The organism is Haladaptatus pallidirubidus, from assembly GCF_020700235.1.
Lineage (GTDB): Archaea > Halobacteriota > Halobacteria > Halobacteriales > Haladaptataceae > Haladaptatus > Haladaptatus pallidirubidus.
On the sequence record NZ_CP085302.1, the window covers coordinates 516914 to 572021 of the forward strand.

Here is a 55108-nt window from a genome sequence, read left to right on the forward strand (position 1 = left end):
AGAACGGCGTCACCTACGCTGCCGACATCAACACGGGTGTCTATGCCCTGCGGTACAAGCCAGATACCTCTATGTCGGGACTCGGGTGGGCGGCCGGCGGCCTGGCGCTCGCGGGGCTTGCCAGTAGGTACGGCGACCGCGTCCGGGATGAGCTCGGAGCAGACCGCTAACCGTCACGCCGACGCGATAATTTAGGGAAATAATAGATGTTGCCGAATTACACTTGGAGGCACTGTCTAGAAAACCTCAGCTGGCGTTCGTCCGTTGAGTGTTTAGTGCAATCGATCATGGTTGTAATAACGTTTGAACTGCTGGAACCAGCGTCTCGCGGCCGGCCGACTGCCCACCCAGCTCGTATGGAAGCGGTCAGTCCGTACTTTGAAGGTCTGAAACCACCGTTCGACGTGGTTTCGGAGCGAATAGTCCAACCGACCGCTCAATCCTAATCGAGAGATGGCAGTCAGATAGCCGTAGCCATTGATGAGAAACACGGCCTCCGAGAGGTCGTGTTTCTCGGTCACCTCGTGGAGAAATGCGGTGGCAGGATCGGTGCCACGGCAGCTGAACAGCTCGATGTCTAACAGCATCTTCGTCGTGACATCGATGGCAGCGTACACCCAGTACCACTCACCATTCATTTGGACAGCAATTTCGTCGACAGCGACCCGCGTCGGCGATGCCGACGGCGGATCGCGTCCGCTGTCGACCAGCCGTTCTTTCCACTGCCAAATCGCCTGGTGCGAGCGATCCGCGTTGAGGAGGGCTGTCGGTGTGTAAGGTGTATCGTCGGTCGTAGCTTTCGCACATTCCATGAGCGTTCGCTGGGCGGTGATCTCCGAGAACGTCACTTGACGTGTCATGGATAAAAAAGGGCTGAAGCGGTGATTAGTTCGGCAGTTCCTTCCGTCCTGTTCTCACGCGTGGCCAGCACGGGAAGTCACCGAGGCTGTCACAGTCGCAGTATTCAGGTTCGATCTCGTCTTCGTCGTCCTCGGACGAGAAGACTTCGAGCGTCCCGTCGTCGGTTGCGTTTTCGACGGCGGCCATGTGTTTGCAGAAGGCGTTGCGGTGGACGTGGTGCGGGCACGTACAGGCCATCAGTTCCTCGGTCAGGTCGTCGATGGAGACTGTGTACTGGTGTTCTGCGGGGTTGCTGTGGCTCTTGTTGGTGACTTCAACCATTCCGGGGGCATTGATGTCGAAGGCAAATTGTTCGGCCTGTGCGCGGTTCTGTGCCGTCTCGTTATTCTGTGGGATTCGTGGTGGCTTGCTGCTATTATCCTTCTCAAATTGTGTCGAATGAAGTAAGAACGTCGCTCGTCGAATACACCGGTACCAGATCTTGCTCATCGAAATCAGAGTCGTCGCTCCAGACACCTGCTTCACAAGCGAGCGCACATGCAACATACAATATGTCGTCGGGGTCTGTCGCACCAATCGCGTCATTGGCTTGCTCAATGAACGGATAGAAGTCTGTAGCGGGGATGACGTCGATATATTGAAAGAGTAGTTCGATGAACTGATTGACTCGGTCCGCATCCATGCCGGATTTCTCAACGATGAGATCTTCGTAATTCCCGATTTCGTCGTGGACAACCTCAGGAGTTAGAAGATCGGGTTCAAGTGTGACAATGAGTTCGCGTGTTTTCGAATTCGCGATGAGTGCAGAAATAACGACGTTGGCGTCGACAACCAGTTTCATTCGTCAGTACTATCTCGACTCTTCTTCGAGGGATTTCTGTGCGCTCTGATTGATCTTTGCGGAGATTTCCTCGACATCCTCATTGGTGAGTTCACTGCCAGCGGTGAGTTCGTCCATTAGGTCGAGTTTCTTGACCTTGTCTTTGATCGCCTGACGAGTGACTTCACTCCAGTTGATTTCCGGATGGTTTTCCATTTGCTGCTTGAGGTCGTCATCGACGTTGACCGTGATGGTGGGCATACAGGATACTATGGGAACACAGAATACTGTGTCTTTCGGTCAGTGACGTCGAGATTATTATGATACTAAACTGTCTCCCGATCTCGAGTAGCGCCGTCGATGTTTTCGAAGGGTCGTCAGTCGTTACATTCACTCTTTTTGTGAATGTTCGCTGGTCTGTGATATCCGAGACTGTCAATTGGCGTGCCATGGATAAAAAAGACTGAACCCGTGGTTAGTTCGGCAGTTCTTTTCGTCCCGCACGAACGCACGGCCAGCAGGGAATCCGTTGAGGCCGTCGCAGTCGCAGTCTTCTGGTTTGGCATCGTCTTCACTGTCCTCCGATGAGAATGCCTTGAGAGTCCCCTCGTCGGTTTCATTTTCGACAGCGACCATGTATTTGCAGGAGGCGGTGCAGTGGACGTGGTGTAGGCGGAAGATGCGTAACCGATAATCCAGCGGCAAGCATATGGTAAGCGACCAGGCCACCAAGAATCCCGAAAAGGTCTACATCGAAAATACGTTGAGGTCGACTCACTGCCGCAGATGGACTTACGGCTAGTGCGGACTCCAATGATCTAAGAGGGTGACTCCCGACAAAGATTCTATGGTATGGAACGGCTAAACAACTAAAGGCTTGGAAAAGAGATAGCGGTTGAAGTTATACCTCATGTCGAAGGGAACAGTGATAGGTTTGGTCTCCAGCTTCAACCATTTATAGAAAGAATTCCTAGCCAGTAAAGTAAACGACTGCATTGGCAAATGGAATAAACGTGTAGGGATAGCCATGACGCGGTTACACGTTTATTGCTGGTTGTGGATGACGGACTGATAGCAACCTAGTCTCTTCTTCCTACAAATTTTCGTTGTTACTGTCTATTCGTAATTGTTGTGGCCCTATAGCGCAAATATTGGAATATATACATAATAATCAGTCATATTGGTGAGAAAGTGAATGTGGTTGGAGAGGATGGACGCTCCAGAGAGGAATTAAGCCTAGAGACGCAGTGAGCGGGCAGAGACACCAATAGTGCTGCGAAAACTGAGACGAATGATGCCCAGTGCTATCAGAATTATTACGATCTCAATATTACTGATCTATCAATTTGTGATCTCGCGGTGAATAGGGGAACGTTATCCGTGGACGGGAATGTCTCAGACAGTCAAAACAGTGGTTAACGATGTCTAGTGAAGAAATTGCTCAGACGGTGGAAGCAAGATGAGACAGTTACTTACTAAGTAGCCAAGTCACTCTGTCTACGTTGGTGATATAAATACACAACCGTATAAGAGAGTCCGATGAAGGCACCCGTAAGTACTGCAATCATGAGAGTACCAGGTAAGAGAACGACTTGAATGAAAACCGAGAATAACACTGAAATCAGGATCACCACTGTCGTAAAAATCACTGGATTTTCAATTTCAGACCTGGACATATACGATGATCTCCGTATGTTCACTAATCAATACTGGCACCGCTGAAGTTCGAATAAGTCGATGTTAAGAGGATATACTAACGAAATCGCCTTGTGAGTGTTTGCTGGTTCATGACAGCAGAGAGCGTCAATTACCATGCCATTGACACAGAGAACGGAAACGTGGCTTAGTTCGAGAGTTCTTCCGTCCTGTTCGCACGCATGGCCAGCACGGGAAGTCACCGAGGCCGTCACAGACCAGTCTTCGGGTTCGGCATCGTCGTCGTTGTCCTCCGATGAGAACACCTCAAGCGCCCCCTCGTCAGTTGCGTTTTCAACGGCGGTCATGTGCTTGCAGAAGGCATTACGGTGGACGTGGTGCGGGCACGTACAGGCCATCAGTTCGTGGGTCACGTCGTCCAGCGTGACGACGTATTAGTACTCAGCGGGCTCTCGTAGCTCTCACTAATGACTTTGCTGAGTCCTAGGCAGCAATCTCCATCGGTAATAAACAACCATCAATCGAAAAAAGTTTGTCGCGCTGAACTCTCTGGAAAGTGTTCTCTAATTCACTTCGTTGTGCATGGCTTCGATAACCTCATCGAGGTCAGGTTCGCCACCACCGGGTTGGCGGCCATAGGAGAACTCGCCCTTCCCATCGATCGACTCGCCCTGTGTCCAGCGTTCTTCCGGATCTGGCTGTTCGTCCTTAAATGTGGACATAAATTTGTAATTGACGTCCTGATTTTCTTTTTCTTGTGGGAAACTGTTCGGAACTGGAAGATGGTCGTCCATCGTTTCGAGGGCAGCGTGCCACTGGTTCTGGTGCATCGTATCTCGGGCGATGAGATATGAGAGCATGTCTTTCATCCCTGGGTCGTCGGTGATCTCCCAAAGGCGGGCAGCGAGAGTCCGACCAGTTGATTCAGCCATGATGTTCGCGTACATATCCGCAGCAAGGTTGCCGCTAGCGACAACGCAGCCCCCATTGAATGGGACTCCGTTGGAATCGACGGGCATCGCGTGGAGACCGGCCGAAAGGGCCTGACGGGGCTGCCCACTGTCCATCATCTCGGCGATAACGGCGTCCTCGCGTGCCTCTTCACGTTGTTCTTCGGAGGCACCTTCCAGATTTTTCGCGACAGCGGTAGCAAGCATCTCGATGTGACCGAGTTCTTCAGTTGCTGTCTCCATCAGCAGTTGTCGATACTCACTTTTGTCGGCTGGCACTGCAAACGCCTGAAACATATATTGAAGCGCGACACGCATTTCCCCTTCCGCCCCACCGATGGCTTGCTGAAGCATTTTCGCAAAACGTGGGTCTGGGTCATGAACTTCAACCTCGTACTGGAGCTCGTTATCGTGGTAGAACATTGATTTCTCCATTCCATCACGCCACGAGCAGTTTATTAGGCACATTGGCTGCTAGTGCAGAGTAATTAAACAGAATATTATGAACCTCGCAAAAACTTCCACCAAATAATGAGCGTGATGCAGGCACGTTAGTCGAAAATGGCGATGAAGACCACATATCGGTGGTCTACGAGATTCTCTTGACTTTCGTTGGAGATGTTGAGGTGTCCTGGTGTCTCAATGTCGAAGGAAAACTGTTCGGCCTGTGCGCGTTTCTGTGCCGTCTCGTCAGCTTCAAGTTCACTAGGCGTTTTCGTTGACATGGTCTTCTTGGCTTCATTACGGAAGACCAGCGCCGGGTGTTGTCGCACCCGGCGCGTTTCCACACACCCGAGGGCACCGTTCTTCCCACTTATTCCTTATAGGGCATGGTAATGAAACCACCGTTTTCCCTATAAGGAATAAGTTTATGCCATGTGGAAATGAAAGAGTAGATATGACAGAGAACGATGAGAGGCCGCGGAATGAGAGCGGAGAATATGTCCAAGAACACACTGAAGAGGCCGTCTTAGAGGTCATGCAGCCGCTCGAACCCTACATGACGAGCGAAATCGCGGACGAACTTGGCTGGTCCCGACGGTCGGCGTATAACGTTCTCACTCGGCTCCATGAGAGCGACGAGATTCGCAAGAAGAAGCCCGAAGCTCGACGCGTGATATGGATTCGCCCAGAATAGCTGTCGCTCGTAGGAATTGACAGCGAAGGGGGCGTGATGCCCGTCCTCGCAAAGTAACCATGGCCGACGAAGACGTTGACCGAGTGCTCAAAAAGGTCAAAATCGCCTTCTACGCACTCGGTTCGGTCGCAACGGCGATGAAAATCCTCGGCCTAATTTAAGGCCGAGGCCCCCATTTTTTGGGGTGCTGCGTCGGTCAGCCCGCTCCCGGTGGGGCGGGACGAAATCCGCCGATCATACTATGAACGCCATCACCCACATTCGAGACAGCAACGAAATGTTGCTTGTCTTGCTCGGCGCGTTCGCCCTGTTCGGTCATGACTGGCTTGCCGCGACAGCTGGCAAGACGGTTGCCGCCGTGGTTGGGATCGCGCTCATTGTGCTCGCGGGGATCGGTATCCGCGACGACATACAGGACTTGCTCGCGACTGAAGCGCCGGCCTAGCGATCAGTCACCTCCTCAATTTTGAGATGGTCGAAGATTCGTGGCAATCGGTACAAACTACTTGTCTGTTTTCGTCTGTTTATCTCTGGTTAAGTAGTTCTGGAACTCATATTATGATATGGCCGAAGATAGTGACGCAAACAGTATGGCTGACTCGCTTCAACGGCAAGCACAGAGCCTGCAGGAAACATCACCTGCAAAGTATGGTCTCTTGAAAGCGTACCATGAGCGTGTCCGAGAAGCGCTCGAAGTCTGCTCGCGGAACTATCCCTCTACCAAACAACTGAGTGAAAATCTTCCCGATTCCAGCCTGACACCGCAAATGCTGGGGAATCTGCTAGCGTTACTCGTGCAGCTTGAGATCATCGAGGTATTCAGTGAACGCAATAATAGCAACCGCTACGACCTCACTCACTATGATCGCAAGCGAATGGACATCCTCAGTCATATTCTTCAGCGAGTGTCCGCAAGTTCGTAGTAAGCAACAAGATTCGAAAGAAGAAGCCTGAAGCTCGTCGGGTGATTTGGATTCGACCAGAGTAGCGGTCAGTCCCTAGAGAACAGAGTTCTGTGTAGTGACGAGCAAAAACAGGGTGATACTACAGTGAAGCGGTGAACCGTTACAAATCGCGCGGTTGGACGGTTTTGCGATCGTTTTCTTCAGCTCGGCGGGCGGCATTGTCGAGGACTGAAGCGACTTCTTCATCGAGTGCATCGTAGAAGTCACTCGCCACATTCTGTCCTTCGAGCTGTTCTTTCACTGCCGCTTTGACAATCAAATCGGCCATACAAGCGCCCAGACGGGATAATACTACAAAAGACCAGTGGTGAAATGGTTGAAAAAGGACCAGTAATTCGGATCACTGATAACGATATTCTTTGTGTGATTCGTGAGTCCGAGTTTCCGGCAGTGACCGCTCGGTGGGGGGCAGATACTTGTCTGCATTGGTTATTGTGTTCGTCTATTTCCTACTGTGGGAGATACGCCAAAAGATCTTGGAATCGCTAGGCAGTTTTCATCGTGTATCGAACACACGACAGGCACTCATTGTGTGGTGTTATCGCTATCTTCTGGCGTGGTAGTGGGATCCGATTCAGTCGTCGATTCTGATGGTGCATTATACAACCAGTCGGCTGTCTCGTCAACGTTCTCCTTCAGTTCGTCGTAGCTGATCTCTCCCTGGTTATACTGCTCAACCCATGCCCGTTCAATATGGTAGTAGGCCAACGGCTCACCGTATCCTTCTTGGATGGTTGCACCAAGACGGTTTGTCTGCCAGCCCTCTCCTACTCCCGCAGCAAATGCCTTGATGATAACATCCATCTCCTCGTGTTGAGCATTTGCGTCCCTCAAATACTGCGTGTCATAAGTCACAAAGGAGCTCCCAGTATGATGGGAATAGCGAACGACGGTGATACCATTCGATTCGATTTCGGCGAGGAACTCATCCCGATAGTCATCTTCGCTCTTCTCGGGAGTCGAAGTCGTTGTTTCTTCTGGTGTTGACGTCGGCGTCGGTTCAGACGTTGTTTCAGGGGTTGGCGTTGAAGTCGATTCTGACGTCGATGTGGGTTCAGTTGTCGGTTCTGGTGTTGGGGCTTTTGTGGTTGATCCGTCTGGTTCAGGGGCCTTAGTAGACGTTTCCTCACTGTCTTCAGTGGTCTTATCCTCTTCAGCCGCTGTCGTGGTGGTCGACTGTAGCCCATGAGTCGTCGTTGTTTGCTGGGATTCGTCAGCTGTGGTAGTTGATTCTTCCTCTGTTGTCTGCCATGGGCCGTCATTAGCTGTAGTAGACGTTGATTCAGTACTCGTTGTCACAGTGGAATCAGCAGTAGTTGTTGTGGTTGGCGTTGAGTCTTGTGTTGTGGTGGTTCGTGTCTCTGTAGTAGTCGTGGGTGCAGCCGTCGTAGTTTCGGTATCAATGGTTATGTTGCCAGCACAGCCAGCAAAGACGACCATCAGTGCAACGAGAATGAGAGGGATGCTTCTGGAGTAGGTGCGATAATTCATAGGATTGGTTACCATATTTAGATACGTTCTATAATTATATAATTATGTATGGGTTAAAAGAGAATATATTACAATATCAGAACAGAATTGATAAAAAAGATCGTGTTAAGGTTAGAGTTTATTTCCTCAATAGTACAGACATTATCCTTAAATTGAGTGGATATTTTATATTGTAAGTGTGCGTATGTATCTTCATGATTCAAAATCGAATTAGTATGCTTGGAAGGTGGATCGATAACCAATCAGCAGTCATCCGAATCGTTGCATTCATTGGAGGATTCGTTGCATTCCGGCTTGCGCAGATGGGTACCTACGTTGCTGAGGGAATGGGTGATGTATGATTTGTGCTCGTTGGTATTCCTGTCATTGCCGTTGCCCTCCTGTCGTTGTATGTCGTCTTCGTCACTGCTCGCTCATTCTGACGAGGTTGGCGCGGTAGCCGGCCGATCGCATGAGTAACAGGCATGCATTTACTGTTTTCTAACATGGAGCGACAATCAGAGTAGCAAAGAGCCGTTGCGCTCATTCAGGATTGGGGATTGCTAGAGTTAGCATACAATACTAATCGCAGCATCCTCGTATTTCTGACTGTCTCGTGGTGGTACGAATTTTATACCGTCCTCGTAATTTGTGACTGTCCGTTATCCTGACCAGCACAACAGAAGTTGGTAGTATTGCAGCATGTAGGACAGTCGTCCTGGTACCAGTAGAAAATAGGCGTATTCGGCTGAATTTTTAATTAACCTTCCCAAGATTTCTCGCGCCGATATAGATAGATAGCGGCCGGGATGATAGCCAATAGCGGAATAGCGGAACCAACCAGATATGCCCTCGATCTATTTTTACGAATCGAGTAAAAACCCGTTTTCTTCATGTCCATAAATAAAGCAACCGGTAGAAGTACCCAGGAAGCCAAGATCAAAAATCCACTGAGTGCACCAGAAACAGCGAATGATAATATCCACCCGATTATTCCACCAATAGTTGCATAGAACCAGTGTGAGCGGGTCAAATCCAGATTAACCGACTCATGCTGGCTTCTCTCTTTTTTCTGTGCAGATGATTCAACATCTATTCCCGACGATTCAGACTGAGACCCAAACTTCTCCTGTTTCTGTAAATCCGAGTCAAATGTTGAACCGTCATCATGAGTAGATCGAGTAGAATCAGATATTCTCTCTTTATAAAATTCAGAATTCTTGAATTTGGAATATAGATTGGACGCCTTCTGCTTAACACGGCGGGTCTGCTTCTTTTGTTCAAATAAATCCTTACCGGTATTTGATAACCAAGCACCATCCGGAATACCACGCTCGATTACACCAATAATTGGTCCTGACTCATGACCTTTGATTGCTTTCTGGTTAATGTATTTGGTCAAATCTTCAACGTAGACGTTTCCCTCCTCATCGATGTGAATATCATCCTTGAGAAAAACAAGTCGATCCTTATTTGCTGAGAATCGTCGTTCGAATCCCTCCTCGGGAAGATTGTCAAATATCCCTATCTCGCTCGCATCGAATGGATTAAGCTTAACTCGTCCCTGAGCGCTCTCCATTGCGCGAGTTGCTCGATACTGTTCTTCCTCCAAATACGTATCCAAATCTTGACCGATGAGTTCCTCTAAATCATCACGGTCATCAATATCAACAAGAAGACGTTCCTCGGATTTGCGTCCTGCTCGTGGTCGTGATCCGCCTCCACTAGGTTGTCCAAGATATTCTTCGACTATATCGTATGCTGCAAGACCGTCAATTAGAGATACGAGGCCCTTACCATCGATAATTTTTACATTGAGGTCTTTTGCACGGTCCTTGGCTGAATTTGTAAACCGGCCAGTGGTGACAATTATCGCCTCGTCTGTATCCGGTTCCTGCTGCTTTAACGCAGAGTACTGTTGAATAGCAGGTCCTCCCACTGGATTGTCATCACTATATCGTTTCGCCTGAATCAACGATTTCCGGTTATATGGAGAACTCCGCGTCACGCGGACGTCAACGCCCGCGTCTCCGGATTGCTGTTCAACCTCAGCGTTCCAACCCTGTGCCTCCCACAAATCGGCGATGAGATGCTCAAAGTCAAAGTCATCCATTGACTGGAGCCGACGTCGAAGATGATCTGGATCCCAGGTTGGTTCGTCCTTTTCGACTTCCATACAGAATAGAATTTAAACAGAGGCATAAAAAGCTACTACTACGAATACCAAAATTTGGTTCTTGTTTTATGTTTTGTATGTTACGTTCAAGACGACCAATGAATGGTCGTTGACATCCCCCAAATCGATTCTTCATCCCCTGCTGCTAAAGATTATTGATTAAATCGCTTGAATGGGCATGACGGGCGGGATTGCGGGGGTAGCTTAGGTGGCCACGTCGGACGACAGATGTGGTTGTAAACGGGCTTGTCGAGGAGAGATATTCAAAAGAAGCTCCGAAAAACACCCGTTATCTGGATGCTTCAGTTGTGTATCCTACATTCTCTGTCGTGGTGTTGATTGTCGATCTGCTCGTTTCTGTCGTTGTAGTGGTTGTAGATGTGGTTGTACCACGTGTTGTCGTCGTCCCCTTATTCTTCGTTGTAGTCGGTGGGTGCTCACGAGTCGTTTGAGACGTCGTCGTTGTTGATTCCGGCAGTGTTGTCGTTGTGGTTGTCGTGGTCGACGGAGTCCGCGTCGTCCTAGTCGTCGGAATATTGGGTGAGAATCGAATCGTCTCGACGATCCGACGGGAGAACTCATCGGTGGTCATGAACCCGTCCAACACGGCTTCCGCATCTTTGGTCATCACCGAATAGCCTCCGATATCATCACCATCCTCGTCTTGCAGAGTGGCTCGGAGTTCGGATGGTGGGCTCTCAACTTTGGTGGTGAATCGTACCCAACGGCCAGCCACAGTTCCGATTTCTCCAGCCAATCCATCGAGGAGGGTTGTCTCGTTGGTTGTATGGATGATTTTCACGATATCACGCCACGTAGTCGCATTGGAAACGTTGACCCCTTCTGATTGGAGACTGTCGATCAACCATTCCAATGCACTGTCAACGGACATCGTTTCCTTCGATGTCGTAGATGGAGTCTCAACAGGGACATCGACGGTGATTGTTGACTTTGATGATTCGGTCGATGTCTTCTGATCTGTCGCTTGTGAGTGTGATGTCGAGGATGGTTCTGCCGAGGTATCCTCTGATGACTCACTGGTGGGTGACTGTGTTGTGGCAGTCACCGTTTCAACGGTCGATGCGATCGTTTCTGTCACTGCTGTCTTCGAGTCTGGCGTTTTCGAGGACGTTTCGGGCTTATTGGTTTCGATGGACCCGAGGATGTCCGAACACCCAGCAAGCATACCGAGACTCGTTGTGGCTAATACCGATGTGAGAAACCGTCGCCGTGATCTATTGGTCATGAAAATAGGGTGGTCAACTGGCTGTCTCAGCAGTCGTCTTGTGAATCCTTTTCGGTAGACGAGTCGTCCGAATCGGAATCTTCGGAGTCATCGCTTTCCGAGCTTTCGCTCTCATCTGATTCAGTGTCGTCACCCGACCGGGTATCGTCTGAGGAATCACCGCTTGACTCGCTGTCGTCGGAGTCATCGGTCGTATCATCCGAAGTGGACTCGTCAGAGTCGTCTTCGGTGGTCGTCTCTTCCTCAGTTGTCGTGGTTTCATCAGAGGAGTCGCCGGTGGTGTCTTCCTCTTCAGGCGTCGTCTCGTCGGTCGTTGTTTCCTCGTTTGGATCAATCGATGCCCGGTATTTCTCTTGGTCACTGCGAGCAACGACGTTTTCGTCAGTATCGAGGATGGCGTACACGTCCGCTTCGGAGTTGTTCATCTCATAATCGGGCTGGTCCATGTCTATAGCGCCTTCAGGGACCTCTCCCGCACCGGTTGCAATTTTGATTGTGCCACCCGCGGAAATCGTATAGCCGGAGGGAATCGAATATCGTTGATCTTCCCCGTCGTTTACGTACTCGAAGTCGACGTAATGCCCGTCAAGGCTGAACGGCGAGTCGGTCGTATTTTTGACGAGAAGGTGCTCTTCGTCAGGATGTGGATCAAGGAGGAGTGGAACATTAGAGTCTGCACCAAGAACTTGCGTCGCACCGATACCCACTGTTGCTACCGCTCCGATTGCGCCAAGAACGCTTCGTCGTGTCTGCTTCATATACAGCTATGGAATTAGTTGGCGAGCAGATAAATCTATGTCAGACGTTCTGGAAATTTCTAAATAGTATTGAATAAATGCAGTTTCGAATACTAGAGTTGAGAATAGACTCAGGGTGGTTAAGGCAAGTTAGAACACGGGAAATTGAGTCCCCGGGTGGGTATCTGGTGGATACCCGAAGAATAGGTGCAATAGGTAGAACAGGTATGCATTATAGAAGCGACTCCTCTTTGGTGTCGTCATTTTATTCTGCACAGTGAGTAGGACACATTCAGACACGTTCGCGCCAACCTCCGACAATCGTGTCTATGGAGGTTGATAATAGAATAATATGGGAAATTACTATATTCCTCAGTCCATGTTTGGATTCATGGATGAGTCATCTAATATCTGTATTTTCAATATCAACAAGTCAAATTGGCAACAGTGCGTCACTGGGCCAGAGAATTCCGATTTCCACGATGAGAGATCTATAGGGAATCCTTGTCAAGGTGTTCGACCAAACTCCAAGGTGCCAGCGACACGACTTGAACCAGGAGATCTTGTACTAGCACGCCGAACGGGAGGATCAGAGAAAGGCGTAAAAGGAATATGGGAATATCGAGACAAAGTTGACGTCAGTGAGAAGCCTGGCGCATCTCTATGGTCCGACACAGATTATCAGTGGATTCTGTATTGTGATCCAATTCAGCGTGAGCTTGACACGCCCTTTGAGGAAGATTGGGAAGAGATCACCGAGTTACTCAATCTCGAATCCATCTATTCAGCCACTGGGAAAATCCAAGGTGCAGTTAGCGGAATAGACTCCGATTTAGAAAACTATTATCTTGAGAACCTGATCGCTCATGAAGCGATTAATGATCAAGCCCGAAATCGGCTCAAGGAAGAATTCGACAAGCAAACCTCTTCTCTACCCGTTTTAGACACGCAGTACTCAATAGATTGTGGAGATAAGCTCACAGCACCAAATAAGGAACCGTTAGAAGCAGTCAAAATTGAGCGTCAGTTACTGAAAGCTCGGCAATTGGTCTTCTACGGCCCACCAGGTACTGGGAAAACATATACTGCACGTCAGTTTGCTCGTTGGTGGCTCAATCAGCAATCGGATTTCACGCCCAGTAAAGAACAGCTCGAAACAGTCACGTTCCATCCGTCGTTCTCGTACGAGGATTTCATCGAGGGTCTGACTGCCGAGGCTGATGGCGGAGCTGTCGAGTATCGTATCGAGGATGGGGTTTTCAAACGAATCTGCAAGCGAGCGACGACAGCATACCAGCACGCAAAGCACAACGACGATATCGATGAAGCGCGGCGCTTCGTCCTGATTGTCGACGAGATCAATCGCGGGAATCTCGCACAGATCTTCGGCGAGACTATTACCCTCCTTGAAAGCGACAAACGGCTTGACCAACCGAATGAGGTCGAGATTACACTCGCCCACTCACGAGAGTCATTCACCGTTCCACCGAATCTCTACGTTATCGGGACGATGAACACAGCGGATAGATCGATTGCGCTGGTCGATGCAGCGCTTCGACGTCGGTTCCGCTTCTTGGCATTCCCACCGAATTACTCGGTTGTGATCGATCACCATGGCTTCGATGGATTGGATGAGATTCACGATACGGCTCGAATGAGTGTGGATCCGTTTCAGAGTTTAATTGCCCTATCGGTATTGGCGGTTCGTGAGCTAAACGAAACCATCGTCGATACACCTGATTTGGGGAAGGGCAAGCAGATCGGTCACTCGTATCTAATGAATTTCGACGATGCTGACGATATTGTCGATGCCTGGAAGTACGAAATTCTCCCACTACTTGAGGAGTACTACTTCGGGCAGTTTGTACGAATTCGAGAAGAACTGTTTCAAACAAGTGGAGGGCGGTTGTTCCACTGGGAAACGGAGGAGATCGCAGACTTCACGCGGGATGATCTACGACGGTCACTCGCTGACTTCGTCGGTATCGAGTTAGTAGAGCCGGAGGTCAACGGTGATGCTGTCGAAGGCGAAGAGACAGTCTACACGCTCAATCTTCTTCTAGACGAAGGAGTACTCCAAGCCGGGGATGAGTTAGTCTTCGATGAAGAAAAGGTGCCCGAGAATTCTGACCCTCCGTATGATCCTTCTGATTCGTTCTGGCGATGTGAAGTTACGGGGAGAGTGGGTCAGAGTAACGGTGTTCGGTGGTTATTCAACAATGAGGAATATTCATTCTCTGGGGTAGCTCAGGCCATTCTCGAACAGGCATCAGATCACAGAAGTCGTGTCTCCGGGACTAGTTATTTCCGCCATCCTGATTTCGATAACAAGCTCCTCGTTGAGCTTCGTGATGAAGTACAGTCGGGGGCACTCACTAACGCGAATCGGGAGAACTAACCAAACCAATGGCACAATCCGTACCGTTTCCGCTGCTTGACGGGGAAAATGAGGAGAGCGTCGATTTCACGCTGCGGGAATACGAGAAAACGGAGCCACTCGATCTGAGCGATTCAGCGCTTCGGATGCTCGAAACGGAAGTGAATAGAGATGGGGAGCGTCTGGGCGTTTCATTCGATCGGGATGGGAACGCTGTATTGCAGGCAACCCAGCACGTCGGGATTGTCTCGTTTCCAGATGGCCCGACGATACAGGTCCGACCGAAAGCGGGACGAACCAATCTTCTCCATCTGTTGCGCTACGCACACGGTGTCGATGCAGTTACGATTGAACGCGAGACGTCGATCTCTGCAGGACAGACGTTTATCGAGGCGCTTGCAGCACTCTATGAGGCTGAGCTTCAGAACGTTATTCGACAGGGGCTACTTCGAGACTATCGGCGCGTTGAGGGAGCAGAAAAGCACCTTCGTGGACAGCTCAATGTTCGACGACAGATTCAGAAGCAAGGTGTAGCACCAACTCGGTTCGAATGTTCGTACGACGAATTCACGTACGATACAGTCCCGAATCAAGCGATTCTCTATGCTACGACGATGTTGACTCGCTTCGTTCGCGATCAAACGCTGAAGCAGTCGTTGCTCAAGCACCGGCATCTGTTACGCCAGCGAGTCACACTGGTACCGATTCGAGCCTCTGAATTGGAACGTGTGGAGCTTACGCGGTTGAATGAGTACTATACTGATTTGCTTCGGTTAACGAAACTCGTTCTGCGAAGTATCTACGTTCGCGAATTCATGACCGGCAAGCAGCGGTCGTTTGCCCTGCTGATCGATATGAACAAGATCTTTGAGCAGGCTGTCGAGCGGGCTATGTCTGAGGTGGTAGCGGAGCGAGACGGATGGAACGTTGCGTCTCAGGTGACGACTCGGAACTTAGTCACCGATGGGAAGCACAGTGTATCTATTCGGCCCGATATCCTGATTCGTGATTCCGAAGGGGAGATAGCGCTCGTGGGTGATGCAAAGTGGAAGTTGGGTCGCCCATCTAACGCTGACTTTTATCAGATGGTTTCTTATCAATTTGCTCACGATGTGCCTGGGGTACTGATTTATCCCGAGCAAGGGGGTGAGGTTGAGACCGAGTATTCCGTGGTGGATCAGTATCCGCTTTCATTAGTTGAGTTGCCAATTCCGACGGTGACCGAGGAATTTAGCGGGTATATTGATCGGGTCTCCAAGAGAATGTGCGAGCAGATTTGGACTCTGGTAAACGAGTGATGGTCGCGATTAGATTTATTCAATCATAGACTTCACAGAAGGGTCTTCATTAGACTCGTGACGTATTTGCAGTTGAACCAAACAGGCAGTTCGAATAAGCCTATGCGCGGGGTGACTTATGAACGCAGAGAATTCAATCCGCGCGCTGGTATCTGGAAATCTCGAAGAAAAGTCTCTCAATGGTTACTTTGGAAATTGAAACCAGCTACATCGCTCTTTTCTTTCTTGAGATGCTTCTCTCGGATGTAGTCTGCTATTTCTTTAGCTGCTTCCCGGCCTAATTCCTTGGCAAGTTCAGTGATGAGTACAGTGACAGCTGAACCAACAACAGAGATAATAATGGTTGTGCTGATTGGTTCTATGAAGCCTTTTTGCTCCGTTTCGACAGTCACGTCGAAATCATATTTCTCGTTGATGAAGTCAGCGATGTCATCTGAGGCTGCTTCTGGATCATCAGACTCGAATTGGACGACTTCAGTCACTTGTGATGAATCTGATGCCATAGAGGAGGCACAAGGCTAGCACGCAAAAATGTTAGCCGAATATAACAATTCGAACGAAATTGATTGAACCCATATCGACACTTGTTGAACTTTCTGAATATCTCAAAGCATGCTGAGCGTAGTCTCGTCATCCACTTTTCGCCGGTGATGAGGTCACTCCAGCTCGGATTCAGTGCTAATTGGCATGATAAGAATCAAAAATACCGTTGTGGTCAGTTTTTAAAATGCGTGAAATTTGTTATATATTTATAAACGGCTCGTTATCTGCGGCATCGATCGCGGTAGCCACCATTACAATATAATACCAGTATTTCAATGACACGTAGTCAAAGAAGTTCAGATTTCCAACCAGAGAATACTTAGGATTCTTGCTGCCGTGTGAGACGGTGCGATGAGCCACATTAGAATTATTGGTGTCCCTATGGATTTGGGAGCGGATAGACGGGGTGTCGATATGGGTCCCTCGGCTATTCGGGCTGCGGGCTTGTCGGAGCGACTAGACGACCTGGGGTACGACTGCGAGGAGGCGAGTGACTTAGTAGTACCAAATCCGGAAGAGGTGACTGACCCAGAAGAGCGAAAGTCGCGTACCGATCTCGACCAGAAAAAGACAAAGTATCTCCCCGAAGTTGAAGAGGTGAGTACGCAACTAGCGGATGAGGCCGAAGAGGCTATTCAAGAGAATGAGTTTCCGCTCATTCTCGGTGGTGATCATTCTATCGCTATTGGGAGTCTGAGTGGTACCTCGCGTGCAGCGAACGTCGGAGTCATCTGGTTCGATGCACACAGTGATTTCAACACACCGAAGACGACGTCCTCTGGGAACGTGCATGGAATGCCGCTTGCAGCGGCACTCGGTGTTGGGGAGTTTGAGAAACCGGAGTATGAGTGGGCACGAGCTGCGGGTATCGTTCCCGAACGAGTGGTTCTGGTTGGACTGCGTAGTGTGGATGATACAGAACGGGATGCAGTCAAGCAGAGCAATGTGACAACATTTACGATGGCTGATATCGATGAGCAAGGAATAGAAAATGTGGTCGATCAGGCACTCAAAATTGCATCCAAGAATGTCGATGGCATTCATGTGAGTTTTGATCTTGATTGGATCGATCCTACAGTAGCACCTGGTGTTGGGACACCAGTTCGTGGTGGAGCAACCTTCCGGGAAGCACGGTATGCGCTTGAAGCGGTGGCAGAGGCAAATGACCGGGATTCAATCCTTCGTTCGTTGGAGTTTGTCGAAGTGAATCCGATTTTGGATCGGGAGAATAGGACAGCGACTATCGCCGTGGAACTTGCGGAAACTGCTCTCGGGAGGAAACTTCTATGAGTTTGACTATGAAAAAGGAAGCTGACTAGTAATAGTGATTAGTAGTATCATTCAGAAAATATTGTAAATATGTTGGATTCTGGGTCGACATATTCCCAATGGCCACGATTCCATCTAACTTCATTCCAAGATCCCTCCAATTTTTTGGATATCGCAGATTCATCCGGTACCCAATAATAAAGTTTCCGGTCATCGTTGTGATAATAGATGTTTAGTGGTTTGGGAAGGAGTGGCGGTCCTCGTTCCCACACTTCTGCACCTTTCATAGGGCTCCATTTTCTATTTGGTTTTTTATACTCGTAAGATCTAAGGTTTTTAGAGTATCGAACCGGATACCACTTTTTATTCTTTCGATGGAGGTACTGAAGATTATTATTAAACAGGAGCATTCTTGGTGAATCCCATCGGATAAGAACCGGAAGAGCAATTGCCAATTTGTATCCTTGTCTAATAGCAAATGTATGCGGGTCAAAATCGAGGTCGTCAATGTCAAAATCTAGAAGAAGGTCAATAAAACTTGGATCGTCCGGGATAGTTATTTCTCCATAATCGGGACTGTAACGTATACCCGGGGCCCCTTCGTATTGAACGTCGCCAATGTTTACTCTCGTCATCGTTCTTCACCCCCATTCCTGTAATACGTTTGAATACATAATAGGATTTACGTATCCAGTAAAAAACCGGTTAGGTCAAAGAGTTAGTATTCAATGGATAAACGCCGGCGTAGATGCTTATCTGGACAGTGCTAAATGTTCGGAACTTTGGCTGTAATTATAATTACATTAGGTTGTGTGATTTCGATAAGGTACGGAATCACATACTCATCGCTATCTTCTTGACGTCGACTTCACGAACCTGTCATCGCTGTTGGCGACAGCGGGTACGTTTGGCCCCTCTACGTAGTTCGCAGTGACCGCTCGATAGGTTGCAGACGCGGTTGGTGAATAGGGTGAATTTCTTCCCTTTGATTTATCAAGTTTCGATGAAAGAACCCAGTATGACTTTGGACGCCAGCATCGTCAACAAAGAACTGGCAGACCTCCTCTGGAGTCTCTACGGGAAGGCAATCGACCAAATCGAGCAGATTCCACTTGAGTACAAGCGTGAGTTTGTCAAGCATGAGAACGGGAGAAAGATGCCTGTGATCAAGCCCCGGTATCAAAGTCTGATGATGCCCGCGGGGCCCTGGCGAGAGTACGATGAGGCAGAAGAGATCGTCGCCAATCTTATCGAATGCGACTACTTCCCTGCCTCGGAGGAAGAGATTGAGGACGAAAACAATCCCGTGAGAGGACGAATCTACAATGATGTCATCGACTGGCTGTGGCAGTCCTACCTCGAACATTCGGACGTAATCGGCGAGCACAACAGAGAGGCCTTCCTCGACGTCTTCCAGGACTTCGAAGCGTATCACCGGTCGGACAGCGTCCCGTTCGTCGCCAAGGCATTCCTTGCAAACTTCTCCCTCGATGAGGGCGAGGAGGTCGAGATTCATCCGAACCTCCGGATACGGGATATCTCGGTCGATGACTTGAATTGGCTTCTAGAGAACGAAGACTCCCTGGAGTCAGTATTTGGTCCCAGAGGCGTGGTTGGCGTTATTGAGTGTGAATACGACCATGATAAGACGAGGGTCGGGACAATGGACTATCCAAAGGGTATATTCCAAAAGGTAGTAACCGCCCTTCGGCTGTTCAAGCCTCGCACGACACCCGGGATCGTATATTCCTATGCGGAACCGACGCCGAAGTACACCGGCGGTCAGACTGTCGACTCTGCCATCGCTCGGTCCTCAGACAAAATCTTCTACAATTCGTGCGAACTGTCCAAGTCAGAGTGCGACGACTTCGCCGAGTTCTACAACAGGAACCAGCAGTTGATCCGAACCGAGTCAAACGATGGCGAGTACTCTCGCCCACTCCGCAGGTTCAATGAAATGTACCAGAAACCCGCCGTCGAGGACTGTATAGTCGACTGCGCTATCGCGATGGAGGGGACGCTCCTCGAACCGATCCAGAGTTCGTCGTTCACGTTTCGACTTGGGCTCCGAGGTGGGATTCTTCTGGACGACCGCCTGCCGTACTCCCGGAGCGAGATGCGCTCCTTTCTTGAGACGCTGTACTTCGTCCGTGGGGAAATCGTCCACTCCGACTTCCAGATGGAACGCATCCTGGACAAAATCGAGAATCACGCCAATTACGAACTCGCTATACTCGACTCACCGACCGAACGTGAGTACGTTCAGGAGGCTCGAGTGTTCCTTGCAGCTGTATTACGGGAGTACATGGAAGCCAATGTCGCCCACGATATCAGTATTGCTGACGTCAATCGGAAAATGGACGAAGCTGCTCGCAATGTGACCTATACCCCCTAATGCTCTCTCGTAGAATCCTTAAAGCTATTCAACCAATTGGCCACACACCCTTCATCAGCTTGGCCAGTCCGGAATCCGGACTTATAGAACGACCTCACTATTGATACCTCGACCACATTATCGTTATTTACATGTCCGTGATGATACGACACCAGTATCAGCAATAAAATAAAATATTTGCCAGAATATCGTTGTTATCAGGCGAAATCTCTTTCCTACTCCAGGGTGAAGAATTGAACTGACCTTTGGCGTGTCTGAATAGTGTCACCAATAGATAGCTACTATTTGCGTCTCAATCTGGAGGGCATCGACATCTATTGTCCCTTCCACACTACTCACGGAATGATGTTCCTCGAATATCATGTGGTCTGTAACTTTGGCTTCTTCTTCTTTCGAGAGGGAAACACCGTGATTTCGCAGATACGTAGCATATTCAGTATAAAATTCAATCAATTCTGTCCCTCCAGATAGAGAATGTGCCGGGACTTCATTTTCAATCATATATTCCGTCATGAAAGTCCGATGAAAATCGTCTCCCACACCATCAATTCCCGCTTGCTCATCAAATTCAGTAAGTGCATCTGTCCAATCATCCAGATCCACATCGCCACTATATTGCTCTGTCGCCTCCTCTCTGGCGAGGGCCGCCGCACGCCCCATAAATCGAGTTACGAGCTGAGCAAGTGGTGGAGAAACTGTTTCGAGTTTCTGTGCTAAACTTAGCGGATGCCACGACTCCTCTTCGTAAATCTCTTCGACGCGACAGAACACGGTGTATTCTTCCTCATCAAACAAAGCATCAGGAACATCTTGCCAGAGCTTCATGGCGTTCAATTGACCCACGATATAGAGTGGTTTCCCGTCAGAATCGTTCGGCTCTTCAGGCTGAATTCTCCCATCCTTCACCTGGTAGTCGAGAACACGTCCACTCACCGGAATCTCCGTCCCAAACATAGACTCGATAAGTTCCAGTACATCTTCGTCTTCTGGACCAACTGCCTCGGGAATATTCTCTTGGAGATACATCATTACCTTATAAAACCGATACAGATAGTGCGTCTCCAACTCAACATCAACCCGAAGAATTTCCCCTCGGGTTACTTCTGATATATCTACCCCAGTCTCCTCGTCAGAATCGATGAGACCCACATCTTCGTCGTGCCGCCGATGCTGGTCTAACTGATCAAAGAGAGACTGAATAGCGTAATTGTGCACCACTTCGGATGAGCTCTCCCCCATCGCCACCTTTTCGCCCTCTATCTTCGCACCTACTCCAGAAATACTCGCATTCACACCACCAGCAACACGCTTCGTTGACTGACTCCCAATTTGTTCAATCCGTTCCTGCTTAATTGCCCCTTCAATAGACGCTAGAAGACTCACCACACTATCTCGATCCAGATAGACGAACTCCCGAAACTCCCTCTCGTACTCACGGTCGTCTGCTTTAATGTCACGCTCTTTGTTGCCGGACTCCCCAGCAGCGTTATTCTCTACCGACTCTACACTTGGAGATTGTTCATCCCCGTTCTCTCTACCCAGCAGTCCGGATATCCGGTCTCTCAGTCCCATTAGTTTGCGCCCTCCTCAGCTTCTTGTTCTCGACGTCGTTGTGCCTCCTTATTGTTGATTTGAGCCTGCACCCGTTCATAGGCGCGTTCAACGTCCATCCGATGAATCGTCGGGTTCTCCCCTTTGTCTCGATCTTCCTTCAGCAGAATCTCCCCAATCTCTTCAAACAACGATTCAATATGAGCACCTGTCCACCCATTTGTCTTCTCAACAAGGTTATCAAGAGAGACCTCATCAGCGAAATCAACAGCGGGCTTGTGGATCTCTAGAATTTCTCGTCGGCCTTCGCGTGACGGGCGGGGGAATTCGATTTCTCGTCCAAATCGACCAGGACGCCGGAGTGCTGGATCGATTGCGCCTATCAAATTGGTCGTCCCGATGACCACCACTCGGCCGCGGTCCTCAATGCCATCCATTAGTGACAGTAATTGACCAACAGTACGGCGACCAGCATCCATTGTCTTGTCTCGTCGCGGTGCCATAGAATCGATTTCGTCAAAGAAAATGATTGCTGGCGGGTTTTCCTGAGCATTCTTGAAGAGCCCACGAAGCTTCCGTTCCGTCCCCCCAACCAACTCATGAGATAGCTCTGGTCCTCTGATGCTGTAGAAAGACGCGTTTTCAACTTGATTTGCGACGATTTTTGCCAGATATGTCTTTCCAGTCCCTGACGGACCATAAAACAGCACACCTTTCGGGGCATCCATCCCAACGTCTTCGAACCGCTCTGGTTCCTTGAGTGGAATTTCCACTTTGTATTTCACTTCCTCAACAACCTCATCCATCCCACCGAAATCCGCATATTCCTTATCTGGGACGTTCTCTGGTTCAAGATCAGACGAATCCGTCCCACTCATGTCCTGTAGCAAACTTTCCCTATCGTCATCATCAAAGTTAACGATATCTTCCTCAATCACCTTATAGAATTCTCCCAGATTCGTTAGCAAAACACCATCGCCAGGTGAGACTTCCTCATCCGGATTGGGAAGTATTCGCTTCCCACTCTCCGTCTGCATTAGAAGATACTCATCAGTCTTTTTCTCTACGAGTGCTTGCTGTCCGACTGGCTCATCCTCACGTGCAAATCTGACCGCCTTATCCCTCATGATGTGAGATTCAACTTCAACGAAGTCACCAGGGGTTACTTGACGCGAAACCTCATTCCGAACCAAAATAATCTGACTGTCCTCATTTACCAATAGCTCCTGATCCTCTACAGCTAGCACCTTCAGCACTCGGTCATTTCCCATATTCCCTTATTTCTCGTTCACTACTTATGATATCTTTGCCATTATCCAACCCCCGTCACTACAATATAAAACTCGGATGGTTTATCCGGAGAAAGATCCATTCCCCAAGGGCAGACGTTATAGGTAGAAAACGGTCTTTTCTTATTCCACTCTCCAGAATCGAATTGTGTACTAGTTGAATAGTATCAAATAAATATTTATTAATTTTCAATGGATAGAAATCGGTTCGATATGATTGTCTGAAATATATTTTAATATAGAAATATGAGATATTAGGATTTGATTCTTATTTTTTGATCATAAGTGATTCTTTCGCAAATTTCCGTCTTAGAGGCAAGAGTGAGCGCGACGAGCAGGGACGGTTAGCGGAGCAAACGAGCGATGATATTCTTTGGATGATTTGTGATTCCGAGTTTCCGGCTTAAGCTGCTCGGCGGGTCGCAGATATGGTTGTAATGGAACGGTCTGATCGAGATAGATTCGTATCGGTCCTATTGAGATTTATACACTATACTGCTATGAAGAATTCGGACGCCTGTTACATTCAGGTTCTACCAAGTGTTTAAGGCTAAATAGCGATGAAATTGTGTATGGGAGATTACGAAAACCTCCCCGGTCCCAATCCATCCACTTTAGAGACCGTCGATTACGTCCCTGAAGGGATAATGCCGGTTGCTCTGCGAGTGACATACTCCACTGATTCCGTTACGGACTACGTCAATCTCAAGCGATCTGGCCGGCAGTGCACGTTAGAGTTAGGAGACCCGCTATTTGGAATCGTTCGGAAAGCTGGCGAGATAAATGATTTAATTGGAGAACTCACTGATGCGTTGGCTGCAATTGGGTTGGGGAGTATCGTTTCTCATTTCTCTTCAGCCGTCGCTGAATACTTTAATTCGCTACTCCACGTGCCTGCACTCCCGGGAACAATTGGTCTGAGCACAGTCGTATACGTTCTGAAAAAGATGTATGATGCGGATCTGTTGATGCTCGGGTACATCCACCAAGCGCCAATCGAAGAATTACCGAGCTGGCTGGGATTGCTTGATGAGGCAGACCGGAACCCGGAAATCACCCTCGACTAACGTCACCGGCCCTGAAGCTTCTCAGAAACAAAGGCTGGACGTTCGAGATGCTTGACCGGCAGCTGACAGAGGATGAAGATGCACCCAATCAGAAGCTTTATCCCTTGAAAACCCGGAGGACGCAAACCCACCGATATCCAGCGACCCACCCGAGGATACGGTGCAATCGATGTTTGCTGATTCGAATGAGGTGCTGGTATCGTTTGACCCAGAGGTCTTAGAATGGTACTCGTCAGTCGTGATTCCACTACCACAACACGAACTGTTCGAGTACCTATTGAACGAACTCATGGAGGAACTCGGGGGAATTACTGAAGACGAGGTTGTCCGTGTAGCGGGGCGAATCCAGAATGAGGAGTCACAGGTTTGGATGGAATCGATGGCAATCTCCGAGGCCCAGGTCGCTACCTATGCTACAGAGACTGGTAGAAGATTGACGCTTGATGTTTCCCTCCCGAGCGAGCAGAGCGTAGTGGAAAATGTCAGACGGTGGTTGGAGAACGCAGAGGACTGGGGTTCCGATTGAAGACTTCAATTTGCAATGATGCTATCGGGCTAGAACTGATGACGAACGCAATTTCGTGCTATATAGGATGTAGCTAGCCGAGAGCGGGGAGCAAGTGGATGTTCGGTGGCGTGATTTACGACCCATCTGATTGTGTGACGGAGACGGTGGCAGGTTTCTCATAGAAAAACCTAGTAATTGAAGTATCGCAGATTCGTTCTGTAGTTCAGAAGACACTCGTGGTAGTGCAAATCTGGAGGTATCGATGGTAGGAAACCCAGTAGTGGGTAACCCTGATGGCCATGACTACAATATTCTCCACATGCCGGGATACCGGCAAGCTCAGGACGCTCCTGAGTGCATCTGCTATGCGCTCTGGATGGCGAGCCATTACGTTGCGAACGAGTATCCCGACAAAGAGGTTCGCGACAGAACGAATCCACCCAAGTTGGACTTGATCGAGGAGTATATCGAAATCGGCGATTTGGGGTGGGAAGACGTGAGCCAGAAACCGCTCACCGGTCTCTCCTCCGAAGTCGCTAGCCTCAAATTCCAACTCGAATGCCGATACAACGGCCTTCCACAGAGCATCGATGAGTTTGCTGCTAAAGGGTTAGACCAGCTGCTCCCAACCATTGTCTGGGTTGACAGAGTACTGCTCAACACCGGAAAGCGAGGGGAGGGCCCGATGCACGCTGTCGTAGTGTGTGGGGCTGGTGAGTCGCATATTACGATTGAGGATCCGCTCGTGGACGGAACTACAACGCTAGAAATAGAAAAGTTAGAAGAAGCTTGGGACCCAGAGTTTAATACGGCTATAGAAGTTAAACTGAGGAACGGACTGGAACCTACACGGAGGGACGAACTATGAGCACCAAGGAAACCACGGCAGTCAGCGAGGATGAAGCCCGCCGTGTAGCGATGGAAGCGATCCGGTTCAACCTTGGTACGTACCTTCGTCTGGATGACGGCGAGTTCGACGAAGACGAACTTGAATATACGTTCCCGATTACCCTCAGATCGCCGAAACTGATTCTTGACGAGAACAAAGAGAACGCAGTTGCGCTTCGGTTCTTAGACCCCATTCACGTTGGGGATGTCACTGTAGACGCGTCTACGAAGGACGTTGACCACCCAACGTCGAAGCAGGTGAAAGCCAAGTTGGAAGAGTACGAAAAAGAGTTGAATGAGGCGGTACAGAAGGCTCTTGTTCGTGCGTCCGGCAGTAGCCTTTCCCATCTCCCATTCCCGGAAAACCAGTACGCACCAATTCAAGACCTCCTCTCAGAGGTCATCCTGAACGACGAGATCGATGTTGATGCGATCCGGACGATGGATAGCTATGAAGATGGAGAGAAGTACCAGCAGCATATCGATAGTCTGGTTGAACTTGACCTACTGAAGCGCGGGAACGTAACGCTCCGAAGTGGTGACGTTTTAAACACCATCCAGGAGAAGGACAAGTTCGAGGGTCAGAAGATAGAAACGCATCAGGACGAGCTCAATGCGGCGCTGGGTCGGTATTTCCAACACAACGTTGGTGAGTTCGACATGATCAAGCGAACACTTGGTCCGTATCTTGCGCTAGCTGGGTTCTACTACCAGCGTGCACTCACGCTAGGTGAGCTTCCGATAATCAAGGAAAATGACCTCCGAGATGGAATTAAACTCGAATATAGTGGACGAGAACGCCGGAAGAAGCTCTTCAAGATGTCCCGATATCTCATCCAACTGGAAGACGTTGGTGTCTTGAACTCCGTCTACCAGAATGGAGAACGATATTGGGTGGGCGATGACACCACGTTCACGCAACTGCAAGCGACTGCGGATCAGCTAGGGCCGGTGACAGAGTTATTCAGTCCGTCCCTGAGTGAGCAGCAAACGTTCGGGAGTTTGTCAGACTGATTGATGCTAGGGCTTCTAACGTGGATTGGGTTAGGCATCTTTTCGCTTACGCTCGCGTATGATTTCTGGTCAGAGTGGCTCGGCCCACGGTTGTTATCTCGGTCGTGGTTTCCTGGGGAGCCTAACTTACCGCCTGTTGCAGGGGATGTTGATGAACCCACGCCAGAGAATTACGGGCGGGTGATGTTGGCTGGGTATTTCACTGGTGCTGCGCTCCTGTTAATCGGCCTTTTGGATGCATCCTCGGTAGAGCCGGCGTGTCTGCCGTATGCTGATGTCGTGAAAACGTACGGGATGGCCGTTCTCTCGCTCACGACAATTTTTATGTGGTTTTCGGAGGGGCAAAACGTTGTGATTCCTTATCATAAGGGTGTGCGATACACGGTGGGGGTGTTGACGGTGATCATTCCGTTATACATGGCTGGATGCGGTTCGGGAATGTTGTGACCTTTGAAGCTAGGTTATCTGGGTAGAGTCTCCGGTAATACACCTAGAATGAGGGAGAACGATAAACAAGGTGTAGAAAATTGGGTAGAATTATTTGCCATACCCGATGAGTTGGTGTATGGTTGATTTAGAGTCGCAATTGTTCCAAGGGCACGCTAAAAAATACCAGGTTCAAAGAACTTTCGAGGAGTGTAACGGGTGTGGTACAGTATATGAGGAGCGACCATTTCTCGGCTGTAAGGAGTGTGAATCAGGTTCAATGTTCAATTCTAAGGATTTAAAGGTTGATGCGGGAGATTGTTCGATTTGTGGTCAAGAAGTGGTGTATACGCGGGATAATCGCGTGAACACCGAGTATCACATATTTGGATATCTGTGTTATGATTGTGAAAATGCTCTGGAAGTGCGGTTTGATGGATCTTTTTTCGAACCTAGTGATTTTCTTCAAAGTAGTATGGGAGAAGGGTTCAAAGCAACTCCTGTTGATTCAGATGAAAAAGAGACCGTTGCGTGGATGTTTTCGTTACAGACAAAGGTTGAGGACGTTGGTTTCTGGAGTTATCAGCCTGATGAATCCAGGGTTTGGTTGGCGAGCGTCGATAACACATATTGTGGGTATGTGAGTTTAAACAGCGAAAATACATTGAATCAAATATGGGTTGATAAAGGTTACAGAAGGAAGGGTATTGCAACGAAGTTGGTCAAATACCTTTGCGAGAACGTACTTACACAACAAGACAAGTTTGCCACCAGCCAAACCACAGACAAGGGGAGAAAATTCTTTCAGTCTATCGTTGACGATGAGGAAGTTTTCGGAAAAGACCTCTTATGAGTTTTATGGTCATTTGAGACAAGCTTCGTCCATCATCTTGACAGTGAGGCGGTCGGGCCTTTGCCGAGGTAGTTGTTGAGGAGGGTACGCCATAGGTTCACCTACCCCATTGCAGGATGGCTTATAATTCGGGGTACCTATGTCACCGATGGTCAGAGTCACCAGTCGAATCGTGATAGCTCGATTACCTAAGCGGTCAAGTGTAGAAGACGAAAATAGATTCACATCGATACCACTCTGGTTCGTCAACACGTGACTTAAATCTCCACATAAGTCCCCTTCGACGAGGAGTCTTACAACCACGAGATGGATGATTACGGTTCTTGTACGTATGTTCAGCTCTCGGTGTCTTCTTCTCGTGGATCATTTACGAGCTCGTACAACCCAGTCGGTTCATGAACTTGCTGGATGTACTTCCCAGCGAGTAGCGCGTTCAATTGAGTATGAATTGTCTGACGAGAGATATCTGTCTCATCCGCCAGATAACCTGGTGTCGCGCGACCTTCTTTTAACACGTCCAATATCTTTTCCGTAGATTTTGTGACCTTGATCGCCATCCTCTGACTGTTCATTCATTCACCTCGTCTTTAGTAGTATTGCAATACAATTAGACAACACGGAAGTTTACTAATTGTAAGGACAGTTAGTAAATTATAAGAATCCACGGTATGTACTATGAAGTAGAGAAGCGCGGGATGCCAGGAAATCTGGCCGGTGTTAGAGCCACCGACCGCGCTTCTGCACTCCACAGAAGCATGACTAGCAATACCCTTTCCGTAGAAAAACGCATCGACTACCAACCACCCTTTTCTGGAGGACAGCACTAATGGCGTCCTTCGACGAGAAACCCAACGGCGGGCTGCTCTCACTCGAGGCCCAATTCGGCACGAAAACCTTCCACCCCGTCAAACGCCTTGAACCCACACCCGAAACTGCCGCTCAGGACCCCGACCAACCCACGCCCGACACCGACGAGCCAATCACGCGAGCGTACCTTGTCGAACTCCGCGTGGGCTTCCAAACCCGAACCAAGACCAGTGGCCAAAAGCCCTACCTGTACTGCATCTACGCCACCCCAGACTGCCAGCAATTCTTCGAACGCCGACTCCCGATCGAGTACGGCGAGGAGGGCTTCCAGATTCCCGAGGACACCGACACCTACCGCTCGGTCGCCACCACCAAAACGGGCAATCCGAAGCTCCCTTCGACACCACCGGGCGAAACCCACGCCGAAACCCGCGCATACTACCAGCGTATCCTCGCTCGGTGCTACGACATCGACGCCACTACCCACACCACACCAACTGAGGTGCGTGCGTAGATGTCGCCCACTGAACGCCCTTCTCAGAGAGCGACAGCCATCGACGGTGATGAGCAATGACCCGCACGTCCACCTCAATCACCCCCGAGGAGTTCGAGAACACATTCGAACGCTGTCCGCACTGTGGAACCTACGCGGTGCAAATTACCGACTCCCATCACTGTAACAGCCAGTTCACAAGCAACCTCACTGACGCCGAACGCGACCAGCGCATCGCTGCCGACCCGTATCCTTCCGATGAGACGGTCGCGATCGTCGATCAATTTGTCGGCGACGCCTTCGCCTATCACGAACTCGACGCAGACGACGACCCGCACTGTACGCTGCAGACCGACAATCCACTCGCGTATTGCACTCGTACAGAGGCACAAGACGACCAGTACGCACCCTGCCAACTCTGTCAGCGCCTTCGGCAGAAACGGGAGGCCGACCGATGACCGACCAAGACGCCATTCTCGCGTTGGCGTGTGCAGACCCAATCCAGATCCACACTCAAAAGCGCACGCTCACAGGCGTCGTCTATCAGTGTGACCATTCGGAACCCGAACTCACCTGCCGAGGCCCCGAGCCCGGTGAGCACGTCCTGTACGTCGCCACACTGACTCATGACCTGTACCGACTGCAGTACGCCTACTACAACGAGATCGAACACACCAAAACCACACTCGAGCACTACGATCTCTCGGCGAACGGTCGCTACACCTGGCTTCGGACGGGTGCGCAGGTCGAGTGCATCACCAACCCCACGGGAGGTGAGCAAGCGTGAGTACCCACGAGCACTCGATCATTCCCAAGCCACTGAATCCACGCAGTGCCGACACACTTGTCCAACAACTCTCGCCCGGTGATCGTGTTCGCATTACGACGACCGACTTGCCACGGACAATTCTCACTGTCAGAGAAACACACCCCGTAACGAGTCAGGCACCACAGCTCGTCCTGACGGCTCCGCCGATCACTACCACGGCACAGGACGCTCGCCAGCAAGCCACCTACCACTGCACGGCCAGCCACCCCGAGTCGCCGATGACTGTTCTCGAGTACACCCACACCGCCACTGACACGACCGCTCGTTGTATCGGTTCACTCACTACGATTGCGCACTTCCCCCGGCTCTCAACGCCAACAGACGCCACTGCGGCCACAGCGGAGGTGCCTGTCGATGAGTAACACCACGACTTCCGGAGCTTCCGGTAGTGCCCCCAGCGTAACTAATGAGCACGAGCAAAGCACCGAGCATACCGACTGGAAACAACCTCGAATACACGTTGGTGGATGTGGCTCTCCAACGGGAGGTGCGGACTGATGGCGATTGGTCAATCCTCGGAAGCAGTCGACGAACAGGCGGTTTCGGACGACGCGTTTGCGGAAATGATGGGAATTGAACTCGAAGCTGATGAGCAGACGCTAGCAAGGCCTGCAACTGACGACGACTCTCTTCCGACTCGCGAGGAACTATGGGCAGTCGTCAAACAGCAGTCGAAACAACTCGAGCAGCAACACACCCACATCAACCAACTCACCGAGCGCGTCAGTGAGCTAGAAGACGATCAGGAGAAGGCAACCCAATCGCGACAGGATTTGGCGAAGAATACGACCGAAGCGAAAGATGACGCCGAGAAGGCGCGTGAAATCGCAAAGTCCGCCAGCGCGACCGCCAACCAACTCAAAGCCGATATCGACGACAGCAACGACGAGACGGCCGCTGCTCCCGAAGTTGAAGAATCCTCCTCACCGCTAGATTTCTTCGCGAACTGTACCCAGTACAAGGTCAAACAGATGTTCAGTGAGAAAAATAAGAAGAACGCATTTCGAGCGATCGTGGTCGCCAAGCGCTGGGACGAATTCGCGACGCGACGAGCAGATGGCTCAGGCGTCTTCTGGACGCGTGCAGATCTGAAAGAGGCACTGACCGCCATCGAAGGCGAGAAACCACACGGCACGACTGTCACCCGCGTCTGGGAGAAGCTTGTCGAGCTGGGTGGTCACGATGTTACCGAAGCGACTCGCCAGATCAGTCGGCGGCAAGAGAAGAAAGAGATCATCGCCATGGAGCACGAGGCTGCTGAACGATTACTCGAAAGTCGGTACGTTGGTCTTGATCTGCTTGAGACGACGGACGAAAAAACGATCACGGGTGGCGTCACACCCGTTGTGACCAGGGGTGAGAGGTCGACGGTGTGAGAACGCCACGATAGTCGACGATTTGGACGGACGTGACGTGTAGGCGCGGGTTGGTTGCGGCTGAACCGCGTTCCTCACGTTCCTGACGCACTCGTCCTCAGTCACAACCAAGAAAGAAGCCCTTTTGTTTCAGTAGTAGTGTAGTAGTAGCTTACGTCTAAACGGTGGTCTCGTTCATAGTGGCGGTCACACCGGGTGTGACTGGTCAAGGTGGAATATGGTTGCAAGCTGGTTGTCGTTCACGTGGTTCGGAGGTGGTCGGGACTCGGCTCGTAGACCTCGCCTCTCTGTTTGAGTCGCTCGAGTTCGTACGTGGCAAGTGGTTTGGGGAGACCGTGTGTTTCAGTAGCGACTGTGTAGTACTCCGCGACTGGGGCACCTTCGTCGTATTCTACCTCAAGGTCGGCGATGAGTTGTTTCATGTTGGAACGGCCACCACTGTAGAAGTCCGCGATGTGGTCGGATCGGCAGGCTCGTAGCGTGTTAGTCGATGGTTCATACACCTCGCCCAGTTGTTTCAGTTGATGAATCGCCTTCTCGGCAGAGGACTGGTCGTAGCTAGGGTCATCGAACTGACGAAGCACAGTGTTGATATCAGCGGGAAAAATGCAGCACTAGCTGTAGTCAGAGTTGTCTTGCGATTATCCTCGGAAATTATAGCTATCCAGTCAATAAATAATTAATTCAAATACTACTACAGTACGATTGTTGGACCGTACGCGGATTTCCAATCGTTCGCAACGATTGAGCAATGTGACCTAAATAGTGAAAAACTCAAATTATTCAGAAAAACAGCCTGAACTCTCGATGATTACTCCATATTCCACTGAATGATCTGTTTTGCTCCGGAGTCAGTGTACGTTAACTGGACTGCCACGCCAAGAGAAGAGACTGTTTCTTTTGGCACTTCAAAAGCAACGGTCGTGGATGCCGAGCCACCAGATTTCACCGAGGATGAGACGAACTGTTGCCATTGCTTAGCGGCTGGTTCAGCTACATCGTACTGTTTGTTGTCGGCTTGTATCGATGCTGTCGTCCCTTCAGGAAGCGACTGAGACGACTCTGCGGAGTTTTTCGCCTCGAATGTCGCGAGCACGAACGTCTTTCCATCACCCGATTCCGTTGTCGTTCCATTGTGTTTGTACGAGTCAGACACATCGCCTTTCGTGACCGCAACTTCAAGACTGTTCCCCACATTGACGTACTGTTGAAAAGCAACTGTGCGTGTCTCTCCCTTTGTTGTGGTTGATTCCGACGTCGTCGTTTCACTTGTTGTTTCGTCTGTCGTTTCACTCTTCGTGGTTTCGCTCTCTGTTGTTGTCTCCGTCGTCTTGTCGGTTGTTTTTGTCGTCGATTGATCCGACGTGGTTGTCGTCGACGTGGTATCGTTCCCGCTGGATGAACATCCTGCGAGAAGAACTGCGCTCGTCGTGCTTGCGATAAACGTGCGGCGTTTCATAGTATTTTGGCGGTTTTTAGGCGAGGTATATTTCTTTATTGGCCATTTCGATATCATTTTGGTAAAATTCCAAAATAATATCGAAGGGATGGATTTGCTGGAAATTTATCTGATAGTGGTGATCGTAATCTCGTCCGTAGCTGTCTTCCCCGAGTTATCGGTTACTCGAAGCGTAACGGGATAGTTTTTACATTTGGGGACAGACAGCTTTGTGGTTTGCCCACTTTCCTCAAAGGATCCATCGGCATCGAGATCCCATTCGTACTTCACGACATCACCATCTGGATCCTTTGATGCGGATGCATCAAGTGTAACCGTGTCGCCCCGTTCGAGCGAGCCGTCGCTGACATTCTGTGGCGTCGTTTGGATCCGCGCGACAGGCGACTGGTTCTTCTCGTCATCATTGTCGCCTTCCTCTTTGTTTTCCTCGTCGTTGTTTTGACCGTCGTCTTCGTTGTCGCCACCCTCATCCTCGTCGCCCGAACTGGTGAGCAATTCTTCTTCGACGAGTTGTTGAACGAGTTTGGTATGCCATTGAACGCGCTTGTCAAGCGCTGTCTCCTTGGATGTTACCTCCGCGAGGAAAGAGACAGCACTGGTATCGCGTGCGGCCTTGTGGGTCAACAGCCCGTCTAAGCCGTCGTCCGGTGGAGAAAACGCCCCAACCGAGAATTCGTAACCGTCGCGGGACACGTAGTTTTCGTTCAGATAGTCGGTGGCCTTTTTTGCATCGTTGGAGGCGGCTTCGTCCCATGACGTGAAGACAACCTGCCCGACACCGCCAATCATATCACCGTCGTAGATTCCGACCGATTCGTGAAGGTCAATTACAACATCCGGTTCGTACTCTTCGACAACGCCCCAAATTTCGCGGGCAAGATCCGTTGTGGGTTCCTCACCAGAGGGGAATTGCCGGTTCAAATCAACGCCATCATCCGCAGTGCGCCCATCTTCGGCGACAGCCTCTGCATTCGCCTTTGGAATCGTCACCAGCGTTCCGCGTTCAATCGTCCACTGCTTGATGCTTTCAGTGGCGACATACCCTGCTTCCTCGTTGCCGTGCATTCCGCCGACGACAAGTGCAGTTGGTCCAGATTCGCTCGCTGTCGTTACGTATACGTCAGTCGCCTTCTCGGTGCCGCTCATGAGCGTGAACGAATTGCGTGAGAGATCAGATCCGTTTTGACTGCTCACTTGGGTCGTCCCGAGTCCTAAGAGTCCTGTACATCCAGCAGCTGTTAAGAACGTACGTCGTGTGAAGGTCATCGCTACACATGAGGGTGTCGAAAGCCTAGGTTATCTTTTTTTGGATTTTACCACAATTATGTTGGATGATTTTCCAATATGGAAATGATAAATGGTATATAATACAGAAAGTATGGTGGTTTCTAATCATCTGTTCATCACTTCTTTGGCGGGAGTGCCGTTATCGAGTACTTAATTCGGTCACTGGAAATTATAGTAATAGACTTGGCGTGATGTTGTTCGTAGTGCCGGCGATAACAGGAGATGACAACTCTAACGGGGCTCAGCTCCGACGGCCTTGGTTTTCTTCATCTGTACTTTCAACTGAGCTATTCACGCTGATTATTGACCTGTGCCCGGATCTCATTATCGGACTGCCACACGTGCACTACGGTGGAGTGCGTCATTTTCTGCGAAACAGAGGGGGTCGCGTTCGCGATCCGCCTCTATTACAATGGTATAATTGACGACTCCCACTAGCTCGAGGACGGCCTGAGTGAGGACGTGCCGACATGGTCCGAGCCGACGAGTCAGCATCTGGATATCGTCCCCGTCATCTGTTAGGACGGGCGTGACAAATAGGAAGGATTGATTTGTCGGATAGACATTAACTTGATGAGCCAGAACGGTCTTTACTAGATTCAACGGTTTAGGTGCTTGTGGCGAGCGAGACAAACGCGAACGGGGAAACGGGGAAACTTGTCGTGGGAACATTCTTGACACTCGATGGAGTGATGCAGGCACCAAGAGGTCCGGACGAGGACCGTGACGGTGGCTTCGACCATGGTGGGTGGTCGGTCAACTACTGGGATGAAAAGATGGGCGAGGTCATGGACGGTCAGTTTGCAGAGACTGACGCGTTGCTGCTCGGCAGAAAAACGTACGAGATCTTCGCTGCGCATTGGCCTAATGTCGATGCGGAGGACGACCCCGCGGCGGAGAAACTGAACAGTATGCCCAAGTACGTTGCCTCCAGAACCCTCGATGCGGTAGAATGGAACAACTCAACACTTCTCTCGGGCGATGTCGCCGAGGCCGTCGAGGACCTCAAGAAGGAACGCGGGGACGTGATCATAGTGCAGGGGAGCCACGATCTGATCCAGACGCTGCTTGCACACGATCTCGTCGACGAGTTCTGGCTCTGGATCTTCCCCTTAGTCTTGGGAGACGGAAAGCGGTTGTTCGAGGACGGAACGATTCCAGCAGCCCTTGAGCTGACGACTGCCGAGACATCAAGTACGGGAGTTCAGATGCTCCGATTTGACCGAGCAGGAGAGATCGATTACGGCTCGTTCGCGCTGGATGATGGGGTAGAGTGATTGTACTAGCATTCGAATCACGCAACGAGACAAACGTAATCCAGTCGTAGAGGGCTTTGTCTTTGAGTCGGATCTCTATCTGCTCGGGAATCTCCGATGTAAACCCGCGGTTGTACCGAATGACCGACGAAAGATCATCATCAGCTCTTCAGACACGACAACTCTGCTGTACCAGAGAAACCACTCATATCCGACTATTTACTTCGTCCGCGCCGAGAGAATAACTGGGCAACTTTCTCAATGGGATTAGACTCTGAGAGTACAGACCGAGTATAGTAGTGGCCTGCCGTAAGGATGGAGAAGACAGACAAAATGGTTGGGATGATTAGTTGAGACGACAATTGTGACACAAGTGGGAGCTGAAGCAATTTAGCACCCAACAGACTCGTGCTGAACAGCGTCCCACCGAGATAATACCGTTCCCATCGGTGATTCAACGCATTGTCCGTGGAAGATTCGGATGAGTCCTGTGGAACGGTGTCAAACAGGTACGGATCAAATTGGTCAGCACGGGGCGTTCGTTTGATTGTTCCTCGATCCTGGTCGTACTCAATGATGCCTTCTTTATCTAGGGTTGGGAGATGAGTTTGATACAGTGAAATGTAGGCACGTTGGCGTTCTTTCGAAGATAATTCAACCACCGACATCTCGTTCTCCCAGGCTGCGACTTGCTCGGCAAGATCGCGCAACGAAACGGAGCCTGTTCGCCCGTGGAGGTACTGCAAGGTCAAACGACGGCGCTGTACCTGTAAGATATGAAAAATCGTATCCTTTGACAGTGGTTGAGACGACGCGGTGTCTTCGGGTGACGAGGTAGCGTCACCAGCGGAGTCAGCCGGCTTGGAGGATGCGCTCATGAGTTCGATGAGTTCAAGCACGATGGTAATATGAAGGTATTGGCCGTCCACATTTCAGCGTTGAGCCGCGAATTAGAGCGTGAAACCGCCAATAGCGACAGATATCAAGGCTGGATAAACTAAAACAAACAAAACGAAAATTTACTACATAGAATGAAATTTGGTAATTTTGAATCTACTACGGTAGTCTAATCACATATATCGAGAGTAGTAGCTCAGTTGCAGAATCGGAAATAGTCGGAGCAGTCTGGCGATTAGAATCGAACGTGACTAGTCGATTGGTCAATGGGAAATTAATTCGGAGATCACCACAGTCCGATTCGGGCCCGGTGCGCGGATTTATGACCGAACGAGTATAGTAGTGACCGACTGTATTGATGATCGTCACCAGTAGAATCATCGGGAGGATTAATCAAGATGCCAGGGATGAGGTGCGAGAGTTCTTCTAGGAACAGAGCAGATTCTATTCAATAGAATGATGTCGACAATCAGTTTCCACACCAATGAAACACGAGATCGAAGTGTATCTTCTTTTCTCCAAAGGATAGTACAAAAGAGACTGCTTGAATGATGGATTCCACACCCAACGATACAACCATCGAGACCGACGTCGTTGTTGTTGGCGCAGGACCAGCCGGGTGTGTCCTCAGCTATCTGCTGGCGCGAAGTGGAGTCGAGACGATCTTGCTCGAACGTCAGCGGAGTCTTGAGCGCGAGTTCCGTGGCTTTCTGTTCCAACCACTGGTATTGCGCGTGTTCGACCAAATGGATGTGTTGGACCGTGTTCTCACGCTAGAGCATACCAAAGTCCATGATATTGCAGTTGACGTCTATGATCAATCCTATCCGATAATGTCACTCGAAGCGGCACCTGGACCGTACAATTACGCCTTATTAATGGAGCAACCACCGTTGCTTCAGGCGCTTATCGATGAGGCGTCGCAATTCGACTCGTTTACCTACCGCAATGGAACGGCAGCAACGGATCTGGTCCGTGAAGGGAATCAAGTCGTCGGCGTCGAAGCTACCGATCGGGAACACGACGAATCCGTTGCAATTCGCAGCCGTCTCGTCGTTGGTGCTGACGGCCGATATTCGACGATTCGGAACGCGGCTGGCATCGACCCAGGACTGTTTGAGTCCTCTCTCGAACTGCTCTGGTTCAAACTTCCCGCGACGGCTATTGACGACCCGGTATTGGCGAAAGTCGGCTCCACCGGTGCACTGCTCTCGTTTGGGCTCGGGAGGGACGAGGCACAATTAGGCTGGCCTATCGAGAAGGGATCATACCCGCAAGTACGAGAACGAGGCATCGAACAGTTACACGAACAACTCGTCGCCATCGATCCGAGTCTTGCCACTGTCCTTCCAGAGCACCTCACTGACTTCGAACAATGCTCGTTGCTACATATCGAACCAGGCATCAGTGACGAATGGAGGCGTGATGGACTATTGCTCGTCGGTGATGCCGCTCACGTTGCGTCCCCAGTGGGTGGTCAAGGAAATGGGATGGCGATCCAAGATGCAGTGGCCGCCCATTCGGTGATCATGACCGCACTGAATCAGACCACAGGTTCACTCCCTGCCGAATCACTCAGAAAGTACGAATCCATCCGACGACCGGCAGTCGAAGCGGTCGTGCGATTCCAGCGCCGAGCCGAGCGACCGTTCTCTACGTTCGTCAAATTCGGCAACATCGTTCCAGATGGGATGAAGCGTCCGCTACTGCGGTCGCTCTTCTGGGGAATCTCCCGGACGCCGCTCCCGAAACGGGCACGAGACACATTCATGTGGGGTCCAGCGCCGATCGGTGTTGATACAGGCTATTTGATGGACGTCCCTCAAGAGAGATGAAGATAATCAACACTGACCACGACAGAGGTATCCCGACAGTCGTTATACTCTCTAAAGCAACAAGCCAAAAACTTCCTCGGAGCGAAAACTGACAACCGCGTCATAAGATCTGTGAGAGCAACTGCTGAATGAAGAGTTGCCTCGAACCAAGAGCAGAGATGGCAACGAATTTAGATGCTTAAATAGCCATTGGATTTAACTATGTCGCTTGCTACCAATTGATAATGAATTGGGGAGTCACACCTGAGAGCGAAATCCGCCGTCTTCTGGCTGAGCCACGCCATCAAGCAATACTGACTCTTCTCCGTAATTCCGATGAACCACTCCATGTTTCCGAACTTGCCGACCGAATTGTCACTCGTCATATCACCATATTGGATTCAGATGAATACGAAAAGAAGGTTGAGCGAGTTCTCATCTCACTCCACCACAATTACCTGCCGAAACTCGCTGACGCAGGGTTAGTCGAATATGATCGCGATGAAAATCTTGTAAGCGAGAGTGGCGATACGACCGTTGATACTACGTGGCTATCTGGGGAGGAAATCGACAAGCTGCTACCTGAAACTCAAACTGGAACGAGGCCAGATGAAAACGCGATTGGACTGATCGAGGAGCGAGAGAACGTCATTGAATATGGCCAATCATTGGCTGATGAGGCCGATGAAGAGTTGTTTTGTATGTATGTTTCCGACGACTTACTCGAAGAGGAATGCATTCATCGCGCAGAAGACGCCATCGAACGCGGCGTCGATATCTATCTTGGTTCACGGAACCAAAATGTCCGTGATATCGTCCGCCAAAACCTTCCAGAAGCAACCCTCTGGGAACCACAATCTGACTGGATGAGAATACCACCAAAAAGCTCAAACGTTGGCCGACTTATGCTCGCCGATCGCCAAAAAGTCATGCTTGCACTTTTGGACGAGGAAAACACCAGTGGGATGCCCACTGAGACCGCCATGATCGGGAGTGGGTTGAACAATCCTTTGGTTGTCCTCGTTCGTGATTTATTAGGTTCACGACTGGATCATCTTGATTATCAGAGTGATGATTTTCGAAGCCGACTTCCATTTGAACCATGACTAAGCCATATATCACCGACGGTGGATCAGATATCGATCGATCAAACCGAGACTATAAGTTTACATACTGTATCGAGGATGGTCAATTACCGAGTATCGCTGTCGTGAGGGCAGTTGCAGCAATCACAAATACACCTTCGACTAGTCTCGATCCACTACACGACGTAATTGATCCTGATCTTCTAGATCGGGTCTTTACTGAAACGAGGGATACGGTGAGAGCAAGAATGTCATTTGCATTCAATGGGTGTGAGGTCACAGTCTCTCGTAACGAAGTCTCTGTGGTAAAAGATGAGACAGAGGAGTGATTTCCAGCTAATCAACTCTCGCCATCTTCTGATACCGAGATGAATATTGCACAGACGAACGACGTAATGGTCGCACGGTTGGGCTATCGAGAAGTCGCAACGCATTACGGCTGTGCGTACAAGAACGACGGGTATCGGGTGATGGAAGAGATGGCTGAACGGGTACCCGGTGTGACTTACAAGGAGTCACGAACGCTGTCGATCGACGACGCAATGGGCGTCGGTGGGCATCATATCGAAATCACGTTCGCCCATCCCGATTTAGCCGGATGGATGCGAGCCCACGAAGCCAACGCGGAACGAAACGGAGGGCGCTGATTATAGTGTTGTAATCACGGGGGTTCGTCGAACCCCCTCTTGAGCCACGCCACCACACGAGATTCACACCGCGTTGGCGGTGACACATGGTGGTACTAATGTGTTGGTTACGGTGGAGTACGTCTTTTTTCTGCGTCATTTTCTGCGAAACGGAGGGGGTCGCTATCGCGATCCCCTCTATTACAATGTTGTAACCGGCATCTAGTGCTTCGTGACTTCACCACCGGGTCTATAGGACGAGTCTACAAACGTGAATGCGAATGACAGCACCAAAATCAGGAGAGCTAGTTGGCAGATAGTCAAAGCAATACCATTCGTATGGTCGATTGGAAGTAGACGCTCCCTTATCTCGAACAAGAAGTTCTTGCGAAGCGGTACTGAGTACCTTCAGCCGGTGAATGCCCTCACTAATGAATTGAGTATGAGTAACGAAAGTAAACAGCAGTGCTAAAACCACCGTTCAAATACTCACTCAACAAGGAGCGGTAATTATACTCCTATGACAGTGGCTATACAGGGCTGCTAACCATAAATAGCAGCGAGATAACAAAGCCGAAGAAGAGAGAGTAGCCTGTATAATGGTGGACTCTGTCTTGTTGGCCTCAATCGCCGCTCACCGAGGAGAGTGACATGAAGATATTCACTGAACAAATGAACGATTCAATGAGCCGAACTGAACTTTCACGAGATCAGGTGTTCGAGTTGTTGAAGAGTTTGCGGCGTCGATATGCAGTTCACTATCTACGACGAGAAAATTGCACTGTCGACTTGGCCGATGTGACTGACCACGTTGCTGCATGGGAATACAATACCACTCCTGCAGACCTCCTCAACGAACAGCGAAAACGGGTCTATATTTCGCTGTACCAGACCCACATTCCGGCACTCGCCAATGCCGGAGTCATAGATTACAACCCAGAGACCAGGGAAATACAGCCGACGAACCGTATACAAATATTTGACGACTATCTGAACGTGTTCACTAGGCCAATACGTCCATGGAATCGCTATTATTGTGGACTCGCACTGGGAAGTGTACTCCTTTTCACGGGGATCTGGATTCAGTTCTATCCAGTAGCTATCTTATCCTGGTTTGTAGCGTTACTTGGTGTCCTGACTGCATACGGAATATTGGCGGCTACCCATTATTGGTATGCGCAAAACACAATCCCAGATACACCACCAGAACTCCACTCTACCGACGATTAAAACCGATCATCGTAAAACAGCTGTTATTCTATAGATGAAACTGAGTGTAAAGAGGAGTCATTCGTCAAACTATATTTCCATCGCAAGTAGCTAACTTCTCGTATGAGTACGCTCGCGGATGAGACCATCGAGAAATTTGAGGAGGTGATGAGCGCCGTCAAATCCATCCTTGATGAAGCCAACTAGAGTATACACTATGTCCGCACCGACACCAGATACGGATGAGTGCCCACTGTGTGGAAAATCGTACGACCAACAACTCGTGATTGGACAGGGACTCCGATGGGAGGATCTCTTCCCAGGGACTGTGTTCGACTTTTTCACACGGTATCCTCGCCGCTGTACCGCCCGATATGACGTAGAAGCCGACACGCATCTTCCCGAGCAGAAACGAGCGATCTACTTTCACACGGGACAATCGGATTCACCGTTCGCTCGGCAATGAAAGGTAGACAGAGACGCAGGCCATTCAATCTTAGTCAGATGTTGGAGGGACAAGTCCCTGTGACACAAGCCAGTCATGAACCTTGGGGATTACAACGGGATTCCCGATAAGACGAGTCGTGTCTTGCTCATCAACGGCCGTGATCATGAATCGCTGTTCAAGCTCGTCACGGCAGTCATCCAGTGCTCCTGTCGGCAGCACAATCTGGGTATTATCGCGAAACCAACTGGCATCGGTCACTCTTTGAGTGACTATAATACGTACAAATGACGTCACCGATCCATAGTACAGTAGGTGAATTATTTCATCCAGCCTAGAAACACGCAGAGCGATCTCAAAATCGGGTTATGAAACGTCGAAGACGACGATTTTGGCCGACCCACAGATCGGACACTGCTGATCGGTGGCCTCCAGTGTCGTCCCACAGTTCCGGCACTCATAGACGAGGCCATCCTCGTCAGTTAACCACCGCTGCACTGCAGTGGAAAGTGACATAGCCAATGTCCTTCCCCATCCAACATAATAAGAATTCGGTTTCGTATTGGCCCTGTAATAAAACGATTGCACCATGAAAAGGCAAATGGGCGCTCTCACCAGCCCAAACGAACAAGAGAATCAATTCCCCACATTAAATGGGGTGATAACATACCACAGTGTGAATCTCATACATCTCTGTGGGCGAGAGAAGCCCTCTCATTAGGGGGCTTTGTGACCAGATTTCCGTTCGGTAGGATATTGCGACAGCAGTCAACCATTCTACGAGTAGAGTGATTGTCCACTTCTAAGCGCAAGAAGAAATCGGCGATCACTTAGGTCGTCGTACCTATTGGTCGGTAGCGTCAAGTTCTACAGTGCCTTCACTCGACACAGTTACCCAATAGCCTGCATACTCAAACGAGACTTCGCCAACAGAACGGGACGATCCATCTGCTTTCGGTGCGAAGAGTGCAGTGAGTGCGTCTGGATCGATCGCTTCGTATAACGGCTTAAGTTCCTCACTGGGTTGTCCGTCCGATTCTGCAACTACTCGCAGAATTTGCTCAGTTACCGAACGAGATCCATCAGTACGTGATAATCTATTCTCCATGTTAGTTGAATTTGATTCCATTGGTTCTTTCCACAAGAACAGCCACGGTGATATTGCAAGGTGTTTATTAGGTAGCTGTTCTCAACGAGTCCATAAATTGGCGCTACCACTAAGAAATTAACGGAGTTTTTCTGTACAATCGTGTACAACATCGCCTTTCAGAAGAGCTGATCTATGTCTTGCCCCCGCGATTAGTCCCACTCCCGCCGCTGACAAACTTCTAACAATGCTTCAAGCCGATCATTGCCCTGATAGCGGATGATTTCTTCCTGCGGATCAAATTCGATCAGGCCGTAGTCAGCTATTTTCGGTAGATGACGGTGGTGCAAATTTATTTGAAGACGCTCATGAGGTATCTCGAGATCGTCGGAGAGCGCGTCAACGAGTACTGAGAACGCTGTTGAGCCACCATTCATTTCCGAGAGGAGATAAAGAGTATAGCGGCGCTGTTGATTGTCGAGGATTTCAAACAATGCGTCGAGCGATGGTTCAGATGGAGCGGTGGCGTTACGTATCATTATCTATTGATTAGGTGAGTGATTTCTGATATTGGTATTTTCAATTTTATATACAAGCATTTAATTGACATAATCGGACATCGGCTACGCAGTGTTCTTTCACATAGTTACTAGCTAGCAATTTTAATCTTATGGCCTACGAAAGAGAGGTGATTATTTGTTGGTAATAGTGTGAAAAGAGATAGTTCAGCCATGAATTTCACCACACCATCCCGACTTGCAAAGAGAGTAAAATACCATCTGTTTCACTAGCTGATTTCTACCTTACCCTCGATAGATCGGTGGGTCACCAAATGGAGACATTCCTCGAATCATTAAAACGATGTCAAACTAGACTCAGTATACTGCCCTATTTCCTCCTCAATATCTGATTCACGCCACCCAAGCGGCGATACCACACTCGTTGCCGCACGAACCAACAACTCTCGATAAAACCGACATCATACTCACTTACCAACTTCCTCGCTCCCGAGAACACTTCGCATCGTCGACTACCACATACGACACACTCTGACCAAGGCACATCTCAACCCCAAATCCGCCGCTCGCTCTAATGCCGCCACACTCCGTGTCGATTGCGTGTAATCCTCCCGTTTTTTCGAACCTCGATTCGTAATCACCAATTCACTCGGATCGACTGCCCCGCGCTCAAGCCGATCAACCCACGAGCGCAATTCCTCACAAACCATTTCCGGGTCACGATACTCATCCACTGCTCGAATCAACGCTTTCTGCGCATCGTCGATATACGACGGTGTACTCCGCTGACGGCACTCAATGCCCCGATATTTGTACTCGTCTTTACCAGCGACCTTCCCGAAGTACTTCGTCAACGCACCCGCATCCGAATCACGCAACGGAACGAACGCTATCCAGTCGTAGTGCGCTTCATGCTCAAGCCGAATCTCCACCTCCTCGGAAATCTCCGAAACAAGCGCAGACAGCGACGTCTGTTCCTCGCCTTCGATCGGTGTCAAGCGATTATTCGTCGCCCCCTGGCGTGGGCGAGCGAACGACATCACTGGTGGGTTGTGAATTATCCGTCGGTGAACGCAAAACCAGTGCGGCCAGACCACCACAGATGGCGAACACACCGCCGATACTGAATACAGTGGCCCAACTCGTCGCTGTAGCGAGCCATGCAGTAACTGCGCCACCGAAAACGCCGCCCCACATTTTGCCCGAGTAGAGGAGTGCATAATTAGCTGAAGAATGAGTCTCACCGTAGTAGTCAGCTATGAGGCTTGGAAAAAGCGTGTACTGAGGGCTCCAGAAAAATGTAGCTACGACAACTGAAATGATGAAACCGAGACTCGAGTTCGTTTGCCCGAACCAGACGACTGCAAACAGACCGAGGCCGCAGAGCGTAAACGACGCTGCCATTGCCTTCTGCCGATTCACCCGATCGGAGAGGTCTCCTAATATGAGACGGCCGATGCCACCAGCGATCGGTAGTAACGTCGCCGACATCGTAGCCGTCACCGAGTTCAACTCCATCTGCTGAGCGAACAGGACAATCTTCGCTGTAAGCATTAAGCCCGCCCCGCTCACCGCGACAAAAATCCCGTACATTACCCAGAATTGCCATGTGCCAAGAATCTCGCGCCAAGTATAATCCTGCCGAGAGTAGTGCTTTTCACCTGCGTCGTCACGGAAACTCCAGTTTGCCGGGGGGTCGCGCAAAACAAATGCAGCGATGAAAATGGCGATACTGATGACGAGCCCCATGTTTCGTAGCACCTCACTATAGCCACCGATGGAGGCATTCGCGCGGACGTAGGGAACGAAGAGTGCCGCACTGCCCGCGAATGCCATTGTACCGGTGCCCGTGGTGAGACCGCGTCGATCGGGAAACCACTTTAATGCCGTATTCACCGATACTGTATAGACGATGCCCACACCGATCGCGCCAAGCGAGTACAAGACATAAAGCTGCCAGACTGCCGTTGCATATGCGAGACCAAAATAGCTACCACCAGCGAGCACGGCAGCAGCAAGTGTTATCCCTCGTGGGCCGTGTCGGTCACGCCACCAACCTACCGGGAACTGTGATCCCGACTGGAAAATGACGAAGAGCGTAAACACGAAGCCAAGTTGGGTGAGAGGGATGTTGAGATCCCGCGCCAGTGGTCCCTCGATGGAAGACCAAACATATTGATATGGGCTGACAACAGCCATCGCAATCGCTGCGGCAACAATAAGCCACCAGCGTGAAAAGCCAAGCTGTTCGCGAGCACGCTGTGCATAGTCATCGCTTCTATCTGCTGCCATTCAGCAGTCCACCATCGTGGTATCGGTCACCATCTCCATGGGACTACTCAAATGAATCAATGGATGTTCGTCACGACTCATTTTCAGCTCCATTGTTTTCTCTAGCATACGGATCCTGCGCCCGCCGTTTGTCCGCAGAGTATTCCAACCAGTGACAGGAAGCGAGATGTGACCGGTGCTCATCGTCAACTACCTCGGTCTCATTGTCAGTTGGCATCGTCTGCCCAATGGACCCGGTTACGTGGGCCACTGACTGAAGTTCGGGTTTCGAACCCTCGCACTCGCCGCCGATATACTCCGGACAACGCGTGTGAAAGGGACAGCCTTCGGGAGGATCGATAGGACTCGGAGGAGTACCCGATAGCGGATTTTTGCGCATGGATCCATCACCCTCGAGATCCGGAATCGAGTTCAACAGTGCCCGCGTGTAGGGATGCTGGGGATTGCCGTAGATGTCTGCTGTTAGTCCTGTTTCGATGATGTTGCCCAGATACATCACAGCAACACGATCGGAGATATGCTTGACAACGGAGAGGTCATGGGCAATGAAGAGGTAAGAGATCCCATACTCATTTTGGAGTCGTTTCAGAAGGTTGATAATTTGGGCTTGCACCGAAACATCCAATGCAGAAACCGGTTCGTCTGCAATGATCAATTTGGGTTCCACAGCAAGGGCACGTGCAATACCGACTCGCTGGCGCTGACCACCCGAAAATTCGTGTGGATAGCGATCCAGATGGGATTTTCGAAGGCCGACTTCTTCGAACAGTTCAACAACACGCTCACGTGTTCCCTGTTCTGTCTCGATATTGTGCACTGTGAGAGGTTTTTCGACGATTTCACCGACCGTCTTTCGCGGATTGAGTGAGGACAGCGGATCCTGAAAAATTACCTGTATATCTTTCCGGAGGTCTTTCAGTGCCTTGCCTTCGAGAGTGGTGATATCCTTCCCCTCGAACATAAGTGTGCCATTCGTTGGCTCGTAAAGCCGAGACAGAATCCGTCCTAGCGTCGTTTTGCCGCAGCCAGACTCACCAACGAGGCCGAGTGTTTCTTCGTGTCCAACCATGATATCGACGCCATCAACCGCTTTGACCGATTTATCATCACCAACGAGACGGTCAATGAGCCCTGTATCGGTCGAAAAGTGTTTTTTCACACCTGTTGCGTGAAACAGCGGTTCTCTCTCTGGTCGTCCGCGTTTTTCCTCGGCTATCGAAGCTGTCTCTGAACTCATTGGTTATCACCGCCATCTGCTCGCACCATTTCATCGCTCTTTGCATCGACTCGCTTGGATTCAACTTCCGCGTGGGCACCCTCAGTGATGTCGACTGCGTGACCATCCGCATTGGTTTCAACGTGATCGTTGTGGAGATGACAATATGCCGTGTGTTCACTGGGTTCGGAGTTGCTATCTGAACTGGCATCGTACGCAACAAGTGGCTGGTCACACATTTCGAACGCTCGATCGCATCGGTCTCGGAACGGACAACCCGCCGGCTTGTCGATGAGATCCGGAACGGTTCCTTCGATTACGTCCAACCATTCACGGTCGTCCGTAATTCGTGGGATAGAGCCCAAGAGCCCCTGAGTATAGGGGTGGTGTGGCTCTGCGAAGAGGTCATCATCCGTTGCTTGCTCCATTAGTTCACCGGCGTACATTACCGCGACACGATTGCATGTCTCCCTGACGACACCCATATCGTGGGTGATGAGCATTACCGAGACATCGTAGTCGTTCTTGAGATCGACGAGTTCGTTCAGGATTTGAGCTTCGATGCTCACGTCAAGTGCAGTGGTCGGTTCGTCCGCGATGATGAGTTCGGGATCGCCAGCGAGCGCCTGTGCGATGACGACGCGCTGTCGCATTCCACCAGAAAGCTGATGCGGATACTCAGTTGCACGCGCTTCCGGGTCAGGAATGCCAACGATGTCGAGCAATTCGATGGCACGCTGCCACGATTCACTCTTTTTACTGGTACCAGTCACGTACTTTCGTTTCATCTCCGGCCAGAAACCACCGGATTCAGCTGAACTGGCGTGCTGACGGTAGACCTCGGCGATTTGCTCGCCAATTGTCATCACTGGATTGAGAGACGTCGACGGGTCTTGAAAGATCATACTGATCTCGCCACCACGAACGTCCTGCATCTCGGCATCGGATTTGGCGAGGAGGTTTTCACCTTTGAACCGGACGGCGTCAGCCTCGACGGTGCTATTCGAATCAAGTAACTGGAGTAACGAGAGTGCTGTGACGGATTTTCCCGACCCACTTTCGCCAACCACGCCGAACACTTCACCAGGATAGATTTCGAACGAAACCCCGTCAACGGCGTCAACAGTCCCTCGCTCAGTTTTGAAACTCGTGCGAAGGTTACGAACCTCTAGTAATGGTTCATCGTTCATATTAGGCACCCCCCTCATCCTTTACGTCAAAGGCGTCCCTGAGTGCGTCACCAAAGAGGTTGATACCGAGAACGGTGATCATGATCATCAGACCGGGTATCACGGAGATCCACCACGCCTGTGTGAGGAAGTTTCGACCTTGTCCGAGAAGTGCTCCCCAAGTCGGCGTGGTTGGCTTGACACCTAGTCCAAGGAAGGAGAGTGTCGCCTCCGCGAGCATCGCACGAGCAACCAGAACGGTGAATTGGACGATAAGTGGTGCAACGGTGTTCGGGAGCACCTCTTCGGCGATAATCTGGAGGTCGCCTAACCCGACGCTTTTTGCGGCGAGTGCGTACTCTTCTTCGCGAATCGATAGTACCTCACCGCGTGTGATTCGAGCGAAGTCGTCAACGTATGCGAACCCGACCGCAAAGATGACATTCCAGAGGCTTTGGCCAAAGATTGCGACGAGCATGATCGCGATGAGCAACCACGGGAAAGCCCACATGATATCAATAATGCGCATCAATACATCGTCGATCCAACTTCCATAGTAGCCAGCAACAAGGCCGATCGTGACACCGACGATCGCACCAACGGAGACAGCACCGACGCCAACAAGTAGACTGATCCGTGCGCCATACATGATCCTTGATAAGAGATCTCTGCCGTACGAATCCGTTCCAAGCGGATGGTCACCAGCGAGTGTGGGAGCTTGAAGCATCCCGAATTCCTGTGCCATCGGATCGAACGGAGCGAGTTCAGGGGCGAGAATAGCTGCGGCAAGGAACGTAAGGACGATCGTAAGTCCTATTTTTGCTTTGAAGTCTCGCTTGATCGTGTCTACGAGGCGTTCGATGAGGTCGGTTCGAATGCCGAATACCGTTGCTCCATCAGAGTCATACTCGACAATGGAGAGTATCGACATCATTGTTCACTACCCCCGTACTTGATTTTGGGATTGATGACCGTATATAGCATGTCTACAATGAGATTCATGAACACGAACACGAACGAGATGATGATGACGGTGCCCTGCACCACCGGGAAGTCACGCCGGTTGATGGAACTAATGAGCAGTCGGCCAAGTCCCTGAATACCGAAGACAATCTCGACAGCGACGACCCCACCGAGGACAACAGCCAACAGAATACCAGCGATTGTGACGACTGGCATGAGCGCGTTCTGGAATCCGTGCTTGAACAGGACAAGTCGTGGAGAGAGTCCTTTTGCTCGAGCCGTCCGCATATAATCCTCATTTAGCACTTCTAACATCGAAGACCGGGTCATGCGCATGAGAATGCCGCCATATGGCAGGCCGACCGCAATTGCAGGGAGGAGGATGTGTTTGAACCACGGAACGATTCCGTCTGAGAGTGGGACATACCCGAATGACGGGATGGCTTCAAACCGAGTGCCAATACCCAGGATCAATAGTATACCAATCCAGAATCCTGGCATGCTAATGCCGAAAAAGGAAACGAGCGTCGCAAGATAGTCCTGCGGGGAGTAGCGATGGATGGCACTGATGATACCGGCGGGTACTGCGATACAGATCGCAATCACCATTCCGAGCAGAGCAATCGACAGCGTCGGCTCTGCTACGTCGATGAGCATTGTGATAACACTCTGTTGGGTATGAATCGATTCGCCAAAGTCGCCCTGTACGAGTTCGCTAAGCCATCGTACATATTGGATATACATGGGCTGATTGAGCCCGAGTTCCTGTCTGACCGCTGTGAGTGCCTGTGGATCGGCGTCACCACCAAGCATCAAACGGGCCGGGTCACCAGGAATTGAACGAACGGCAACAAACACAACCGTCGCTACGATGTATATGACGACGAAAGCGTGGATTATCCGTTTCGCGAGATATCGCTGCATTCCCACGCTAGACACCACCGGAAAAGGTCACAACGAGTGGGATGATCGAAGTCATTAGTTCTCCAAAAATGCTTGATGGAAGTTGCTCATCCCGGCCTGAATACCGACGTTTTTGAGGCTAGAAACGTCGATTTTCGCTTTGAGCATGAACACGGTCATCGTGTACATCGCTTGATCGAGGAACACTTTCTCCGCCTCGCGGATGTACTGTTTACGCTTCTCAGGTTTTGGCGTCTTGAACGATTTCAGAAGCGCATCGTCGAACTTCTTGTCGAACATCATGCTTTTTTGCCAGACGCCGAGACTTGTTTCGGGGTCTGGAGTCCCAAGCTGTTTCCACCAGGTCATATAGGGGTCGATATCTGTTGATCCGCCGTAGGTCGTGACCATATGGTCATAGCGGTAGATAGAATCCCAGTACGACGACGGCTGTTGGATGTCGAGTTCGACTTTAATCCCAACGTCGGAGAGCTGCTGTTGGATAATAGTCATCCAGCGTTTGTACTCAGGCATGCCAAGCAGTTTGAATGAGAACCGAGGATTACCGGTATAGCCAGCCTCGTCCAGTAGTTGTTTCGCCTTCTTTGGATCGTAGTACTGGCCTGTCTTCGGTTTCTTTTCGTAGGCGACTGTCATCGTTGGATTGAACACTGAATGTGCCGGAATCGCATAACCGAAGTATGCTTTTTTTACAATTTCGTCCCGGTCGATGGCCATCGCAATCGCTTGACGGACCTTCTTGTTTGCCGTTGGGATATCCTTTCCCTTCCATTTGGTAGTGATCGTATCATAGCCGCTTGCAACCTTCGTCTTCTCAGGATATTTTGAAGGATCCGCACCGAGTGGTGCAATACACGACCAGTCACCCGAACTGGTTTTTCGAACATCGAGAGAGCCCATATTCTCTCCCTGTTTCGCAAACTGACCTGTGATTTGGGCGCAATGCTGAATGCTTTCGGATGTGATAGCCGACCACATCGTCGATGGTTCGGGAATAAGTCGAATCTTTATTTCATCCAAATATGGAAGCTGATTTCCTTTGTCGTCAGTCTCCCAATAGTCATCAAATTTGGAGAGCGTGATGGATTCTCCCATGCTGCGAGACTCCACTTTAAACGGACCGCTTCCGATCGGTTGCTTGTTGTACGATTTCGGATCGTCTTCCGCACTTTTGTGAACAATCGATCCCGCTCTTCCCGGTACGTTGGTCATAAACGCCAGAAATGGTGCAGTCGGCTCTGACATATTAATCGTAACCTCATGGTCTCCCGTGGCTTCAACACTCTCGACGGTCGTGACCTTACCGTGGTGTTCGGACTTTTCATCCGCCATGAGACGATCAAGGGACCACTTCACCTGCTCTGCTTTCAAGGGGTTTCCATTGTGGAACGTAACCCCTTCGTGAAGGTGGAACACGTAGGTTTTCTTATCAGGGATTTTCCAGTTTTTTGCAAGGTCTCCAACAATTTTGCTATTTTCGTTAAGTTTCAATAAGCCACTAAAAACATTGGAAACAATTTGCATCTGTGCGCCCTTATCAACATAGTGCGGATCGAGAAATTCCAGATTGTCTGTCTGGAAACCAGCCTCGATGGATCCACCCATTGTCGCTGAAGAGCTGTCGTCGCCACTTTTTGAGTCACCACCGGACCCACCTCCTCCGCCACCAGTGCACCCAGCAAGGCCAGACATACCGGCTGCGCCAAGTAGTTTCACTGTTGTCCGCCTGTCGATTTCGGGCCCTTCCATATCCCAATTGTCAATGATTGACATAGGTATATCCTTTAGTTAATAGTGAAAAACGTTTGACCCCAATATATTGGGATATCTGAGAAAAGTTATTATAAGATTGTCGGCTATATATCTGCATGTGGGAAGCGCTACTTGCAATCCGTCACTATGGCTGCCCAATTTCAGATACGAGTGCAGAAATACCAGGGATTCACGTTCAAAACCTTTCAAAGGCAGAAATTAGAGGTCATCGCGCAAAGAGACTTATTCGTCTTCGTGGAAAGAAAGCTGAAATCAATCGATTCGAAATGACTTTTCGAGAACATAACTTCGTTAAGTCATTTAGGCGGATATCAGAGGGAGAATCCGGACAAGCATATTTTACGAGTGAAATCGAGTACAACAGCGATAATCCAAGTATCCTAAATCTCATCGGTTCCCACGGCTGTTACCGAGATAGCACGGTTAGTGTCCAGCGGGGTATCGAACACTGGGGAGTGTATATCGAACGAAAAGAATCGCTCTACAATCTAATAGAGAAAATTGGAACGCTTGATAACGATCTCGACTTACGCAAGTGCATAAATATGGGAACGATTTCCGACGCTCCGCCAATGGATTCGACTGCAATTTTAACTCGGCTCACATCACGTCAGCAAGAGGCATTTGAAACCGCTTACGCATTAGGCTACTACGAGAATGGTTCTGGCATCATTATGGATGACCTCGGCGAAGCAATGGATGTTCATCCATCGACAGCATGGGAACATCTGAAAAAAGCAGAAAACACGATATTGAGTGAGTCCGGTCAACGGTTTTTCGGCGGTGATGAGCCTATAGAACAGTTGATTCCATAGATATAAATTTTTATTCAATGTATTATAATTTCTAATAATATTGAGCGAACTCAACAAGAGATTTCTCAATGATTTCTGAAATACTAATCGTACCTAATTAGATTCGTCTGATTCCACATGAACGTATTCGAGCCGTCGATGATCACCCGCCCGGGCAGGTTGTACCGTGCCGGTGAATGCCCGACTTGCCCGTAGCTTTCGTATGTCGATTCACCCACCAGTTGCTGCCACCCAAGTCGTCGCCCAAGCTGGAATTCCACGTCAAGTCGGTCGGCCCGCTGGAAGAGGACTGGAATGAGATCGCTTGTATTCAGGAAGAGCACATCCGGATCAACCGACTCAACACGAGCCGACAACGTTGCTAACACGTCCTCGCCACTCCCAGTCACCACCTCATCGTCAATCGTGAGTTCAGTAACCCTCTTACTCGCCAGCTCTGTCTCCGAGACAGCAATCTGCATCTCCGAGAGTTCGTGTTTCGGAAGCGGGTCGATTCCCTCTTCGAGACAGTAGCGGAACTCCCACGAGAAGTCGACGTTGTAGCACCGATACTCGCCGGGGGAACCCCACTTGCTCACCATTCGCGCCACCGAAGTGACCGCGTTAAGGGCGACCACATCCACTCGGAGTACCTGCTCGGGATCGTGGCGAAAACTCACGCGTTCATCAACCACGGCAACCCGAACAACAGCAGGATGATCACGAAGTGCGGCACGTGCCGTCGAAAAATCGTCGTCACCATGGACGGACACGTAGATCGTCGGTGTATACGATTCATCGACCTCGCAACTCACCCCCGTCTCAGTCACCGACCAGGAGAGTACGTCGCCGTCGACGGAGTCGATTTTGTACACCATCGACTCATTCCCGATCGTTCAAATCGCCCTCGATGTGATCGAGTCGATCCGCCAAGTCGTCGAGTTGTCGCTGCTGTTCGATCAGGATCGAGATAAGGATCGGCGTCTCAACGAACAGGGGCTTGTGAACGGTGCTAGGATCGGTATGCAGCTGTGCGTACTCGAGGAGTCGATCGAAAACCAACTGATCAGTCGGTCGAAGTGCCCGTCGATACTCGTCCCATCCCGTCGTGATTTGGCTACTTTGCATCATTGCAGGTAAACACGACCACCAAGATCCTCTTAGGCAAGCCAGGGTCGCTTCCGAATATTCCAATACAGGAAATGACGATGGAAACAGGTGGGAGTACTGGTTGTGCTGGCCACCGACTATGAAGTAAAGTCGATGCTCTGTTACCGTTAGTTTGGAGCGAATCAGTACGTCTTCTCCAGAACGTTCTCTCCGAGATGAGTCTCAAAAAGATCCCGGAGTACCGGTCGACAATAGCCCAGTTGAATCGTTTCCGATTGGGTTTTCCGAATAACGCAGTTCCCACTAACGCTCACTCGGAGAAAGGCAAGGAAAGCCGATCGCAGGGCTCTCACAACCAGCCAGACCGTCAGCGTCGCATGATGGCGTCGGGGGCTTCTTTGGCCAGGTGTGAGAGCGCAGTTAGACCATCAGACGGTGGCATAAAACGCGTTCCGGTAACACAAATGCTGATTGTAGATACCCACATACGCAACCGATGGAATCAGTCAGCATGCTCCGATAGTTGCTCAATTTTGTCGTCAATAGTCGGTCAGCCGGAGCTTCCCTTCGACCTCATAGAGATGGCCCTTCATGTAGAGTCGTTCGATGATATCCTTGGCAGCAGGGCGCTCAAGGTTTTCTTCCTCCTTCAAAATTGTATAAGCGTGCTCATACGTGAGTTCTCTCTCATCTGGGAGTCTCCTCGCGAGCGCGTCAAGGGCGTCTTGCGCAAGTGGGGTGAGTGGTGATTTCCCATTTGGAACCATTCGTACTCTCAAATTTAACCACCTCACAGGTAAACCCTCGGTCAGGGTTGATTCGAGCCACTAGTTAGTTCATTGTGATAAGAGGAATGAGCACGCGATATGAGGGAGGATGGGTTTTGGGATGAACACAAGACCCCCATATCACTTACTGGGATACGCTCACTACATTCCATTCTTTGGACGCCATGGATAAAGACTTCAGCCAACCAGAGCGGAAGTGAAACTGAATACACGGGAGGATTCATGACCCGACGCTTCTCACCAACAACGCCCAGCCAAGAGCGCAACTGCCAAGGCGAATACTCATAGGTTAGTATACAATACTAACCACCAATGCCCAACAACATCAAACGGTTAGGCGATGGCCTCGCTCTCCAAGTGACGAAGCCTGCCCGGGCCGCTGGACTCGTCGAAGAGACTGACGACGAACCCACTCGTCTTGCCAATATCCGCGTGTTTGTATTCGACGGTCTCCTTCTCGTCGTCGACATCGACCGTATCACAGACGAGAATATCGTCGGACTCGCGACGTCAGCCGCGCTCGACACCGTCTCGACCCACCGCGTTACAAACGCTTCACTCCAAACCGCAGGGAATGGCTATCAAGTGCAACTGCCGGGTGCTGCAGATGCTGGATTTCACGTCGGTGATCAAGCGCCCTGTACGCCAGCGCCGAATCTGCTCGTGATTGCAGCCGAAGGATCTGAACGAGTGGCAGCAGATATCGTGACGATTCGGCGTGAGCAAGTCTGAAACCTGTGAAGATGCTCAGTGTGCCGCTCGTCCAAATCCGAACAGCCCACTTCCCGCGTACAAGCGAATACCGAAGTCAAGACAGTTGGAGACACATTAATAGGTCAGCCACTCATTTGTTCAAATAGATCCCATGGCTACCGATCGCCGCAGCAACACCGTGCAAAATAAAGAGGAGCTCGCGACGACGATCGGGCTCTATGTTCTCGGTGAAATCTCACTCGGGAAGGCCGCAGAACGCACCGGTGTAACTCGCTGGAAGATGGAGGAAATCCTCCAGGATGCAGGCGTTGAGCTTCGCCTCGGTCCACAAACCAAAGACGATCTTGACGACGAAGTTGACGTCGCACTCGATATTGAATGAGCAAGCCATTCTCTCGCCCTCTTTTCCTTGACGCAACAGTATTGAGTAACTACGCGAGCACCGACTCTGTCGATTGGCTCCTTTCGACGTTTGATGGTCTCCAAACCGTCCCTGCCGTCAAGGGTGAAATGTCACAGGGTTACGACGCAGGGTACACGTATCTGAAAAATGCAGTTGACATACTTGAGTCGGGTGAGATCAAGCTCAGAGAAAGTGCAGCCACGGAGCTTCAAGAGGAGTATCCAGAAATCCAGCAGCGGCTCGATCTCGGCGAAGCGGAGGCACTTGTGGGTGCGCA

The 55108-nt window shown here is 50.2% G+C and carries 65 protein-coding genes and 1 pseudogene (2 of these 66 cut by a window edge); 30 read left to right on the forward strand and 36 right to left on the reverse strand.

What is annotated here, in order from left to right; translation table 11 throughout:
* Positions 1 to 170, forward strand: partial view of an LVIVD repeat-containing protein gene (locus tag LIX15_RS23470; protein WP_227777206.1) — the 3' end only. Its footprint begins 1000 nt before the window's first position; the window shows 170 of its 1170 coding nt (coding positions 1001–1170); its start codon lies off the left edge, out of view; its stop codon occupies positions 168 to 170.
* A gap of 102 nt (positions 171 to 272) precedes the next feature.
* Here LIX15_RS23470 and LIX15_RS23475 read toward each other — a convergent pair.
* From LIX15_RS23475 to LIX15_RS23510, 8 genes and pseudogenes are all read right to left on the reverse strand, one after another.
* A pseudogene (locus LIX15_RS23475) lies at positions 273 to 761 on the reverse strand (IS6 family transposase); the annotation flags it as partial.
* Positions 762 to 885: 124 nt separating this feature from the next.
* A complete protein-coding gene (locus LIX15_RS23480; protein WP_227777207.1) occupies positions 886 to 1350 on the reverse strand; it encodes an SWIM zinc finger family protein in 465 nt (154 codons plus the stop codon).
* Positions 1286 to 1702, reverse strand: a complete 417-nt coding sequence (locus LIX15_RS23485; RefSeq protein WP_227777208.1) for a PIN domain-containing protein — start codon at positions 1700 to 1702, stop codon at positions 1286 to 1288. Before LIX15_RS23485 ends, LIX15_RS23480 begins: the two co-directional genes overlap by 65 nt.
* Before the next feature lie 9 nt (positions 1703 to 1711).
* Positions 1712 to 1942, reverse strand: coding sequence for an AF_0619 family ribbon-helix-helix protein (locus LIX15_RS23490; RefSeq protein WP_227777209.1), 231 nt, complete (start codon positions 1940 to 1942; stop codon positions 1712 to 1714).
* A gap of 174 nt (positions 1943 to 2116) precedes the next feature.
* Positions 2117 to 2410: a hypothetical protein gene (locus LIX15_RS23495; protein WP_227777210.1), complete on the reverse strand. Its 294-nt coding sequence runs from the start codon at positions 2408 to 2410 to the stop codon at positions 2117 to 2119.
* Between the two features lie 974 nt (positions 2411 to 3384).
* Complete coding sequence (locus LIX15_RS23500; protein WP_227777211.1) at positions 3385 to 3750, reverse strand: hypothetical protein; 366 nt, start codon at positions 3748 to 3750, stop codon at positions 3385 to 3387.
* Positions 3751 to 3900: 150 nt separating this feature from the next.
* Entirely contained in the window at positions 3901 to 4710 is an 810-nt protein-coding gene (locus LIX15_RS23505) for a manganese catalase family protein (protein ID WP_227777212.1), read from the reverse strand.
* Positions 4711 to 4838: 128 nt separating this feature from the next.
* Complete coding sequence (locus tag LIX15_RS23510) at positions 4839 to 5075, reverse strand: hypothetical protein (protein WP_227777213.1); 237 nt, start codon at positions 5073 to 5075, stop codon at positions 4839 to 4841.
* 110 nt (positions 5076 to 5185) lie between these two features.
* Here LIX15_RS23510 and LIX15_RS23515 point away from each other — a divergent pair, with 110 nt between their 5' ends.
* The 3 genes from LIX15_RS23515 (at position 5186) to LIX15_RS23525 (ending at position 6348) form a co-directional block, all read left to right on the forward strand.
* Positions 5186 to 5425, forward strand: a complete 240-nt coding sequence (locus LIX15_RS23515) for a hypothetical protein (protein ID WP_066147500.1) — start codon at positions 5186 to 5188, stop codon at positions 5423 to 5425.
* Between the two features lie 184 nt (positions 5426 to 5609).
* Positions 5610 to 5870 (forward strand): hypothetical protein, encoded by a 261-nt coding sequence (locus LIX15_RS23520; RefSeq protein WP_227777214.1) that lies wholly within the window; start codon positions 5610 to 5612, stop codon positions 5868 to 5870.
* Between the two features lie 118 nt (positions 5871 to 5988).
* Complete coding sequence (locus tag LIX15_RS23525; RefSeq protein ID WP_227777215.1) at positions 5989 to 6348, forward strand: hypothetical protein; 360 nt, start codon at positions 5989 to 5991, stop codon at positions 6346 to 6348.
* A gap of 142 nt (positions 6349 to 6490) precedes the next feature.
* Here the strand turns inward: LIX15_RS23525 and LIX15_RS23530 are convergent, their stop codons facing one another.
* Positions 6491 to 6658, reverse strand: a complete 168-nt coding sequence (locus LIX15_RS23530; protein ID WP_227777216.1) for a DUF1931 domain-containing protein — start codon at positions 6656 to 6658, stop codon at positions 6491 to 6493.
* Positions 6659 to 6915: 257 nt separating this feature from the next.
* A complete protein-coding gene (locus LIX15_RS23535; RefSeq protein ID WP_227777217.1) occupies positions 6916 to 7830 on the reverse strand; it encodes a DUF8159 domain-containing protein in 915 nt (304 codons plus the stop codon).
* Positions 7831 to 8075: 245 nt separating this feature from the next.
* Here LIX15_RS23535 and LIX15_RS23540 point away from each other — a divergent pair, with 245 nt between their 5' ends.
* On the forward strand, positions 8076 to 8222 hold the full coding sequence (locus LIX15_RS23540; RefSeq protein WP_227777218.1) for a hypothetical protein: 147 nt from the start codon (positions 8076 to 8078) through the stop codon (positions 8220 to 8222).
* 398 nt (positions 8223 to 8620) lie between these two features.
* On the opposite strand, the gene LIX15_RS23545 is transcribed toward LIX15_RS23540, so the two are convergent.
* From LIX15_RS23545 to LIX15_RS23555, 3 genes are all read right to left on the reverse strand, one after another.
* A complete protein-coding gene (locus LIX15_RS23545; protein ID WP_227777219.1) occupies positions 8621 to 10036 on the reverse strand; it encodes a restriction endonuclease in 1416 nt (471 codons plus the stop codon).
* A 289-nt stretch (positions 10037 to 10325) separates the two neighbouring features.
* On the reverse strand, positions 10326 to 11282 hold the full coding sequence (locus tag LIX15_RS23550; RefSeq protein ID WP_227777220.1) for a DUF8159 domain-containing protein: 957 nt from the start codon (positions 11280 to 11282) through the stop codon (positions 10326 to 10328).
* 26 nt (positions 11283 to 11308) lie between these two features.
* Positions 11309 to 12040 (reverse strand): lamin tail domain-containing protein, encoded by a 732-nt coding sequence (locus LIX15_RS23555; RefSeq protein WP_227777221.1) that lies wholly within the window; start codon positions 12038 to 12040, stop codon positions 11309 to 11311.
* 370 nt (positions 12041 to 12410) lie between these two features.
* Between LIX15_RS23555 and LIX15_RS23560 the strand changes: the two genes are divergently transcribed.
* Entirely contained in the window at positions 12411 to 14417 is a 2007-nt protein-coding gene (locus LIX15_RS23560) for an McrB family protein (RefSeq protein WP_227777222.1), read from the forward strand.
* 125 nt (positions 14418 to 14542) lie between these two features.
* A complete protein-coding gene (locus tag LIX15_RS23565; RefSeq protein ID WP_227777223.1) occupies positions 14543 to 15694 on the forward strand; it encodes an McrC family protein in 1152 nt (383 codons plus the stop codon).
* Between the two features lie 176 nt (positions 15695 to 15870).
* On the opposite strand, the gene LIX15_RS23570 is transcribed toward LIX15_RS23565, so the two are convergent.
* Complete coding sequence (locus tag LIX15_RS23570; protein ID WP_227777224.1) at positions 15871 to 16197, reverse strand: hypothetical protein; 327 nt, start codon at positions 16195 to 16197, stop codon at positions 15871 to 15873.
* A 391-nt stretch (positions 16198 to 16588) separates the two neighbouring features.
* Between LIX15_RS23570 and rocF the strand changes: the two genes are divergently transcribed.
* The gene (rocF, locus tag LIX15_RS23575; protein ID WP_227777225.1) at positions 16589 to 17527 is read left to right on the forward strand and encodes an arginase; all 939 of its coding nucleotides are present in this window, start codon (positions 16589 to 16591) and stop codon (positions 17525 to 17527) included.
* Positions 17528 to 17574: 47 nt separating this feature from the next.
* Here rocF and LIX15_RS23580 read toward each other — a convergent pair whose 3' ends face one another.
* Positions 17575 to 18141, reverse strand: a complete 567-nt coding sequence (locus LIX15_RS23580) for a hypothetical protein (protein ID WP_227777226.1) — start codon at positions 18139 to 18141, stop codon at positions 17575 to 17577.
* A gap of 383 nt (positions 18142 to 18524) precedes the next feature.
* Here LIX15_RS23580 and LIX15_RS23585 point away from each other — a divergent pair, with 383 nt between their 5' ends.
* Positions 18525 to 19901 carry a hypothetical protein gene (locus tag LIX15_RS23585; RefSeq protein ID WP_227777227.1) on the forward strand — a complete coding sequence of 459 codons (1377 nt, stop codon included), beginning with the start codon at positions 18525 to 18527 and terminating at the stop codon, positions 19899 to 19901.
* Positions 19902 to 20165: 264 nt separating this feature from the next.
* On the opposite strand, the gene LIX15_RS23590 is transcribed toward LIX15_RS23585, so the two are convergent.
* Together LIX15_RS23590 and LIX15_RS23595 are read right to left on the reverse strand one after the other, a co-directional pair.
* Positions 20166 to 21473 carry a DUF6414 family protein gene (locus LIX15_RS23590; protein ID WP_227777228.1) on the reverse strand — a complete coding sequence of 436 codons (1308 nt, stop codon included), beginning with the start codon at positions 21471 to 21473 and terminating at the stop codon, positions 20166 to 20168.
* Positions 21473 to 22723 (reverse strand): ATP-binding protein, encoded by a 1251-nt coding sequence (locus tag LIX15_RS23595; protein WP_227777229.1) that lies wholly within the window; start codon positions 22721 to 22723, stop codon positions 21473 to 21475. The genes LIX15_RS23590 and LIX15_RS23595 overlap by 1 nt, the downstream gene beginning before the upstream one ends.
* A gap of 590 nt (positions 22724 to 23313) precedes the next feature.
* Here LIX15_RS23595 and LIX15_RS23600 point away from each other — a divergent pair.
* From LIX15_RS23600 to LIX15_RS23620, 5 genes are all read left to right on the forward strand, one after another.
* A complete protein-coding gene (locus LIX15_RS23600; protein ID WP_227777230.1) occupies positions 23314 to 23808 on the forward strand; it encodes a hypothetical protein in 495 nt (164 codons plus the stop codon).
* A gap of 169 nt (positions 23809 to 23977) precedes the next feature.
* A complete protein-coding gene (locus tag LIX15_RS23605) occupies positions 23978 to 24334 on the forward strand; it encodes a hypothetical protein (protein WP_227777231.1) in 357 nt (118 codons plus the stop codon).
* 244 nt (positions 24335 to 24578) lie between these two features.
* Entirely contained in the window at positions 24579 to 25184 is a 606-nt protein-coding gene (locus LIX15_RS23610) for a cysteine peptidase family C39 domain-containing protein (protein WP_227777232.1), read from the forward strand.
* Positions 25181 to 26218, forward strand: a complete 1038-nt coding sequence (locus LIX15_RS23615; protein ID WP_227777233.1) for a hypothetical protein — start codon at positions 25181 to 25183, stop codon at positions 26216 to 26218. Before LIX15_RS23610 ends, LIX15_RS23615 begins: the two co-directional genes overlap by 4 nt.
* A gap of 565 nt (positions 26219 to 26783) precedes the next feature.
* A complete protein-coding gene (locus LIX15_RS23620) occupies positions 26784 to 27497 on the forward strand; it encodes a GNAT family N-acetyltransferase (RefSeq protein WP_227777234.1) in 714 nt (237 codons plus the stop codon).
* 335 nt (positions 27498 to 27832) lie between these two features.
* Here the strand turns inward: LIX15_RS23620 and LIX15_RS23625 are convergent, their stop codons facing one another.
* On the reverse strand, positions 27833 to 28069 hold the full coding sequence (locus LIX15_RS23625; RefSeq protein ID WP_227777235.1) for a MarR family transcriptional regulator: 237 nt from the start codon (positions 28067 to 28069) through the stop codon (positions 27833 to 27835).
* Between the two features lie 254 nt (positions 28070 to 28323).
* On the opposite strand from LIX15_RS23625, the gene LIX15_RS23630 reads away from it, so the two are divergent.
* From LIX15_RS23630 to LIX15_RS23650, 5 genes are all read left to right on the forward strand, one after another.
* A complete protein-coding gene (locus LIX15_RS23630; RefSeq protein ID WP_227777236.1) occupies positions 28324 to 28818 on the forward strand; it encodes a hypothetical protein in 495 nt (164 codons plus the stop codon).
* A gap of 56 nt (positions 28819 to 28874) precedes the next feature.
* Positions 28875 to 29255 carry a hypothetical protein gene (locus LIX15_RS23635; RefSeq protein ID WP_227777237.1) on the forward strand — a complete coding sequence of 127 codons (381 nt, stop codon included), beginning with the start codon at positions 28875 to 28877 and terminating at the stop codon, positions 29253 to 29255.
* Positions 29252 to 29584 (forward strand): hypothetical protein, encoded by a 333-nt coding sequence (locus tag LIX15_RS23640; protein WP_227777238.1) that lies wholly within the window; start codon positions 29252 to 29254, stop codon positions 29582 to 29584. The genes LIX15_RS23635 and LIX15_RS23640 overlap by 4 nt, the downstream gene beginning before the upstream one ends.
* Positions 29581 to 29988, forward strand: coding sequence for a hypothetical protein (locus LIX15_RS23645; protein WP_227777239.1), 408 nt, complete (start codon positions 29581 to 29583; stop codon positions 29986 to 29988). The genes LIX15_RS23640 and LIX15_RS23645 overlap by 4 nt, the downstream gene beginning before the upstream one ends.
* A gap of 135 nt (positions 29989 to 30123) precedes the next feature.
* Positions 30124 to 31002 (forward strand): hypothetical protein, encoded by an 879-nt coding sequence (locus tag LIX15_RS23650; protein WP_227777240.1) that lies wholly within the window; start codon positions 30124 to 30126, stop codon positions 31000 to 31002.
* A gap of 239 nt (positions 31003 to 31241) precedes the next feature.
* Here LIX15_RS23650 and LIX15_RS23655 read toward each other — a convergent pair whose 3' ends face one another.
* From LIX15_RS23655 to LIX15_RS23665, 3 genes are all read right to left on the reverse strand, one after another.
* Positions 31242 to 31586, reverse strand: a complete 345-nt coding sequence (locus tag LIX15_RS23655; RefSeq protein WP_227777241.1) for a hypothetical protein — start codon at positions 31584 to 31586, stop codon at positions 31242 to 31244.
* Between the two features lie 227 nt (positions 31587 to 31813).
* Entirely contained in the window at positions 31814 to 32461 is a 648-nt protein-coding gene (locus LIX15_RS23660) for a DUF4352 domain-containing protein (RefSeq protein WP_227777242.1), read from the reverse strand.
* A gap of 105 nt (positions 32462 to 32566) precedes the next feature.
* Positions 32567 to 33655: a PKD domain-containing protein gene (locus LIX15_RS23665; protein ID WP_227777243.1), complete on the reverse strand. Its 1089-nt coding sequence runs from the start codon at positions 33653 to 33655 to the stop codon at positions 32567 to 32569.
* A 710-nt stretch (positions 33656 to 34365) separates the two neighbouring features.
* Here LIX15_RS23665 and LIX15_RS23670 point away from each other — a divergent pair.
* Positions 34366 to 35025, forward strand: a complete 660-nt coding sequence (locus LIX15_RS23670) for a dihydrofolate reductase family protein (RefSeq protein ID WP_227777244.1) — start codon at positions 34366 to 34368, stop codon at positions 35023 to 35025.
* A gap of 194 nt (positions 35026 to 35219) precedes the next feature.
* Here the strand turns inward: LIX15_RS23670 and LIX15_RS23675 are convergent, their stop codons facing one another.
* Positions 35220 to 35933 carry a DUF7344 domain-containing protein gene (locus tag LIX15_RS23675; RefSeq protein WP_227777245.1) on the reverse strand — a complete coding sequence of 238 codons (714 nt, stop codon included), beginning with the start codon at positions 35931 to 35933 and terminating at the stop codon, positions 35220 to 35222.
* A 516-nt stretch (positions 35934 to 36449) separates the two neighbouring features.
* Between LIX15_RS23675 and LIX15_RS23680 the strand changes: the two genes are divergently transcribed.
* The 6 genes from LIX15_RS23680 to LIX15_RS23705 all read left to right on the forward strand — a co-directional run bounded on the left by LIX15_RS23680 (position 36450) and on the right by LIX15_RS23705 (position 41101).
* A complete protein-coding gene (locus tag LIX15_RS23680; RefSeq protein ID WP_227777246.1) occupies positions 36450 to 37736 on the forward strand; it encodes an FAD-dependent oxidoreductase in 1287 nt (428 codons plus the stop codon).
* Positions 37737 to 37960: 224 nt separating this feature from the next.
* On the forward strand, positions 37961 to 38821 hold the full coding sequence (locus LIX15_RS23685; protein ID WP_227777247.1) for a DUF7344 domain-containing protein: 861 nt from the start codon (positions 37961 to 37963) through the stop codon (positions 38819 to 38821).
* Positions 38818 to 39129, forward strand: a complete 312-nt coding sequence (locus tag LIX15_RS33400; RefSeq protein WP_227777248.1) for a HalOD1 output domain-containing protein — start codon at positions 38818 to 38820, stop codon at positions 39127 to 39129. The genes LIX15_RS23685 and LIX15_RS33400 overlap by 4 nt, the downstream gene beginning before the upstream one ends.
* A 39-nt stretch (positions 39130 to 39168) precedes the next feature.
* Positions 39169 to 39447, forward strand: a complete 279-nt coding sequence (locus LIX15_RS23695) for a hypothetical protein (protein WP_227777249.1) — start codon at positions 39169 to 39171, stop codon at positions 39445 to 39447.
* Positions 39448 to 40110: 663 nt separating this feature from the next.
* Positions 40111 to 40656 carry a DUF7344 domain-containing protein gene (locus LIX15_RS23700; RefSeq protein ID WP_425556737.1) on the forward strand — a complete coding sequence of 182 codons (546 nt, stop codon included), beginning with the start codon at positions 40111 to 40113 and terminating at the stop codon, positions 40654 to 40656.
* Between the two features lie 196 nt (positions 40657 to 40852).
* Positions 40853 to 41101, forward strand: a complete 249-nt coding sequence (locus LIX15_RS23705; RefSeq protein WP_227777251.1) for a hypothetical protein — start codon at positions 40853 to 40855, stop codon at positions 41099 to 41101.
* Positions 41102 to 41131: 30 nt separating this feature from the next.
* Here the strand turns inward: LIX15_RS23705 and LIX15_RS23710 are convergent, their stop codons facing one another.
* From LIX15_RS23710 to LIX15_RS23760, 11 genes are all read right to left on the reverse strand, one after another.
* A complete protein-coding gene (locus LIX15_RS23710; RefSeq protein ID WP_425556736.1) occupies positions 41132 to 41377 on the reverse strand; it encodes a VNG_1110C family protein in 246 nt (81 codons plus the stop codon).
* A gap of 69 nt (positions 41378 to 41446) precedes the next feature.
* On the reverse strand, positions 41447 to 41596 hold the full coding sequence (locus LIX15_RS23715; RefSeq protein WP_227777253.1) for a zinc-ribbon domain-containing protein: 150 nt from the start codon (positions 41594 to 41596) through the stop codon (positions 41447 to 41449).
* Between the two features lie 328 nt (positions 41597 to 41924).
* Positions 41925 to 42209: a DdfA family disk-determining factor gene (ddfA, locus tag LIX15_RS23720; RefSeq protein WP_345410848.1), complete on the reverse strand. Its 285-nt coding sequence runs from the start codon at positions 42207 to 42209 to the stop codon at positions 41925 to 41927.
* Between the two features lie 170 nt (positions 42210 to 42379).
* The gene (locus tag LIX15_RS23725; RefSeq protein WP_227777254.1) at positions 42380 to 42706 is read right to left on the reverse strand and encodes a DUF7344 domain-containing protein; all 327 of its coding nucleotides are present in this window, start codon (positions 42704 to 42706) and stop codon (positions 42380 to 42382) included.
* 491 nt (positions 42707 to 43197) lie between these two features.
* Entirely contained in the window at positions 43198 to 43683 is a 486-nt protein-coding gene (locus LIX15_RS23730; RefSeq protein WP_227777255.1) for a hypothetical protein, read from the reverse strand.
* Between the two features lie 4 nt (positions 43684 to 43687).
* Positions 43688 to 44977 (reverse strand): OFA family MFS transporter, encoded by a 1290-nt coding sequence (locus LIX15_RS23735; protein WP_227777256.1) that lies wholly within the window; start codon positions 44975 to 44977, stop codon positions 43688 to 43690.
* A gap of 70 nt (positions 44978 to 45047) precedes the next feature.
* Complete coding sequence (locus LIX15_RS23740; RefSeq protein ID WP_227777257.1) at positions 45048 to 46214, reverse strand: ABC transporter ATP-binding protein; 1167 nt, start codon at positions 46212 to 46214, stop codon at positions 45048 to 45050.
* A complete protein-coding gene (locus LIX15_RS23745; protein ID WP_227777258.1) occupies positions 46211 to 47383 on the reverse strand; it encodes an ABC transporter ATP-binding protein in 1173 nt (390 codons plus the stop codon). The genes LIX15_RS23740 and LIX15_RS23745 overlap by 4 nt, the downstream gene beginning before the upstream one ends.
* Position 47384: 1 nt before the next feature.
* Positions 47385 to 48296 carry an ABC transporter permease gene (locus LIX15_RS23750; RefSeq protein WP_227777259.1) on the reverse strand — a complete coding sequence of 304 codons (912 nt, stop codon included), beginning with the start codon at positions 48294 to 48296 and terminating at the stop codon, positions 47385 to 47387.
* Positions 48293 to 49249 (reverse strand): ABC transporter permease, encoded by a 957-nt coding sequence (locus tag LIX15_RS23755; protein WP_227777544.1) that lies wholly within the window; start codon positions 49247 to 49249, stop codon positions 48293 to 48295. Before LIX15_RS23755 ends, LIX15_RS23750 begins: the two co-directional genes overlap by 4 nt.
* Before the next feature lie 54 nt (positions 49250 to 49303).
* On the reverse strand, positions 49304 to 51022 hold the full coding sequence (locus LIX15_RS23760) for an ABC transporter substrate-binding protein (RefSeq protein WP_227777260.1): 1719 nt from the start codon (positions 51020 to 51022) through the stop codon (positions 49304 to 49306).
* A 95-nt stretch (positions 51023 to 51117) separates the two neighbouring features.
* Between LIX15_RS23760 and LIX15_RS23765 the strand changes: the two genes are divergently transcribed.
* Complete coding sequence (locus LIX15_RS23765) at positions 51118 to 51837, forward strand: helix-turn-helix domain-containing protein (protein ID WP_227777261.1); 720 nt, start codon at positions 51118 to 51120, stop codon at positions 51835 to 51837.
* An 83-nt stretch (positions 51838 to 51920) separates the two neighbouring features.
* Here the strand turns inward: LIX15_RS23765 and LIX15_RS23770 are convergent, their stop codons facing one another.
* The 3 genes from LIX15_RS23770 to LIX15_RS23780 all read right to left on the reverse strand — a co-directional run bounded on the left by LIX15_RS23770 (position 51921) and on the right by LIX15_RS23780 (position 53693).
* Positions 51921 to 52694 (reverse strand): hypothetical protein, encoded by a 774-nt coding sequence (locus LIX15_RS23770; RefSeq protein ID WP_227777262.1) that lies wholly within the window; start codon positions 52692 to 52694, stop codon positions 51921 to 51923.
* A gap of 4 nt (positions 52695 to 52698) precedes the next feature.
* Positions 52699 to 52947, reverse strand: coding sequence for a DUF8156 family protein (locus tag LIX15_RS23775; RefSeq protein WP_227777263.1), 249 nt, complete (start codon positions 52945 to 52947; stop codon positions 52699 to 52701).
* 518 nt (positions 52948 to 53465) lie between these two features.
* Positions 53466 to 53693, reverse strand: a complete 228-nt coding sequence (locus LIX15_RS23780) for a hypothetical protein (protein ID WP_227777264.1) — start codon at positions 53691 to 53693, stop codon at positions 53466 to 53468.
* 333 nt (positions 53694 to 54026) lie between these two features.
* Between LIX15_RS23780 and LIX15_RS23785 the strand changes: the two genes are divergently transcribed.
* The 3 genes from LIX15_RS23785 to LIX15_RS23795 all read left to right on the forward strand — a co-directional run.
* On the forward strand, positions 54027 to 54446 hold the full coding sequence (locus LIX15_RS23785; protein ID WP_227777265.1) for a hypothetical protein: 420 nt from the start codon (positions 54027 to 54029) through the stop codon (positions 54444 to 54446).
* 133 nt (positions 54447 to 54579) lie between these two features.
* Positions 54580 to 54810: a DUF7317 family protein gene (locus LIX15_RS23790; RefSeq protein ID WP_227777266.1), complete on the forward strand. Its 231-nt coding sequence runs from the start codon at positions 54580 to 54582 to the stop codon at positions 54808 to 54810.
* A protein-coding gene (locus tag LIX15_RS23795; protein WP_390184813.1) for a PIN domain-containing protein crosses the window boundary here: on the forward strand, positions 54807 to 55108 show its 5' portion. Its footprint extends 229 nt past the window's final position; 302 of the gene's 531 nt are visible here — the first part of the coding sequence; its start codon is at positions 54807 to 54809; its stop codon lies beyond the right edge, outside the window. The genes LIX15_RS23790 and LIX15_RS23795 overlap by 4 nt, the downstream gene beginning before the upstream one ends.

What these genes read in the sequence shown, in the direction of transcription:
- LIX15_RS23480 (WP_227777207.1), bottom strand. Translation starts at nt 1,350, where the DNA reads ATGAGCAAGATCTGGTACCGGTGTATTCGACGAGCGACGTTCTTACTT.
- LIX15_RS23485 (WP_227777208.1), bottom strand. Translation starts at nt 1,702, where the DNA reads ATGAAACTGGTTGTCGACGCCAACGTCGTTATTTCTGCACTCATCGCG.
- LIX15_RS23490 (WP_227777209.1), bottom strand. Translation starts at nt 1,942, where the DNA reads ATGCCCACCATCACGGTCAACGTCGATGACGACCTCAAGCAGCAAATG.
- LIX15_RS23505 (WP_227777212.1), bottom strand. Translation starts at nt 4,710, where the DNA reads ATGTTCTACCACGATAACGAGCTCCAGTACGAGGTTGAAGTTCATGAC.
- LIX15_RS23515 (WP_066147500.1), top strand. Translation starts at nt 5,186, where the DNA reads ATGACAGAGAACGATGAGAGGCCGCGGAATGAGAGCGGAGAATATGTC.
- LIX15_RS23525 (WP_227777215.1), top strand. Translation starts at nt 5,989, where the DNA reads ATGGCCGAAGATAGTGACGCAAACAGTATGGCTGACTCGCTTCAACGG.
- LIX15_RS23530 (WP_227777216.1), bottom strand. Translation starts at nt 6,658, where the DNA reads ATGGCCGATTTGATTGTCAAAGCGGCAGTGAAAGAACAGCTCGAAGGA.
- LIX15_RS23535 (WP_227777217.1), bottom strand. Translation starts at nt 7,830, where the DNA reads ATGGTCGTCTTTGCTGGCTGTGCTGGCAACATAACCATTGATACCGAA.
- LIX15_RS23540 (WP_227777218.1), top strand. Translation starts at nt 8,076, where the DNA reads ATGATTCAAAATCGAATTAGTATGCTTGGAAGGTGGATCGATAACCAA.
- LIX15_RS23545 (WP_227777219.1), bottom strand. Translation starts at nt 10,036, where the DNA reads ATGGAAGTCGAAAAGGACGAACCAACCTGGGATCCAGATCATCTTCGA.
- LIX15_RS23550 (WP_227777220.1), bottom strand. Translation starts at nt 11,282, where the DNA reads ATGACCAATAGATCACGGCGACGGTTTCTCACATCGGTATTAGCCACA.
- LIX15_RS23555 (WP_227777221.1), bottom strand. Translation starts at nt 12,040, where the DNA reads ATGAAGCAGACACGACGAAGCGTTCTTGGCGCAATCGGAGCGGTAGCA.
- LIX15_RS23560 (WP_227777222.1), top strand. Translation starts at nt 12,411, where the DNA reads ATGGATGAGTCATCTAATATCTGTATTTTCAATATCAACAAGTCAAAT.
- LIX15_RS23565 (WP_227777223.1), top strand. Translation starts at nt 14,543, where the DNA reads ATGCTCGAAACGGAAGTGAATAGAGATGGGGAGCGTCTGGGCGTTTCA.
- LIX15_RS23570 (WP_227777224.1), bottom strand. Translation starts at nt 16,197, where the DNA reads ATGGCATCAGATTCATCACAAGTGACTGAAGTCGTCCAATTCGAGTCT.
- rocF (WP_227777225.1), top strand. Translation starts at nt 16,589, where the DNA reads ATGAGCCACATTAGAATTATTGGTGTCCCTATGGATTTGGGAGCGGAT.
- LIX15_RS23580 (WP_227777226.1), bottom strand. Translation starts at nt 18,141, where the DNA reads ATGACGAGAGTAAACATTGGCGACGTTCAATACGAAGGGGCCCCGGGT.
- LIX15_RS23585 (WP_227777227.1), top strand. Translation starts at nt 18,525, where the DNA reads ATGACTTTGGACGCCAGCATCGTCAACAAAGAACTGGCAGACCTCCTC.
- LIX15_RS23590 (WP_227777228.1), bottom strand. Translation starts at nt 21,473, where the DNA reads ATGGGACTGAGAGACCGGATATCCGGACTGCTGGGTAGAGAGAACGGG.
- LIX15_RS23595 (WP_227777229.1), bottom strand. Translation starts at nt 22,723, where the DNA reads ATGGGAAATGACCGAGTGCTGAAGGTGCTAGCTGTAGAGGATCAGGAG.
- LIX15_RS23600 (WP_227777230.1), top strand. Translation starts at nt 23,314, where the DNA reads ATGGGAGATTACGAAAACCTCCCCGGTCCCAATCCATCCACTTTAGAG.
- LIX15_RS23605 (WP_227777231.1), top strand. Translation starts at nt 23,978, where the DNA reads ATGTTTGCTGATTCGAATGAGGTGCTGGTATCGTTTGACCCAGAGGTC.
- LIX15_RS23610 (WP_227777232.1), top strand. Translation starts at nt 24,579, where the DNA reads ATGGTAGGAAACCCAGTAGTGGGTAACCCTGATGGCCATGACTACAAT.
- LIX15_RS23615 (WP_227777233.1), top strand. Translation starts at nt 25,181, where the DNA reads ATGAGCACCAAGGAAACCACGGCAGTCAGCGAGGATGAAGCCCGCCGT.
- LIX15_RS23620 (WP_227777234.1), top strand. Translation starts at nt 26,784, where the DNA reads ATGGTTGATTTAGAGTCGCAATTGTTCCAAGGGCACGCTAAAAAATAC.
- LIX15_RS23625 (WP_227777235.1), bottom strand. Translation starts at nt 28,069, where the DNA reads ATGAACAGTCAGAGGATGGCGATCAAGGTCACAAAATCTACGGAAAAG.
- LIX15_RS23630 (WP_227777236.1), top strand. Translation starts at nt 28,324, where the DNA reads ATGGCGTCCTTCGACGAGAAACCCAACGGCGGGCTGCTCTCACTCGAG.
- LIX15_RS23635 (WP_227777237.1), top strand. Translation starts at nt 28,875, where the DNA reads ATGACCCGCACGTCCACCTCAATCACCCCCGAGGAGTTCGAGAACACA.
- LIX15_RS23640 (WP_227777238.1), top strand. Translation starts at nt 29,252, where the DNA reads ATGACCGACCAAGACGCCATTCTCGCGTTGGCGTGTGCAGACCCAATC.
- LIX15_RS23650 (WP_227777240.1), top strand. Translation starts at nt 30,124, where the DNA reads ATGGCGATTGGTCAATCCTCGGAAGCAGTCGACGAACAGGCGGTTTCG.
- LIX15_RS23660 (WP_227777242.1), bottom strand. Translation starts at nt 32,461, where the DNA reads ATGAAACGCCGCACGTTTATCGCAAGCACGACGAGCGCAGTTCTTCTC.
- LIX15_RS23680 (WP_227777246.1), top strand. Translation starts at nt 36,450, where the DNA reads ATGATGGATTCCACACCCAACGATACAACCATCGAGACCGACGTCGTT.
- LIX15_RS23685 (WP_227777247.1), top strand. Translation starts at nt 37,961, where the DNA reads ATGAATTGGGGAGTCACACCTGAGAGCGAAATCCGCCGTCTTCTGGCT.
- LIX15_RS33400 (WP_227777248.1), top strand. Translation starts at nt 38,818, where the DNA reads ATGACTAAGCCATATATCACCGACGGTGGATCAGATATCGATCGATCA.
- LIX15_RS23695 (WP_227777249.1), top strand. Translation starts at nt 39,169, where the DNA reads ATGAATATTGCACAGACGAACGACGTAATGGTCGCACGGTTGGGCTAT.
- LIX15_RS23700 (WP_425556737.1), top strand. Translation starts at nt 40,111, where the DNA reads ATGAGCCGAACTGAACTTTCACGAGATCAGGTGTTCGAGTTGTTGAAG.
- LIX15_RS23705 (WP_227777251.1), top strand. Translation starts at nt 40,853, where the DNA reads ATGTCCGCACCGACACCAGATACGGATGAGTGCCCACTGTGTGGAAAA.
- LIX15_RS23715 (WP_227777253.1), bottom strand. Translation starts at nt 41,596, where the DNA reads ATGTCACTTTCCACTGCAGTGCAGCGGTGGTTAACTGACGAGGATGGC.
- ddfA (WP_345410848.1), bottom strand. Translation starts at nt 42,209, where the DNA reads ATGGAATCAAATTCAACTAACATGGAGAATAGATTATCACGTACTGAT.
- LIX15_RS23725 (WP_227777254.1), bottom strand. Translation starts at nt 42,706, where the DNA reads ATGATACGTAACGCCACCGCTCCATCTGAACCATCGCTCGACGCATTG.
- LIX15_RS23735 (WP_227777256.1), bottom strand. Translation starts at nt 44,977, where the DNA reads ATGGCAGCAGATAGAAGCGATGACTATGCACAGCGTGCTCGCGAACAG.
- LIX15_RS23740 (WP_227777257.1), bottom strand. Translation starts at nt 46,214, where the DNA reads ATGAGTTCAGAGACAGCTTCGATAGCCGAGGAAAAACGCGGACGACCA.
- LIX15_RS23745 (WP_227777258.1), bottom strand. Translation starts at nt 47,383, where the DNA reads ATGAACGATGAACCATTACTAGAGGTTCGTAACCTTCGCACGAGTTTC.
- LIX15_RS23750 (WP_227777259.1), bottom strand. Translation starts at nt 48,296, where the DNA reads ATGATGTCGATACTCTCCATTGTCGAGTATGACTCTGATGGAGCAACG.
- LIX15_RS23755 (WP_227777544.1), bottom strand. Translation starts at nt 49,249, where the DNA reads ATGCAGCGATATCTCGCGAAACGGATAATCCACGCTTTCGTCGTCATA.
- LIX15_RS23760 (WP_227777260.1), bottom strand. Translation starts at nt 51,022, where the DNA reads ATGTCAATCATTGACAATTGGGATATGGAAGGGCCCGAAATCGACAGG.
- LIX15_RS23765 (WP_227777261.1), top strand. Translation starts at nt 51,118, where the DNA reads ATGTGGGAAGCGCTACTTGCAATCCGTCACTATGGCTGCCCAATTTCA.
- LIX15_RS23770 (WP_227777262.1), bottom strand. Translation starts at nt 52,694, where the DNA reads ATGGTGTACAAAATCGACTCCGTCGACGGCGACGTACTCTCCTGGTCG.
- LIX15_RS23775 (WP_227777263.1), bottom strand. Translation starts at nt 52,947, where the DNA reads ATGATGCAAAGTAGCCAAATCACGACGGGATGGGACGAGTATCGACGG.
- LIX15_RS23780 (WP_227777264.1), bottom strand. Translation starts at nt 53,693, where the DNA reads ATGGTTCCAAATGGGAAATCACCACTCACCCCACTTGCGCAAGACGCC.
- LIX15_RS23785 (WP_227777265.1), top strand. Translation starts at nt 54,027, where the DNA reads ATGCCCAACAACATCAAACGGTTAGGCGATGGCCTCGCTCTCCAAGTG.
- LIX15_RS23790 (WP_227777266.1), top strand. Translation starts at nt 54,580, where the DNA reads ATGGCTACCGATCGCCGCAGCAACACCGTGCAAAATAAAGAGGAGCTC.